Origin of the sequence: Roseisalinus antarcticus (assembly GCF_900172355.1) — a bacterium.
GTDB lineage: Bacteria > Pseudomonadota > Alphaproteobacteria > Rhodobacterales > Rhodobacteraceae > Oceanicola > Oceanicola antarcticus_A.
Map to the genome: position 1 here is coordinate 1 of NZ_FWFZ01000017.1, position 57,671 is coordinate 57,671.

At 68.9% G+C, this 57,671-nt stretch carries 47 protein-coding genes and 1 other annotated feature (1 of these 48 running past the window's edge); of the genes, 38 read left to right on the forward strand and 9 right to left on the reverse strand.

Annotated elements, in window-relative coordinates:
- Positions 1-378 precede the first annotated feature (378 nt).
- Positions 379-479, reverse strand: a sequence feature (AL1L pseudoknot).
- Positions 480-527: 48 nt separating this feature from the next.
- Positions 528-1,004: a transposase gene (locus tag ROA7023_RS14645; RefSeq protein WP_159458531.1), complete on the reverse strand. Its 477-nt coding sequence runs from the start codon at positions 1,002-1,004 to the stop codon at positions 528-530.
- Between the two features lie 191 nt (positions 1,005-1,195).
- Here ROA7023_RS14645 and ROA7023_RS14650 point away from each other — a divergent pair, with 191 nt between their 5' ends.
- The 21 genes from ROA7023_RS14650 to ROA7023_RS14750 all read left to right on the forward strand — a co-directional run bounded on the left by ROA7023_RS14650 (position 1,196) and on the right by ROA7023_RS14750 (position 25,922).
- Entirely contained in the window at positions 1,196-2,461 is a 1,266-nt protein-coding gene (locus ROA7023_RS14650; protein WP_085879862.1) for an ABC transporter substrate-binding protein, read from the forward strand.
- A gap of 115 nt (positions 2,462-2,576) precedes the next feature.
- Positions 2,577-3,689, forward strand: coding sequence for an iron-containing alcohol dehydrogenase (locus ROA7023_RS14655; protein WP_159458532.1), 1,113 nt, complete (start codon positions 2,577-2,579; stop codon positions 3,687-3,689).
- The gene (locus ROA7023_RS14660; RefSeq protein ID WP_234992247.1) at positions 3,686-5,119 is read left to right on the forward strand and encodes an aldehyde dehydrogenase family protein; all 1,434 of its coding nucleotides are present in this window, start codon (positions 3,686-3,688) and stop codon (positions 5,117-5,119) included. The genes ROA7023_RS14655 and ROA7023_RS14660 overlap by 4 nt, the downstream gene beginning before the upstream one ends.
- A gap of 152 nt (positions 5,120-5,271) precedes the next feature.
- The gene (locus ROA7023_RS14665) at positions 5,272-6,093 is read left to right on the forward strand and encodes a helix-turn-helix domain-containing protein (RefSeq protein ID WP_085879788.1); all 822 of its coding nucleotides are present in this window, start codon (positions 5,272-5,274) and stop codon (positions 6,091-6,093) included.
- Between the two features lie 212 nt (positions 6,094-6,305).
- Positions 6,306-7,328 (forward strand): branched-chain amino acid ABC transporter permease, encoded by a 1,023-nt coding sequence (locus ROA7023_RS14670; protein WP_085879789.1) that lies wholly within the window; start codon positions 6,306-6,308, stop codon positions 7,326-7,328.
- Positions 7,329-7,331: 3 nt separating this feature from the next.
- Positions 7,332-8,402 (forward strand): branched-chain amino acid ABC transporter permease, encoded by a 1,071-nt coding sequence (locus tag ROA7023_RS14675; RefSeq protein WP_085879790.1) that lies wholly within the window; start codon positions 7,332-7,334, stop codon positions 8,400-8,402.
- On the forward strand, positions 8,399-9,196 hold the full coding sequence (locus ROA7023_RS14680; protein WP_085879791.1) for an ABC transporter ATP-binding protein: 798 nt from the start codon (positions 8,399-8,401) through the stop codon (positions 9,194-9,196). Before ROA7023_RS14675 ends, ROA7023_RS14680 begins: the two co-directional genes overlap by 4 nt.
- A complete protein-coding gene (locus ROA7023_RS14685; RefSeq protein WP_085879792.1) occupies positions 9,189-11,336 on the forward strand; it encodes an ABC transporter permease in 2,148 nt (715 codons plus the stop codon). The genes ROA7023_RS14680 and ROA7023_RS14685 overlap by 8 nt, the downstream gene beginning before the upstream one ends.
- Before the next feature lies 1 nt (position 11,337).
- On the forward strand, positions 11,338-12,162 hold the full coding sequence (locus ROA7023_RS14690; RefSeq protein ID WP_085879793.1) for a phosphoenolpyruvate hydrolase family protein: 825 nt from the start codon (positions 11,338-11,340) through the stop codon (positions 12,160-12,162).
- Between the two features lie 11 nt (positions 12,163-12,173).
- The gene (locus ROA7023_RS14695) at positions 12,174-15,422 is read left to right on the forward strand and encodes a flotillin family protein (RefSeq protein WP_085879794.1); all 3,249 of its coding nucleotides are present in this window, start codon (positions 12,174-12,176) and stop codon (positions 15,420-15,422) included.
- Positions 15,423-15,860: an SRPBCC family protein gene (locus tag ROA7023_RS14700; RefSeq protein WP_085879795.1), complete on the forward strand. Its 438-nt coding sequence runs from the start codon at positions 15,423-15,425 to the stop codon at positions 15,858-15,860. It abuts the gene before it with no gap.
- A gap of 5 nt (positions 15,861-15,865) precedes the next feature.
- The gene (locus ROA7023_RS14705) at positions 15,866-16,312 is read left to right on the forward strand and encodes an SRPBCC family protein (protein ID WP_085879796.1); all 447 of its coding nucleotides are present in this window, start codon (positions 15,866-15,868) and stop codon (positions 16,310-16,312) included.
- Complete coding sequence (locus ROA7023_RS14710; RefSeq protein ID WP_085879797.1) at positions 16,309-17,100, forward strand: FAD binding domain-containing protein; 792 nt, start codon at positions 16,309-16,311, stop codon at positions 17,098-17,100. The genes ROA7023_RS14705 and ROA7023_RS14710 overlap by 4 nt, the downstream gene beginning before the upstream one ends.
- Complete coding sequence (locus ROA7023_RS14715) at positions 17,100-17,573, forward strand: (2Fe-2S)-binding protein (RefSeq protein WP_085879798.1); 474 nt, start codon at positions 17,100-17,102, stop codon at positions 17,571-17,573. Before ROA7023_RS14710 ends, ROA7023_RS14715 begins: the two co-directional genes overlap by 1 nt.
- Positions 17,573-19,495: a xanthine dehydrogenase family protein molybdopterin-binding subunit gene (locus tag ROA7023_RS14720; protein WP_085879799.1), complete on the forward strand. Its 1,923-nt coding sequence runs from the start codon at positions 17,573-17,575 to the stop codon at positions 19,493-19,495. The genes ROA7023_RS14715 and ROA7023_RS14720 overlap by 1 nt, the downstream gene beginning before the upstream one ends.
- Positions 19,492-20,517, forward strand: coding sequence for a xanthine dehydrogenase family protein molybdopterin-binding subunit (locus tag ROA7023_RS14725; RefSeq protein ID WP_085879800.1), 1,026 nt, complete (start codon positions 19,492-19,494; stop codon positions 20,515-20,517). Before ROA7023_RS14720 ends, ROA7023_RS14725 begins: the two co-directional genes overlap by 4 nt.
- Complete coding sequence (locus tag ROA7023_RS14730; protein ID WP_085879801.1) at positions 20,517-21,398, forward strand: AAA family ATPase; 882 nt, start codon at positions 20,517-20,519, stop codon at positions 21,396-21,398. Before ROA7023_RS14725 ends, ROA7023_RS14730 begins: the two co-directional genes overlap by 1 nt.
- The gene (locus ROA7023_RS14735; protein ID WP_085879802.1) at positions 21,395-22,477 is read left to right on the forward strand and encodes a vWA domain-containing protein; all 1,083 of its coding nucleotides are present in this window, start codon (positions 21,395-21,397) and stop codon (positions 22,475-22,477) included. Before ROA7023_RS14730 ends, ROA7023_RS14735 begins: the two co-directional genes overlap by 4 nt.
- Entirely contained in the window at positions 22,474-23,346 is an 873-nt protein-coding gene (locus tag ROA7023_RS14740) for an amidohydrolase family protein (protein WP_085879803.1), read from the forward strand. The genes ROA7023_RS14735 and ROA7023_RS14740 overlap by 4 nt, the downstream gene beginning before the upstream one ends.
- 13 nt (positions 23,347-23,359) lie before the next feature.
- Positions 23,360-24,208, forward strand: coding sequence for an N-acyl homoserine lactonase family protein (locus ROA7023_RS14745; RefSeq protein WP_085879804.1), 849 nt, complete (start codon positions 23,360-23,362; stop codon positions 24,206-24,208).
- Positions 24,209-24,293: 85 nt separating this feature from the next.
- On the forward strand, positions 24,294-25,922 hold the full coding sequence (locus tag ROA7023_RS14750; protein WP_085879805.1) for an isochorismatase family protein: 1,629 nt from the start codon (positions 24,294-24,296) through the stop codon (positions 25,920-25,922).
- A 31-nt stretch (positions 25,923-25,953) separates the two neighbouring features.
- Here the strand turns inward: ROA7023_RS14750 and ROA7023_RS14755 are convergent, their stop codons facing one another.
- Positions 25,954-27,822, reverse strand: coding sequence for an SLC13 family permease (locus ROA7023_RS14755; protein WP_085879806.1), 1,869 nt, complete (start codon positions 27,820-27,822; stop codon positions 25,954-25,956).
- 56 nt (positions 27,823-27,878) lie between these two features.
- Entirely contained in the window at positions 27,879-28,730 is an 852-nt protein-coding gene (locus ROA7023_RS14760) for a sulfotransferase family 2 domain-containing protein (protein WP_159458533.1), read from the reverse strand.
- A gap of 288 nt (positions 28,731-29,018) precedes the next feature.
- On the opposite strand from ROA7023_RS14760, the gene ROA7023_RS14765 reads away from it, so the two are divergent.
- The 4 genes from ROA7023_RS14765 to ROA7023_RS14780 are packed head-to-tail and all read left to right on the forward strand — an operon-like array spanning position 29,019 to position 33,937.
- Positions 29,019-30,314, forward strand: coding sequence for a lipopolysaccharide biosynthesis protein (locus ROA7023_RS14765; RefSeq protein WP_159458534.1), 1,296 nt, complete (start codon positions 29,019-29,021; stop codon positions 30,312-30,314).
- Positions 30,311-31,363, forward strand: a complete 1,053-nt coding sequence (locus ROA7023_RS14770) for a sugar-transfer associated ATP-grasp domain-containing protein (RefSeq protein WP_085879809.1) — start codon at positions 30,311-30,313, stop codon at positions 31,361-31,363. Before ROA7023_RS14765 ends, ROA7023_RS14770 begins: the two co-directional genes overlap by 4 nt.
- A complete protein-coding gene (locus ROA7023_RS14775) occupies positions 31,356-32,489 on the forward strand; it encodes a glycosyltransferase family 4 protein (RefSeq protein WP_085879810.1) in 1,134 nt (377 codons plus the stop codon). Before ROA7023_RS14770 ends, ROA7023_RS14775 begins: the two co-directional genes overlap by 8 nt.
- Positions 32,480-33,937, forward strand: a complete 1,458-nt coding sequence (locus ROA7023_RS14780; RefSeq protein WP_085879811.1) for a hypothetical protein — start codon at positions 32,480-32,482, stop codon at positions 33,935-33,937. Before ROA7023_RS14775 ends, ROA7023_RS14780 begins: the two co-directional genes overlap by 10 nt.
- Positions 33,938-34,011: 74 nt before the next feature.
- On the opposite strand, the gene ROA7023_RS14785 is transcribed toward ROA7023_RS14780, so the two are convergent.
- The 3 genes from ROA7023_RS14785 to ROA7023_RS14795 form a co-directional block, all read right to left on the reverse strand.
- Positions 34,012-35,280, reverse strand: a complete 1,269-nt coding sequence (locus ROA7023_RS14785) for an O-antigen ligase family protein (RefSeq protein ID WP_159458535.1) — start codon at positions 35,278-35,280, stop codon at positions 34,012-34,014.
- A 70-nt stretch (positions 35,281-35,350) separates the two neighbouring features.
- The gene (locus ROA7023_RS14790; protein WP_085879813.1) at positions 35,351-37,513 is read right to left on the reverse strand and encodes a GumC family protein; all 2,163 of its coding nucleotides are present in this window, start codon (positions 37,511-37,513) and stop codon (positions 35,351-35,353) included.
- A gap of 50 nt (positions 37,514-37,563) precedes the next feature.
- The gene (locus ROA7023_RS14795; RefSeq protein ID WP_159458536.1) at positions 37,564-38,166 is read right to left on the reverse strand and encodes a sugar transferase; all 603 of its coding nucleotides are present in this window, start codon (positions 38,164-38,166) and stop codon (positions 37,564-37,566) included.
- A gap of 387 nt (positions 38,167-38,553) precedes the next feature.
- On the opposite strand from ROA7023_RS14795, the gene ROA7023_RS14800 reads away from it, so the two are divergent.
- Both ROA7023_RS14800 and ROA7023_RS14805 read left to right on the forward strand, forming a co-directional pair.
- The gene (locus tag ROA7023_RS14800; protein ID WP_085879815.1) at positions 38,554-39,621 is read left to right on the forward strand and encodes a glycosyltransferase family 4 protein; all 1,068 of its coding nucleotides are present in this window, start codon (positions 38,554-38,556) and stop codon (positions 39,619-39,621) included.
- Positions 39,618-40,568, forward strand: coding sequence for a sulfotransferase domain-containing protein (locus ROA7023_RS14805; protein ID WP_085879816.1), 951 nt, complete (start codon positions 39,618-39,620; stop codon positions 40,566-40,568). The genes ROA7023_RS14800 and ROA7023_RS14805 overlap by 4 nt, the downstream gene beginning before the upstream one ends.
- On the opposite strand, the gene ROA7023_RS14810 is transcribed toward ROA7023_RS14805, so the two are convergent.
- From ROA7023_RS14810 to ROA7023_RS14820, 3 genes are all read right to left on the reverse strand, one after another.
- Positions 40,544-41,758 (reverse strand): glycosyltransferase family 4 protein, encoded by a 1,215-nt coding sequence (locus ROA7023_RS14810; protein ID WP_085879817.1) that lies wholly within the window; start codon positions 41,756-41,758, stop codon positions 40,544-40,546. The genes ROA7023_RS14805 and ROA7023_RS14810 overlap by 25 nt on opposite strands.
- Positions 41,759-41,885: 127 nt before the next feature.
- Entirely contained in the window at positions 41,886-45,638 is a 3,753-nt protein-coding gene (locus ROA7023_RS14815) for a metallophosphoesterase (protein ID WP_085879818.1), read from the reverse strand.
- 306 nt (positions 45,639-45,944) lie between these two features.
- A complete protein-coding gene (locus tag ROA7023_RS14820) occupies positions 45,945-46,937 on the reverse strand; it encodes an ABC transporter permease (protein ID WP_085879819.1) in 993 nt (330 codons plus the stop codon).
- Positions 46,938-47,164: 227 nt separating this feature from the next.
- Here ROA7023_RS14820 and ROA7023_RS14825 point away from each other — a divergent pair, with 227 nt between their 5' ends.
- The 11 genes from ROA7023_RS14825 to ROA7023_RS14870 form a co-directional block, all read left to right on the forward strand.
- The gene (locus ROA7023_RS14825) at positions 47,165-47,833 is read left to right on the forward strand and encodes a FadR/GntR family transcriptional regulator (protein ID WP_159458537.1); all 669 of its coding nucleotides are present in this window, start codon (positions 47,165-47,167) and stop codon (positions 47,831-47,833) included.
- Positions 47,826-48,791 (forward strand): C-terminal binding protein, encoded by a 966-nt coding sequence (locus tag ROA7023_RS14830; RefSeq protein WP_085879821.1) that lies wholly within the window; start codon positions 47,826-47,828, stop codon positions 48,789-48,791. Before ROA7023_RS14825 ends, ROA7023_RS14830 begins: the two co-directional genes overlap by 8 nt.
- Before the next feature lie 107 nt (positions 48,792-48,898).
- Entirely contained in the window at positions 48,899-50,053 is a 1,155-nt protein-coding gene (locus tag ROA7023_RS14835) for a sugar ABC transporter substrate-binding protein (RefSeq protein ID WP_085879822.1), read from the forward strand.
- An 81-nt stretch (positions 50,054-50,134) separates the two neighbouring features.
- Positions 50,135-51,631 (forward strand): sugar ABC transporter ATP-binding protein, encoded by a 1,497-nt coding sequence (locus tag ROA7023_RS14840; RefSeq protein ID WP_159458538.1) that lies wholly within the window; start codon positions 50,135-50,137, stop codon positions 51,629-51,631.
- Between the two features lie 24 nt (positions 51,632-51,655).
- Entirely contained in the window at positions 51,656-52,468 is an 813-nt protein-coding gene (locus ROA7023_RS14845; RefSeq protein WP_085879824.1) for a sugar phosphate isomerase/epimerase family protein, read from the forward strand.
- Positions 52,469-52,490: 22 nt separating this feature from the next.
- A complete protein-coding gene (locus ROA7023_RS14850) occupies positions 52,491-52,805 on the forward strand; it encodes an L-rhamnose mutarotase (protein ID WP_085879825.1) in 315 nt (104 codons plus the stop codon).
- A gap of 3 nt (positions 52,806-52,808) precedes the next feature.
- Positions 52,809-53,897: a hypothetical protein gene (locus ROA7023_RS14855; RefSeq protein WP_085879826.1), complete on the forward strand. Its 1,089-nt coding sequence runs from the start codon at positions 52,809-52,811 to the stop codon at positions 53,895-53,897.
- On the forward strand, positions 53,890-55,347 hold the full coding sequence (locus ROA7023_RS24490; protein WP_159458539.1) for a hypothetical protein: 1,458 nt from the start codon (positions 53,890-53,892) through the stop codon (positions 55,345-55,347). The genes ROA7023_RS14855 and ROA7023_RS24490 overlap by 8 nt, the downstream gene beginning before the upstream one ends.
- Entirely contained in the window at positions 55,337-56,098 is a 762-nt protein-coding gene (locus tag ROA7023_RS14860; RefSeq protein WP_159458540.1) for an SDR family oxidoreductase, read from the forward strand. Before ROA7023_RS24490 ends, ROA7023_RS14860 begins: the two co-directional genes overlap by 11 nt.
- Entirely contained in the window at positions 56,092-56,853 is a 762-nt protein-coding gene (locus tag ROA7023_RS14865; RefSeq protein ID WP_085879828.1) for an SDR family NAD(P)-dependent oxidoreductase, read from the forward strand. The genes ROA7023_RS14860 and ROA7023_RS14865 overlap by 7 nt, the downstream gene beginning before the upstream one ends.
- A 119-nt stretch (positions 56,854-56,972) precedes the next feature.
- Positions 56,973-57,671, forward strand: partial view of a sugar ABC transporter substrate-binding protein gene (locus ROA7023_RS14870; RefSeq protein ID WP_085879829.1) — the 5' portion only. The gene runs 492 nt beyond the window's last position; 699 of the gene's 1,191 nt are visible here — the first part of the coding sequence; it begins with the start codon at positions 56,973-56,975; its stop codon lies off the right edge, out of view.

Below are 57,671 nucleotides of genomic sequence, written 5' to 3' on the forward strand. Positions count from 1 at the left end.
ATGGCTCTTCGGAAAATAGGGCCTCAGCCGCGCCATCTGAGCCTCGCTCAGCCAATACAGATCGCTCATCATGCCCCCTTTGGTTCGGGGACGATGAATCACGCAGACCGCGCAGCCTCAACCCGTTGAATGGGTCCTGAGTCTAGCAAGCCCGGCTGCATCTTTGCCTGCGTCACGAAACCATTGGAACGCTGCCGAATACATCCAGCCGATCCTGCCTGGCCCGGTCCGATGCCAGGTCGGGATCGCACTCCACGGCTTTGAAGGCATGATACGTCGCCTATCGGCAGATTTGCGATGCAAATCGCCTGCCGGCCAATGGATGGTGCGATCCCCAGAACCCGGCAGATTGGCCTTCGCCATTGTCACTCGGACAAATGGCGTTCCAGTGGCAAAGCACCATGGACAGAACGGTGATCGTCAATGAACGCGATCATTTGCGGACGGGGCGGTCGAGCTCCGCCGCAGCGAAATATGCATTCGTCAGTGGGCTCGAACCAGTGGCGCCTTCACTGGCTTGCCCTTCTTCAGGATCTCGTTGGCATGCCCGAAGTCACGGTTCTCACGCTCCAAGGCGCTCGCCATTGGGCTCGAACCAGTGGCGCCTTCAATGGCTCGCTCCGTGCCTTCTCCTCGCTCGTCGGTCCGGACAGTTCGCCTGCATCACGCGCGGCGCGACGACACCAGGCATGACCCGCGGGCCGCAGCATCCTCTCCATGAAGCCCGTTGTCTGCCTCAGCGGCAGGCCGAACAGCACCTTGATTGTCGGGCAAGCCTGGATGGCGGAGTCGCTGTAGACCAGCTGTGCGCCGCGCTTGCTGGACAGCGCCGCATGCCACGGCGTCGACGGGTCGCACCGGACGGTCGACGATCCGCGCACGCGCAGCGCAGCGTCGTAGCCGGACCAGCTCAGGGCGCGGTAGCGGCTCGGTGCAGGCCTGGACATGCCGCTCGGCCATGGCGCCGCACCCGCCATGTGAAACCAGGGGGCGGCTTCGTTCAACAACGTCGCGTGCGGGGCAACGAACGGCAGCAATGTCCGCAGGTCGGACCAGCACGACTGGCAGGCGCCCTCAAAAATATCAGACGATTCGATATTTCGGACAACATTGCGCTATCGCGACCGGCGCTGTCGTCATGCTCAGCTTGCACCCAGTTTCCGTAACGGAAGCGGTCTCACCAAGGAGGAAGATGATGACAGCCCGTACACTGCGATTGACGACGGCTTCCGCGCTCGTGGCGCTTGTCGCCGGCGGGGCGTTTGCCCAGGACGGAGAGCCCCTGAAGATCGGCATTCTCGCAACGCTCGAAGGCACCTACACCGCGCTGGGAGAGGACGGCATCCGCGGCGTCGAAACCGCGCTGCAGGAGGCCGGCATGGCGGCCGCCGGCCGGCCCATCGAGATGATCGTGCAATCGACCGACACCACGCCCGACAGCGCCGTGCGCGGCGCGCGCAAGCTGGTCGAGCAGGATGGCGTGGACATCGTGATCGGCCCCCTGTCGGGGTCGGAGGGGATCGCGATCCGCGACTATTCCAAGACCCAGCCGGACGTGACCTTCATCAACGGCATCTCGGGCGCGATGGAGACGACCTATGTCGATCCCTCCGAGAACTTCTTCCGGTTCAACACGGACGGGGCCCAGTGGTCCGCCGGCCTCGGCGACTACATCTTCAACGAGAAGGGCTATGAGTTCATCGCGACCGTGGGCGAGGATTATTCCTTCGTCTACACCCAGGTCTTCGGCCTCGTGACCGAGTTCTGCCAGGCCGGCGGCACCGTGACCGACCGCTTCTGGGTGCCGCTGGGCACGAAGGATTTCGGCTCGATCATCGCCGCATTGCCCGACGACGTGGATGCGATCTATCTCGGCCTCGGCGGCGGGGACGCGATCAACTTCCTCAACCAGTACCAGCAGGCCGGCGGCAGCGCCAACCTGATCGGCGGCTCGATCATGGTCGACCAGTCGATCCTGCAATCGGGCGGCTCCGCCAAGGAGGCGCTGATCGGCACGCCCTCGTCCGGCATGATGGCCGACGCCTGGGAAAACGAGGGCTGGCAGGAGTTCGTCTCGCTCTATCAGGACACGTTCGAGCCTGATCAGCGCTTCCCCTCGCCGTCGCTCTTCGCGCTGGGCTACTACAACTCGACGCTGGCGATGCTGCAATGCGTCGATGAGACCGGCGGCGATCTGGGCGAAGGCCAGGCGGCCTTCCGCGAGTGCCTGTCCAGCATGACGCTCGAGGCGCCGAACGGCACGATCACGCTGGACGAGAACCGCCAGGCGATCGGCAACAACTTCGTCACCGAAGTGGTCGAGCAGGAAGACGGCTCGCTTGCGACCCAGGTCGTGGCGGTGGTCGAGGACGTCAACCAGACGCTGGGCCTCGACCCGGCGGCGTTCGACGCGATCGGGCTGCCCGGCCGCGAAATTCCGGCCTGCCAGACCTCGTACTGAGCCCGACAAGGGGCCGCCCGGTGTGCATGTGCGCACCGGGCGGCCCGTTCGCCGCCTCCGCGCCCCTCTGCGGAGTTGTCACTGCAACGTCTGCCGGTGGGGCTGTGTCGCGCCCGTGACCCTGATTTCTCTCACATCGCGGATCCATTTCGCGGCCGACCTGCTCGAGGAGGCCCTGCGGGCCGAGATCGAGTCGAATGGGCTGCAGCACCTGGTCCTGGTCTGCGACGCCGACCTGGCCGAGGCCGAATGCGCCCAGCGCGTGCGCGCCGGCATCCCACGCCAGGTCGCGGTCGCGCTGGTGGCCGCCGGCGACACGGACAGCAAGTACGACGTGCTCGACGCCGCGCTGGAGCGGGCCGATCCGAGCGCCTGCGACGCGGTGGTGGCCTTCGGCTCCTCCCGCGCCATCGCCTTCGGGCGCAAGTGCCGCCAGGGGCTGGCCGCGGCGCGGCACGCGAACCTCACCCAGGCCGAGCGCCTGAAAACCACCGAGCGCGATCTGCTGCCCAGCCTCATGGTGGTGCCGGGGCCCGACGGGCTGCCAAATCCCTGCCGGGCAAGCATTTCGCGCGGCATGCCGGGCGGGATCGGCAAGGCGCAACCGCCGACCGTCATCATCTGCGATCCGACCCTGCTGGCCGCAGCGGAGGCACCGCAGCTGGCCAGCGCCTTTGCCGATGCGCTGGGTCGCTGTCTCGAGGTGCTGCTGCACGACAGTTTCAATCCCGTGGCCGACGGGCTCGCGCTGGAGGGGATCCGGCGGGCGCTGCAGGCCCGGACCCCGCAAGAGCGCACACCCGCGGCCCGACGCCGCGACCTGATGGCGGCGAGCCTGAATGCCGCGCTGGCCCAGTCCAAGGGGCCGGGAATCATCCAGGCCTTCGTCGATGCGATAAACGACGTGACCGGGGCCTGGGCCGACGGCGGGGCGGTGCGGCGCATCCTCGTGCCGCCGCTGATGTCCGTGCGCGGCGCCGTGCCGGGTGCTGTCGCGGGCCTGTTGGCCGAGCTTTTCGGGACCGCCCGGCAGGACGCGATCGGCCCCGGCCTCGCGACGCTGATGGACGGGCTGCCCCTGCCCCCGGATTTCGCCGCGCTCGGCATTCCGGCGGGCAAGCTGGACGAGGCCGTGGCCCATCTTTGCGCCGCGCCCGACGTGGACCTGCCCGCGCCCAACCGACTGACCGAGATCTTCGGGCCAAGACTGGCGGGGGTGCCATCGTGAAACCCCTGCTGATCGACGGCGACTGGCTGACCACGGGGACCGCGGCCGAGAACGTCAGCCCGTCCGACATCTCGGATCGGATCGACAGCCATGCCCAGGCCGGCCGCGCCGAGGCCGAGGCCGCCGTCCGCGCCGCACGGGGGGCGCTGGACGACTGGGCGCACAGCACCCCGGCCCGGCGCCACGCGGTGCTCAAGCACGTCGGCGACGAGCTGATGGCGCGGCGCGAGGAGCTGGGCGAATTGCTGGCCCGCGAAGAGGGCAAGACCCGCGCGGAAGGCATCGCCGAGACCCGGCGCGCCGCGCAGATCTTCGACTTCTTCGCCGGCGAGGCGATGCGCCTGAGCGGAGAGATCCTGCCCTCGGTCCGGCCCGGCGTCGGCATCGAGATGACCCGCGAGCCGGTGGGCGTCGTCGGCGTCATCACGCCCTGGAACTTTCCGCTTGCGATCCCGGCGTGGAAGATCGCCCCGGCGCTGGCCTGGGGCAACACGGTGGTCTTCAAACCCGCCGAGCTGGTGCCCGGATCGGCCTGGGCGCTGGCCGAGATCCTGTCGCGCTCGGGCCTGCCGGCGGGCGCGTTCAACCTGGTGACCGGGCCGGGCGGCGCGGTGGGCGGGGCGATGCTGGCGTCGCCCGATCTCGACGCGATCACCTTCACCGGGTCAGAGGCGACCGGGACGCTGGTGGAACAGGCAAGCCTGCGCCACGGCCACAAGGTCCAGCTCGAGATGGGCGGGCAGAACCCGTTGATCGTGCTGGACGACGCGGATCTGGACCTCGCCGTGGCTTGCGCCGTGGACGGCGCGTTTCACCAGACCGGCCAGCGGTGCAGCGCCACCTCGCGCATCATCGTGACCGAAGCCATCCACGGCCGCTTCGTGGAGGATCTGACGACGCGGGTCCGGGCCCTGCGGGTGGGTCACGCGCTGGACCCCGACACCCAGATCGGCCCGCTCGCCTCGGCCGAGCGGATCGAGGAGGTCACCGCGCAGATCGCCCGCGCCCGGCGCGAGGGCGGCAACCTGCGCTGCGGCGGAGAGCCCGTGGCCTGCCGCACCCAGGGCCATTTCCTGGCCCCCGCCCTTTTCACCGACACGACGCCCGAGATGACGATCAACCGCGAGGAGGTGTTCGGCCCCGTCGCCTCGGTCATCCGGGTGCGCGACTACGAGGAGGCGCTGGCCGTCGCCAACGACACGCGGTTCGGGCTGACCGCCGGGATCGTGACGACCTCGTTGCGGCACGCGACCCATTTCAAGCGCCACGCCCAGGCCGGCGTGGTGATGGTCAACCTGCCCACGGCCGGGCTCGACCCCCACGTGGCCTTCGGCGGGCGCAAGGGCTCCAGCCGCGGGCCGATGGAACAGGGGCGCCAGGCCGCCGAGTTCTTCACGATCCTCAAGACGGCCTATACCGCGGCCGGCTGAAAGGCCTGTCCACGGGCCCGCAAGAGGCCCGCATACCAATTCGTCTTATTTTCGGCGGATGCGCATTGCATCGAATCGAAAGCGCGGGTCCTACTTTGAAAACAGAATAACAAGTAAGCGCATTTATCGCGCAGTGGGGGGATATCGGTGACATGAGCAAGGCGCTCGCGGTAAGCCATGGCGAATTCGGCCGGGCGGCAGTCTATGAACTTGACAGGACGATATCCACCCACGCGCACCGCGAGGGGCATCTGATCTTCTGGATCGGCGGCGCCCCCGCCGACGTGCAGGTCGGCCGCGAGCGGTTCTCCTGTGACGGGCAGATGGCCACCGCGGTCAGCCCCTGGGCCCCGCATTCGTTCCACGCCCCCCATTCCGAGCCTTGCGCCTGCCTCGTCCTCTACATCAAGCCCATGTGGTTTCTCGAACATGCGGCCAAGGCGGAATTCTCGCTGGCCTTCGGCCGGGCGCGGCTGCAGGTCACGCCCCAGATCGCGAGCCTCGTTCACCTTCTGGCGGCGGGAATGCTGGACGACAGCACCCAGTCGGGGATCAACGGGCTGCTGTTCGAGTTGGCGCACCATTGCTACGAGGTGTCTTGGCGCGGCCAGCGCCGCCCGGGCTTTCTGTCCACGCGGCGGGGCCTGTCGGATTTCCGGGTGCGGCGGTCGCAGCAGCTCATGCGCGAGGCGCTATCGACCCATCCGGGGATGGATGCGCTCGCCTCCGAGGTCGGCCTGTCGCGGCCCCATTTCTTTCGCCTTTTCAAGGAGCAGACCGGCGTCACGCCGAACCTCTATTTCAACACCCTGCGATCGGAAGCGGCGATCGACGACCTGATGTCCAGCGACAAGTCGATCACCGACATCGGCTTTGATCTCGGCTTTGCGAGCCAGGCCTCGTTCACCCGGTTCTTTTCGCTCAACGTCGGGATCTCGCCGACGGATTATCGCCGCGTGGCCCATCTGCACTAGCGTCGCCCTGCCTGCGCCGTGCGTCCCACCGCACGGCCGCGCCGTGATTTTCCGATGATCCGTCACAGTTTCAGACTTCTGGATATGCCGGGCAAAGTCAGTTCCCTCTAACCTCCCCGAAAGGTCCAGGGGAGCGGACCGGATGAGGGAGGACGACCCGTGCGATTCACAGCAACGGCCGGCTGGCTTGTCCCGACCCGGCGTCGCGCCGAATGAGGGACTGGGCGCGAGCACATCCGATCTGGACCGGGATCGCGGCGCTTCTGGTGCTGATCCTGCTCTATCTGATCCTGGCGGTCTGGCCGGAGTGGATCGACAGCATCCTACGGTCCAAGAAGATCTTCCTCAGCGCCCTTTTCAACGGCATCACCCTGGGCGGGCTCTATTTCCTGGTCGCCTCCGGGTTCACGCTGATCTTCGGGCTGATGCGCAACGTGAACCTCGCCCATGGCTCGCTTTACCTGATGGGCGGCTACATCGGGTATTACGTCTCCTACACCACCGGCTACTGGTTGCTGGCCTTTCCGATCGCCTTCGTGGTCGTGGGCTTCGTGGGCGTGCTGCTGCAATTCTTCGTCTTCCGGCGGATGGAGGGCGAGGACCTGCGCCAGACGCTGGTCACCATCGGCATCTCCATCGTCATCGCGGACCTGTTGTTGTGGGTGGTGGGCGGCGATTTCTACGTCATCACCCCGCCCGACTGGCTGTCGGGGCCGCTCGAGACGGGGATCATCACCTCGCAGCGGGTGCGCAGCTCTGGCGAGGTCACGAATTTCTACCTGTCCTACCCGATGGTGCGGATCGTGATCTTTTGCGCCTCGGTGGTGATCGGCGTGGGCATGTGGCTGCTGCTGAACCGCACCCGGATCGGGATGCTGATCCGGGCCGGCGTCGATGACCGGGACATGCTGTCGGCCACCGGCGCCCGGATCCAGCTGGTCTTTGCCGGCGTGTTCGCCTTCGGAGCGGGGCTTGCCGGGATGGCGGGCGTCGTCGGCGGCACCTTCCAGTCGGTCGCGCCGGGCGAGGACATCCGGTTCCTGCTGGCGTCCCTGGTGGTGGTCATCGTGGGCGGCATGGGGTCGATCCCCGGGGCCGCGCTGGGTGCGCTGCTGATCGGGCTGGCCGAGCAGATCGGGTCGATCTACTTTCCGACCTATGCCGTGGTGCTGACCTTCCTGATCATGGTCGGCGTGCTGGCGTTCCGGCCGCAGGGCCTGCTGGGGCGGACCTGACCCATGGCGATGTCAGATTTCCAGTCCAGCATCGACGCCTCGATCGCGCGCAATCGCGGGCGCCGGCCCTGGATAGAGCGGGTGCCGCCGGCATATTGGGTGCTGGCGATCCTGCTTCTGGTGATGCCGGGGTTTGCCTCCAACTTCGTGCTCTACCAGATTTTCGGCTGGACCTTCATCCTGGGCATCATCGCCTCGTCGCTGATGTTTCTGGCAGGCTATGGCGGCATGGTGAGCCTGGCGCAGATGACCTTTGCCGGGGTCGCGGGCTACATGGTCGCGATCTTCGGCGACAGCGCCATCGACACGATCAGCCAGGGCTGGCCCTGGTACATCACCATCCCGCTCGCGCTTCTGGTGGCGGTCCTCTTCGCGACCATCGTCGGGTGGCTCGCGGTGCGGACGGCGGGGATCTACACGATCATGATCACGCTGGCCGTGGCGGCCGCGTTCTTCTATTTCGCCCGGCAGAACTACGAGGTGTTCAACGGCTTCACCGGGTTCCAGTCGGTTTCTCCGCCGCAATTGTTCGGGGTGGACTGGCAGGATGCGGTGCCGTTCTACTACCTCACCCTGTTCTGGGCGGTGGCGGCCTATTTCTCGGTCCTCTACCTGTCGCGGGCGCCGTTCGGGCTGGCCCTGCAGGGGGTGCGCGACAATCCGCGGCGGATGGGGGCGCTGGGCTACAACGTCACCGCGCACCGGGTCGCGGCCTATTCCTTCTCCGCCATCCTCGCCGGGATCGGCGGCATCCTGCTAGCGTGGCAATCGGGGCAGATCTCGCCGGGGACGGTGTCGATCCAGCCCTCGATCGACATCCTGGTGATCGCCGTCGTGGGCGGCATCCGGCACCCGATCGGCGCCTTCATCGGCGCGTTTCTCTACGTGCTGCTCAAGACCTTCGCGGTCGATGTGCTGATCTCGCTCGGGCTCGACGGGGACCGGTTCAACCTGTTGATCGGAATGGGCTTCCTGCTGGTGGTGTTCTTCTCGCCCGACGGGCTGCTGGGGCTGTGGGAAAAGGCCAAGGACAGGTCGCGCCGCGATCCGCTGACCGGAAGGCCGCGCGAATGACGATGACCGAGGACAGAAGCGCCAGGCGCCTGCAGGCCACCGGCACCGAGAACGCGCTGGAGCTGCGCGGCATCTCCAAGCTGTTCGGCGCCCTGCGCGCGCTAGAAGGCATCGACCTGACCGTGCGCCCCGGAGAGCGGCGCGCGGTGCTGGGCTCCAACGGCGCGGGCAAGACCACGCTTTTCAACTGCATCACCGGGGATTTCCTGCCCACCACCGGCACGATCCGCTTTTTCGGCGAGGACGTGACGGCCTTTCCCGCGCATGAGAGGATCCGGCGCGGGTTGCGGCGGACCTACCAGATCTCGCTGCTGTTCACCGGGCTGTCGGTGATCGACAATATCTACATCGCCTGCCGCGGCGTCTCGCGCGGGCGGTTCTCGTTCATCCGGCCCCGGCGGGACGATGCGCTGATGGCCAGCGCCGAGACGCTTGTGCGCGTCGTCCACCTGGAGGACCTCAAGGACACGCTGGTGTCCAGCCTGTCCTACGGCCAGCAACGCCAGCTTGAAATCGCCATGGCGCTGGCGGGCGCGCCGCGCTTCATCCTGTTCGACGAGCCCGCCGCCGGGCTGTCGCCCACGGAACGTTCGGAGCTGGTGGAGATCCTGCTCGGGCTGCCCTCGCACATGGGCTACATCATTATCGAGCACGACATGGACGTGGCCCTGCGGGTCGCGGATTTCGTGACGATGATGCACAACGGGCGCATCTTCAAGGAAGGCAAACCGGCCGAGATCGAGGAGGATCCGGAGGTCCAGACGCTTTACCTCGGAGGGGGCGACGATGCCTGATCCGATCCTCGAGGTGCGCGACCTCAACGTCTATTACGGCCAGTCCCACGCCTTGCAGGGTGTCAACCTGACGCTGGATCACGGCGTGTTGTCCGTGGTGGGCCGCAACGGCATGGGCAAGACCACGCTGTGCAACGCGATCATGGGTCTGGTGCCTGTGGCCTCGGGCTCCATCGCGCTGGGCGGGCGCGAGGTTTCGGGGCTGACCGCCGCCGAGACGGCGCGGCTGGGCATCGGCTACGTGCCCCAGGGCCGGCGGCTGTGGCCGTCGCTGACCGTGGACGAGCACCTCAAGCTGGTGGAAAAGCGCGGCGGCGCCTGGACGGCGGAGCGGATCTATTCGGTCTTCCCCCGCCTGGCCGAGCGGCGCGGCAACGGCGGCGGGCAATTGTCGGGCGGCGAGCAACAGATGCTGGCCATCGGCCGTGCGCTGTTGGCCAACCCCAGGCTGCTGGTGATGGACGAGCCGACGGAAGGCCTCGCCCCGGTCATTGTCAGCCAAGTGCGCGACATGCTGATCCGCCTCGGCCAGGAGGGCGAGATGGACGTGCTCGTGATCGAGCAGAACATCGGCGTCGCCTGCGCGGTGTCCGACAGCGTGGCGATCATGGTCAACGGCCGGATCAACCGGGTGATGGACGCCAGCATCCTCGCCGCCGACCGCGACCTGCAGCAGGCGCTGCTGGGGGTCGGGCGTCATGCCCATGACGAGACCGACCAGCAGGCCGCCCCGGCGCCCCGTCCGCAGGAGACCGAGGAAAAGGTCACGCGGATCTATCTCTCAAACCCCGAGGTGCCGACCCGCTGGAGCCAGCCCGTCCCCGTTCGCATGATCGAGCAATCGGCCCGCACCGTGACCGAGGTCGGCAAGACCAACGTGGTGGCGCTGCAGACGCCGAAGGTGCCGACGGTCGGGATCACCTACGTCTGCGGCACGCTTGACACCAAGGGGCAGGAGCTGCGCCACATCGCCGAGATCCTGCGCGGCGAGGGTCTGCTTGTCCGGCTTGTGGACCTCGCGACCTCTGGCGAGCGCTCGGGCGCGGAGATTCCGCCGCATACGGTCGCGGCCCACCATCCGCGCGGCGCGGCAGGCGTCTTTACCGGCGATCGCGGCAGCGCCGTGGCGGGCATGACCCGCGCGTTCGAACACTGGATGCGGGCGCAGACGGATGTGGCCGGGGTGATCGCGGCGGGCGGCTCGGGCGGCACGGCGCTGGTGGCGCCGGCGTTCCGGGTGCTGCCGGTGGGCGTGCCCAAGGTCATCGTCTCCACCGTCGCCTCGGGCAATACCGAGCAATACGTCGGCCCGTCCGACATCACCATGATGTATTCCGTGGCCGACGTGCAGGGCATCAACTCGATCACCCGCGAGGTGCTGGCCAATGGCGCACACGCGTTGGCCGGCATGGTCAAGGGCCGCCGGGCACGGGCGAAGACCACGCCGGAGCACAAGCCGGCGGTGGGGATCACCATGTTCGGCGTCACCACGCCCGCCGTCCAGATGGTCACCCGGCAGCTGGAGGCGCAGTACGATTGCCTTGTCTTCCACGCCACCGGCGTCGGCGGGCGGTCGATGGAAAAGCTGCTCGACAGCCAGATGCTGGACGCGGTGATCGACCTGACCACGACCGAGGTCTGCGACATGGTGGCGGGCGGCGTCTTTGCCGCGACCGAGGACCGGTTCGGCGCCTCGATCCGCGCGGGCAAGCCCTATATCGGCGCGGCCGGGGCGCTCGACATGGTCAATTTCAACGCCCCCGACACCGTGCCAGAGAGATATCGCGGCCGGCTGTTCTACGAGCATAATCCGCAGATCACCCTGATGCGCACCACCCCCGAGGAAAACGAGCGGATGGCCCGCTTCATCGGGGCGCAGCTGAACCGAATGACCGGGCCGGTGCGCTTTTTCCTGCCCGAGGGCGGGCTGAGCCTCCTGGACGCGCCGGGCCAGCTGTTCTGGGACCCCGAGGCCGACCGGGCGCTGTTCCGCACGCTTGAGACGGTCGTGCAGCAGACCGCCAACCGGCAGCTTGTCCGCGTGCCGCACAACATCAACGATCCCGAATTCGCGGATCTGGTGGTGAAGACCTTCCGGTCCTTCCACGGCCAGCCCCGCGCCCGAGCGAAAGGTGCCTGACATGTTCGACCGTTCCGACCTGATGAAACGGTTCCGCGCGATGCGCGATGCCGGCGAGCCGATCATCGGCGGCGGCGCGGGCACGGGCCTGTCGGCCAAGTGCGAAGAGGCCGGCGGCATCGACCTGATCGTGATCTACAACTCGGGCCGTTACCGGATGGCGGGCCGCGGCTCGCTGGCCGGGCTGATGCCCTATGGCGACGCCAACGGCGTGGTGATGGAGATGGCCGGCGAGGTCCTGCCGGTGGTCAAGCACACACCGGTCCTGGCCGGGGTCTGCGCCACCGATCCATTCCGGATGATGCCGCAGTTCCTGGATCAGGTGAAGGCGGCGGGTTTTTCCGGCGTTCAGAACTTTCCCACCGTCGGGCTGATCGACGGGACCTTCCGCGCCAAACTCGAAGAGACCGGCATGGGCTATGCCCACGAGGTCGAGATGATCCGCCTTGCCCATGCCCGCGACATGCTGACCACGCCCTATGTGTTCAGCGAAGCGGACGCGGCCGCGATGGCCGGGGCGGGCGCGGACATCATCGTCGTGCACCTCGGCCTGACCACCGGCGGCTCCATCGGCGCCGAAACCGGCGTCACGCTGGAGGATGCCCCCGCGCTCACCGACCTGTGGGCCGCCGCCGCGCTGAAGGTGAACCCGGACGTGATCGTACTGGTGCACGGCGGGCCGGTCGCGATGCCGGAGGATGCGGATTTCGTCCTCAGAAACACCAGGAACTGCCACGGTTTCTACGGCGCCTCCTCGATGGAGCGGCTGCCGACGGAAATCGCGCTGCGCAACCAGACCGCCGCCTTCAAGAAGATCGGCCGTTAAGGAGACATGCCATGACCGGACAACTCATCGGACAATTGATCCTCTGGCTCATCGTCGCCGTCATTGTCGTCTTCATCCTCTACTGGGTGATGAACTGGCTCTACCGGCGCTCGACCAAGGAGATCGCCTTCGTGCGCACCGGCTTTCTGGGCGAACGGGTGGTCATCAACGGCGGCGCCTTCGTCTGGCCGGTGATCCACGACATCACGCCGGTCAGCATGAACTCGCTCGACCTTGGCGTGACCCGCGAAAAGGACGAGGCGCTGATCACCCGCGACAGCCTGCGAGTGGACGTGGACGCCGAATTCTACGTCCGGGTGCGGCAGACCCCCGAGGCGGTCAGCCTGGCCGCCTCGACCATGGGCCGCCGCACGCTGGAACCCGAACGCCTGCACCGGCTGCTGGCGGGCAAGTTCGTCTCGGCCATGCGCTCGGTCGCCGCCGAAATGACGCTGGAAGAGCTGCACATGGGCCGCCATGCCTTTGCATCGCGCGTGGCCGAGCTGGCGCAGGAGGGGCTCGACAAGAACGGGCTGGAGCTGGAGAGCGTCGCGATCACCGACATCGACCAGACCGATATCGAGTTCTTCAACCCGTCCAACCGGTTCGACGCCATCGGCCTGACCTCGGTCATCCAGGCGGTCGAAGAGCGCCGCAAGCTGCGCAACGACATCGAGCAGGACACGATCATCAAGATCCGCCAGCGCAACCTGGAGGCCGAACGCCAGACGCTGGAGATCGACCGCGAGAGCGAAGAGGCCCGACTTGAGCAGGAACGCGACATCGAATTCCGCCGCGCCCTGCAACGCTCGCAACTGGCCAAGGAACGCTCCGAGCGCGAGCGCGAGGGCGAGGAGGCGACGCTGCTGAGCCGCGAGGCCATCGAGAAGGCGCGCATCGCCAACGAGGAACTGATCGCCGAGGCGCGGATCGCCTCCGAACGCAAGATCCGCCAGCAGGAAATCGAGCGCACCCGCGACGTGGACGCCGCCGAGATCGACGCCAGGGAGGTGATCGAGAAGGCCCGCATCGGACAGGAACGCACCCTTGAGGACGCGCGCATCCGGTCACGCCAGGACACCGAGGCCGCCGGCATCGCCGCCAAGGAAGCGATCGAGAAGGCCCGCATCGGCCAGGAACGCGCCATCGAGGAGGCCCGCATCGAGAAGGCCCGCGAGACCCAGTCGAAGGACATCGAGCGCCAGCGCTTCGTCGATGAGGCCGACATCTCGGCCCGCGAGATGATCGAGAAGGCCCGGATCGCGCAGGAACGCCAGATCGCCGAGGCACAGATCGAGAAGGACGAAAGCCTGCGCCAGCGCGAGATCGCGCGGAACCTGTCCATCGACGAGGCCGAGATCGCCGCCCGCGAGGCCTCTGAAAAGCTGCGCATCGCCCAGGAACGCCAGGTGAATGCCGAACGCATCACCGCAGACCGCGCCACCCGCGAGCTGGAGATCGAGCGCAAGAAGGCGCTGGACGAGGCCGAGATCGCGGCGAAGCAGGCCACCGAGGCCGCGCAGATCGCCCGCGAAAAGGCGCTGGCCGCCGACCGCATCGCCGCCGAGCAGGACACCCGTTCGCGCGAGATCGCCCGCCAGCGCAGCGTCGAGGCCGAGCAGATCGCCGCCGCCGAGGCGACCTCGGCCGACCGGATCGGCCAGGAGGAGCGCATCCGCAACCTCGAGATCGCGCGCAACAAGGCCGTGGACGAGGCGGAGATCGCCGCCCGCGAGGCGGTGGAGGCCGCCCGGATCGCCCAGGAGGCCAAGCTGGCCGTCCACCGGATCGAGAGCGAGGAGCGCACAAAGGAGCGCGAGCACGCCCGCACCAAGGCCGTCGAGGCCGCCGAGATCGCCACCCAGGAGGCGACAGAGGCCGCCCGGATCGCCAAGGAGAAGAAGCTCGCCGCCGACCGCATCGCCTATGAACAGGACCTGCGCGAGCGCGAGATCGCCCGCAACCGGGCGATCGACGTGGCACAGGTCGCGGCCTCCGAAGAGGTCTCGATGGTGCGGATCGACGAGGAGAAGCGCACCCGCGCCGCAGAGATCGCCAAGCTGACCGAGGTCCGCAGCCGCGAGATCGAGAGCCACGAGGCGATCGAGGCCGCCGAGATCAGCTCTCGCCGCCTGGTGGAAAGCCAGCGGATCGAGAAGGAGAGCGAGACCTCCGCCGAGAAGATCGCCCGCGACAAGCGCATCCGCGAGCTGGAAATCGCCCGCAACCAGGCGATGGACGCGGCCCAGATCGCCGCGGACGAGGCGATCGAGGCCGCCCGCGTGGCCAAGGCCAAGACCGTCGACGCCGAGCGCATCGCGGCCGAACAGGAGCTCGACGCGAAGAAGCTGGAGCGCAAGCGGGCGCTGGAGCAACTGGAAGTGGGCCGCGTGCAGGCCCTGCGCGAGGCCGAGATCGCCAGCCAGGAAGAGGTCGAGCGCGCGCGCATCGCCTCCGAACGGGGGCTGGACGAGGCCCGGATCGGCCACCAGACCGACCGCCGCAAGCTGGAGATCGGACGCGAGAAGGCCGTCGAGGAGGCGTCGATGGAGAAGGCCATCGCGCTTTACCAGAAGTCGCTGGATGAACATGCCGCCGCGGTCGAGGCCGAGACCGCCCGCGCCCGCGCCCTGGAGGCCGCCGAGAAGGCCAAGACCGCCGCCGAGACCGAGGCCGCCGGCCGCGCCCGCACCCTCGACCAGATCAAGGCCGATACCGAGGCCCAGCGCACCCGCGTGCTGGCCGAGGCCGAAAAGATCCGCCGCGCGGTGGAGGCCGAGGCCGCCAAACTCATCAACGAGGCCGAGAACGTCCTTACCGACGGGGCCCGCGCCTCGCTGTTCAAGCGCAAGATGCTGGAGCATGTGGAGGGCATCGTCTCGGCCAGCGTCAAGCCGCTGGAGAAGGTCAGCGACATCAAGATCATGCAGCTTGGCGGCTCCGGCACCCAGGGCCTCGACTGGTCCGACGGGGGCTCCGGTGGCCGCGGCGGTGGCGGTGGTGGCGGCAATGGCGGCTCGCCCACGGACGAGGTGATGAACTCTGCCCTGCGCTACCGGGTCCAGGCGCCGTTCGTGGACAGCCTGATGAAGGAAATCGGCATCGACGGCAGCAACTTCGCCAAGTCGGACATCTTCCGCAACGCCTCGGACATGACCCGCGCGACGGGAGAGATCGCCCGCGCCCAGGCCTCGAAGGCGCTGACCGACAAGAAGGACAGCGGCGAGGGCAAGGCGGACGCAACCGGGGACAAGCAGTAGATGGCCCGGGTCTATGTCTCTTCCGTCGTCAACGCCCCGGCGGCGCGGGTCTGGGAAAGGGTGCGCGATTTCAACGCCCTGCCCCGCTGGCACCCGCGCATCCGCGACAGCCGGATCGAGGATGCGCATCCCTCCGACCAGGTCGGCTGCATCCGCAACTTCAACCTGCAGAACGGCGACAACATCCGCGAGCAGCTGCTGGGCCTGAGCGATTACGACATGTCCTGCACCTATGCCATTCTCGAAAGCCCGATGCCGCTGACCGACTACGTCGCGACCCTGCGGCTGACCCCCGTGACCGAGGGCGACCGGACCTTCATCGAGTGGTCGGCCGAATTCTCCTGCGACCCGGACGACGAACAGGGCCTCGTCGCTGGCGTCGGCGGCAACGTCTTCCAGGCCGGTTTCGACGCGCTCAAGCGGCATTTCGGAGGCTGAGCGCGATGGTGAAGGTCTTTCGCAGCACTGTCCTGGAGGCCCCCGTCGAGGCGGTCTGGGGGGTCTTGCGCGACTTCAACGGTCATGACCGGTGGCATCCGGTGGTGGCGGAAAGCCACGTGGAGCGGGGCCTGCCCTCGGACAAGGTCGGCTGCGTGCGCAACTTCAGGCTTCAGGACGGGTCGAACCTGCGCGAACAGCTGCTGACGCTGTCGGACATGGAGATGACCTTCTCCTATTGCCTGCTCGATACCCCGGTGCCGCTGTTCAACTACGTCGCCCACGTCCGGCTGCTGCCGGTGACCGACACCGACGCGACCTATTGGGAATGGGAAAGCCGGTTCGACACGCCGAAGGGCCGCGAGAGCGAGCTTCACGACATGGTCGCCGACGGGATCTACGTCAGCGGCTTCGACGCCATCGCCGCGCATTTCGAAACGGAGGCCGCATGATCGAGATCGAACGCCTGGACGATGTCGCCCGCGCCCCCGCCCCCGGCCCCGACGTGCGGGTGCTGGCCGGCGGCACCCTGGTCATGCGGGCGCTGAACTACGGCGGCCACGGCATCGGCCGGATCCTGCGCCTGACCGACCCCGCCCTGCGCGAGATCCACAGCGAGGGCGGCGGGGTGCGGATCGGGGCCGCGGCAACCATGGCCGACGTGCTGGCGGCGCCCGATCTGGCCGCGCTGCACCCGGCCGCGCAGGTGGTGGGCGGGCCCGCGATCCGAAACATGGCCACCGTGGGCGGCAACCTCTTCGCGCCGCACCCCTACGGCGATTTCGCCATGGCGCTGCTGGCGGCCAATGCCCAGGTGCATTGGGCCGACGGCCGGGCGGAGCCGATCGAGGCCATGCTGGGTGCGCGGGGCCGCAGCGCGGGCATCGTCGCCGCGGTCACCGTCCCGCGGCTGCAACACTCGGAATTCCGGTTCCGCAAGGTCAGCCGGACCAAGCCCAAGGGCGTGTCGCTGATGTCCATCGCCGCCCATCTGCCACGGGCCGGGGGGCGGCTGGGCGACGTGCGGATCGGCTTTGGCGCCATGGGCGACCGGCCCCTGCGCGCCACCGGCGCCGAGCAGGCCCTGAGCGGCCGGTCGCTCGACCCGGCGGCGATCGACGCGGCCTGCGCCGCCTGCCTCGACGGGCTCGCCCCCGCCGACGACCCGCTGGCGTCCGAATGGTATCGCCGCCAGGTCGCCCCGATCCACCTGCGCCGCCTGCTGGAGGAGGTTCGCTGATGCCCAAGATCCCGGTTCGCTTCACCCTCAATGAGGCCGAGGTCGGCCTGTTCGTGGAGCCCCAGTCCAACCTGCTGGAGGCGCTGCGGCGCGGTGCCGGCGACCTCTCGCCGAAATACGGCTGCGGCCAGGGCACCTGCGGCGCCTGCACCGTGCTGATCGACGGCGAGCCGCACCTGAGCTGCCTGACCCTGGCCGAGGCCGCCGAGGGCCGCCGGATCGAGACCACCGCCGGGCTGGCCCAGGGCTCCTCCCTGCATGCGCTGCAGACCGCCTTCATCGAGGGCTTCGCGGCGCAATGCGGCTATTGCACACCGGGCATGCTGATGGCCGCCAAGGCGCTGCTTGACCGCAACCCCCGCCCCTCGCGCGAGGAGGTCATCGACGCGATCTCGGGCAACCTCTGCCGTTGCACGGGATATGAGCCGATCGTCGATGCGATCCTCGCCGCCACCGAAGGGAGGGCCGCCTGATGTCGAGCGTCGAATTCCGCAAGGAGCTGTTCGCGGACGAGCGCCAGGACGATCTGAAACAGATCGGCCGCCCCGCGATCCGGCAGGACATCCGCGGCCATGTCACCGGCCGGACCGCCTATTACGACGACCACCTGTTCGAGCGTCTGCTGCACATGCGCTGCGCCCGCTCGCCCCACCACCACGCCCGGATCCGGTCCGTCGACACATCCGAGGCCGCGCGGATGCCCGGCGTGCAGCGCATCGTTCTGGCGAAGGATGTGCCCAACAACCTCAACACGCTGCTGTCGCTCATCAATTTCGGCAAGGACGACGAGCCGCTGATCGCCGGCACCAAGGTCAGCTATCGCGGCGAGGCCGTCGCCGCGGTGATCGCCGAGACCGAGTTGCAGGCCCGCCAGGCCGCCGCCGCCATCCGCGTGGACTGGGAGGTCCTGCCCCACGTGCTCGACGTCGAGGAGGCGCTGAAGCCCGACGCGCCCCAGGTCAACGCGGTCTATCCCGACAACACCTTCGACTATGAGCCCTACGACCATGTGAAACTGCGGTTCGGCGATGTCCACAAGGGGTTCGCCGCGGCCGACGAGATCGTCGAGGCCACCTACCAGATGTCGCCCATCGAGCAGGCCCCGATGGAGACCTGCGGCGCCATCGCAGTGCCAGAGACCGCCGACCGGATCCTGTGCCACACCGGCACCCAGGCGCTTTTCTTCTCGCTGGGCACCACGGCCAAGCTGCTCGACATGCCTTCGTCCAGGCTGCACTTCGTCGGCGGCACCGTGGGCGGCGGCTTTGGCGGCAAGGTGGATTCGATCACCGAGCCGATGGCCGTTCTTGGCGCCGTGCTGACCGGGCGGCCGGTCAAGTTCCAGTGGGACCGCGAGGAAGAGATGCAGGTCGGCGCCCCGCGCGGGGCCGAACGCTGGGTGATCCGCGACGGGGTGATGCGCGACGGGCGGATCGTGGCGCGATCCTTCACCGGCTATTTCGACAGCGGCGCCTATACCCGCCTGTCATCATACGCCGGGACCAAGGGTGTGGGCCACCTGCCCGGACCCTATTCGATCCCCAATGTCGCGGCGAACGTGTTCTGCATCTTCACCAACCGGACGCCGGCGACGGCGATGCGGGGATTCGGGATCACCGGCGTCGATTTCGCCATCGAATGCCACATGGACCGGGTGGCGGAGCGTGTGGGGATCGACCCGATCTCGCTGCGGATCCTGAACGCCTACCGCGACGGCGACATGAAGGCCCACCGCCGCACGGCCAAGAACACCGCGCTGGTCGAATGCTGCCAGGTGGTGGCCGACAAGGCCGGCTGGCGCCTCTCCGCCGAGGATCGCGCCGCCTCGTCCCTGACCGGCACGACCGCCGAGCGCCAGGCCATCCCCGAGACCGCGCTGGACGAAGAAGGCCGGATCGGCGAGCGCCGGGCCGGCCGGGTGACCGGCACCGCCCCGACCGAGCGCAGCACAGGCAGGCTGCCGGCCGGGACCCGCGGGCGAGACCACGCGGCGATCCCGGTCCAGCGGCCGGACATGGAGATCCTGTCGGAACGGGTCGGCCACCGGATGCCCGACCCGGCCGAGGCCGGGGGCGCGCCGCCGCTGGCCGCCGCCGCGCCCGCGCGGCCCACGCCCCCCGCGGCAAGCCCGCCCCCGGCCCGGCCAGCCTCGGCAAGCCCGCCCCCGGCCAGCCCGCCACACGCAGCGCCCGCGCCGCCGCCAGCCCCCCCGCGCCAGCCGGAGCCCGCGCAGCCGGCCCACCGGTCCGAGCCAACCGCACCGACCGCGCCGGCCCGGGGCGGGCATGACCCCGCCCCGCCCGCGCAGCCGAAACCCTACGAGCCGGACAAGCCGTTCTCGCGCGGGGTCAACCGGCCCGGCGTCTCGCGCTTTCTGACGGGGAGACGGCGATGACCCTGCATTCCGGACGCGGCTTTGCCTGCATCAACTATCCCATCGGCATGAACCTTGGCGGCGACCCGGCGCAGGCGCTTGTCCATTCCACGCCGGACGGCAAGTTCATGGTCACGCTGTCGGCCATCGACCTGGGCCAGGGGATGAAATCGGTCACCCGCCAGATCGCCGCCGAGGCGCTCGGCGTGCCGATCGACGATGTCTATGTCGACACCGCCGACAGCGACACCGGCCCGCATGACATGGGGTCCTTCGCGTCGCGCGGCACGCACCGGGTCGGCAACGCCGTGATCCGCGCCGCCTCCGAGGCGCGGGCCCACATGATGGAGGCCGCGGCCGAAGAGCTGGAGGTTTCACCCGCCGATCTCGACACCGACGGCGCGGGCAACATCCACGTCAAGGGCGCCCCCACCCGGCGGATCACCGTGGCCGAGACCGCGATTGCCGCGCAGTTCAAGCAGGGCCGGACGCTTTCGGGACGCGGGATCTTCCTGATCGAGCCCTCGGGCGTCGATCCCGACACCGGAGAGATGTCGCCCGTCACCTGCTTTGCCCACGCGGCCCTGATCATCGACCTCACGGTCGATGACGAGACCGGCGAGGTCGAGGTCACCAAGATCAATTCCGCCTACGAGGTCGGCCGCGCCCTCAACAGCCGCCTGGTCGAGCAGCAGCTGATCGGCGGCGCCTGGATGGGGGTGAGCCACGCGCTCTACGAAACGACAGAGCCCTATTATCCCGACCGTCGCGAAGGGCCGCTGGATTTCAACGCCTACCTGATGCCCGGACCCGGAGAAATCGTGCCCCACGACATCGCCATCCTGGAACGCCCCGCGCCCGACGCGCCCTTCGGCGGCAAGGGCCCCGGAGAGATGTGCGCCAACCCGGTCCTGCCGGCCATCGCCAACGCGGTCTACAATGCGGTGGGCGTGCGCATCGACGCGCTGCCGATCACGCCGGAAAAGATCCTGCGCGGCATCCTCGCGCAAGGCGGCGCCCGGCCGCAAGGACAGCGCGGCTGATGGCGATCCGGTCGGACATCGCCGGGATCGGCTCGCCAGAGGACCTGGCCCGTGCCTTGCGCGACGCTCAATACCTGGCCTCGCTCGATCTGGCCACGGCGACCTATCTTGCGCTGGCGCTGGGCAAGCCGCTGCTGCTGGAAGGCGTGCCGGGGGTCGGCAAGACCGAGGCCGCCAAGGCGCTGGGCGGCGTTCTGGGCCGGCAGGTCATCCGGCTGCAATGTTACGAGGGGATCGACAGCGCCGCCGCGCTTTACGAATGGAACTATGCCCGCCAGCTGCTGGCGCTGCGGCAGGCCGAGGGCGGGTCGATCGACCTCTATGCCGACCAGTTCCTGCTCGCCCGGCCCCTGCTGCAGGCCCTGCGCAGCCCCGGAGAGGTCCTGTTGCTGATCGACGAGATCGACCGGGCGGACCAGGAATTCGAGGCCTTCCTGCTGGAATTCCTGTCGGATTTCACCATCTCGATCCCGGAACTGGGCACCGTGCGCGCGGCCTCGCCACCCGTCGTCGTGCTGACCTCGAACCGCACCCGCGACCTGCACGAGGCGCTGCGGCGGCGCTGCGTCTATCACTGGATCGACTATCCCGATGCCGCGCTCGAAGCCGAGATCGTCATGACCCGCGCCCCCCGGGTGGCGCAGGCCACGGCCGAGGCGGTCGTGGCCTCGGTCGCGGCCTTGCGGGCAGAGCCACTGGCCAAGCCCCCCGGCATCGCCGAGACGGTGGAATGGGCCGAGGCGGCGACCCTGCTGAACGCCCAGGGCGCCCGCTGGCCCGAGGCCTTTGCCCGCGCCATCGGCGTGGCTCTCAAGGACCAGGACGACATCGCCTATCTCGCGGGCCGCCTGCCCCAGCTTCTGCCGGGAGAGGCCGCATGACCCCCGCCGCACTCGCCCCGTTCCTGCGGCTGCCGCGGTTGATGCGCAGCCACGGCTTTGCCGTGGCGCCCGACCAGGTCGCGGGATTCATCGCCGCCGTGGGCGCGCTGGGGCCGCGCGACATCGCCCAGGTCCGCCGTGCCGCACTGGCGTTGTTCGCCGTGCCGCCCGAGAGGATGGAGGCGTTCGACATGCTGTTCCGCGCCGTCTTCTACGGCCAGGCCCTGCAGGTCGAGGGCGACGAGGAGGACGACGAGACCGAGGCGGTCGAGCCCACCGACGACACGATGGAGATCGACGCCGAGGAGGCCGACGACCCCGCCGGCGAAGAGGCCACCCGCGCCGAGCGTCTGGCCGCCCGCGATCTCGGGCTGCTGGCCGATCCGCTGACGCAGCTGGCGCGCGAGGCGCCGCGCCGCCTGCCGCGTCGCCTGACCGCCCGGCGGGTGCGCGGCAAGGGCCATGCGCTCGATATGCGGCGGATCCTGCGGCAGGCGGCAAAGTACGACGGCGAGCCGGTCGAGCTGTCGCGCACAAGGCGCAAGCTGCGCCAGCGCAAGCTGCTGGTCCTGCTGGATGTCTCGGGCTCGATGAAGGACCGCTCCGACGCGTTGCTGGGGGTGGCCCATGCCCTGCGCCAGGCCGCCGACCGGGCCGAGATCTTTACCCTCGGCACAAGGCTGACCCGGATCACCGAGGCGCTGTCGCCCGCCGACCGCGCACAGGCGCTGACGCGGGTGGGCCGGGCGGTGGCCGACCTCGACGGCGGCACGCGGATCGGCGAGGCGTTGCAGGCCTTCCTCGCGGTCCCGCGCTATGCCGGTTTCGCCCGGGGGGCGCTGGTCGTGGTGCTGTCGGACGGGCTGGAGCTGGGCGAGCCTGCGCATATGGTCGAGGCGACGCAACGGCTGTCGCGCCTGGCCTGGCGGCTGCATTGGCTGACACCGCTGGCCGCCGATCCCGATTACCGGCCCGTCACGGCCGCGATGCAGGCGATCCTGCCGTCCCTGGACCAGCTGGGCGACGGCAGCACCCCGCGCAGCGTGGCCCATCACATCCTGACACAGGCAACACGATGATCGACGCTCACCATCATATCTGGCGGCAGGCGGACCTGCCCTGGCTGCTCGGCCCCGAACGGCCGCGCATCTTCGGCGCCTACGGCGGGCTGAAGCGCGACTACGCGCTTGAGGAATACCTGGCCGATATCGAGGGCACCGGGATCACCGGCTCGGTCTACGTGCAGGCCAACTGGGCGCCGAACTGGGCGGTGGACGAGGCGCTGTGGGTCCAGGCCGAGGCCGACCGCACCGGCTGGCCCATGGCCATCGTCGCCTATGCCGACATGACCCGCCGCGACGCGGGAAAGACGCTGGACCGGCTGGCCGCCATCCCAGGCGTGCGGGGCATCCGGCAACAGCTCCACTGGCACCGCAAGCCGGCCTATCGCTTTGCCCCCCACGCGGATCTGTGCCGCGACGAGACGGTGCAGGCCAATATCGCGCGGCTCGCGGATTACGGCTGGGCCTTCGATCTGCAGGTCTTCGCGCCGCAGATGGAGGGCGCCGCCGAGCTCGCCCGCGCCTGCCCCGACGTGACCTTCGTGCTGCAGCACGCCGGCATGCTCGAGGACCAGAGCGACGCCGGCCGCAAGGCCTGGACCGCGGGGCTGAAAACGCTCGCCGCGTGTCCGAACGTGACCGCCAAGCTTTCGGCCTTCGGCACCTTCATCCACCGCAACGACCCCGAGCATATCGCCGAGCAGGTGCGCACGACGCTGCGCCTCTTCGGCCCCGAGCGCTGTCTCTTCGGCTCCAACTTTCCGATCGAGAAGCTCTGGACCGATTTCGGCAGCCTCTGGTCGGCGTTCCAGGCGGCGGTGCCCAAGAAACATCACGATGCGATCTTCAGGGACAACGCGGCCCGGATCTACGGCTTGCAGACATAAGGGAGGAACCAAGATGGCCTTGCAAATTCACGTTCTCGACTACGGCGACATCGAGCTGGAAACCTCTTTCCTCGTGCTCGGGCACGAGTGCGGGCGCACCCGCCGGGTGCCGGTCTATGGCTTTCTGATCACCGGCGGCGCCTACCCGGTGCTGGTCGACACCGGCTATCGCGACAATGCGATCATGGAGACGCTGGGGATGCGCGGGTTGCAGTTCCACGACAACATGATCGAGAACCAGCTGGCCAAGCACGGGCTGAAGCTGGGCGACATCCGCTACATCCTGCACACCCACCTGCATATCGACCACGCGGGCAAAGACGACCTCTTCCCGATGAACACCACCGTCTGCCTGAACCGGCGCGAGATGGAGTTCTCGGTTTCGGGGATCATGTATCCGCAATATCCCAAGCCCGACATCAAGCATCTCGTGGACCGGATCTACGAGGACGGCGCGATGCGGTTCCTGGATCTCGAGATCACCGGCGCCGAAGAGATCATCCCCGGCGTCTGGTGCGAGGCGGCGGGGGCGCATACCGAAGGCTCGATGAACGTGGTGGTCGAGACCGCCGAGGGGCTGGCCTGCATCTGCGGCGACGTGATCTACGATTTCAACGACCAGATCGTGAACCATGTCCGCGTCAACAACGCGATGGAGCCGCAGGTGACCGGCAACCATTCCGGCTCCAAGCGGGCCGAGAAGGGGGCGGTGAAGAAACTGCTCAACAACTACCAGTTCCTGCTGCCGATCCACGATCGCCCCGCGAAGATCGAGCATGGCCAGGTTGTCGGTCGCCTGGGTATGCAGGTGCCCGGCCCGATGACCGAGACCCTGCCCGCGCGGCAATGGTTCCCGATGTGACCGGCACGGACTGAAGGCACGGACTGAGGGCACGCACTGACGGCACGGACTGAGGGCACCGACGGCAGGCCGAGGGAGGACAGACATGGCCCATGTGGCGACCGACGACCGCTTTGCGCGGCTGATCGACGAATACGAACCGGTCCGCCAGCTCGGCACCGGGTTCACCTTCACCGAGGGGCCGTTGTGGCACCCGCGGGACGGTGCGCTGATCTTTTCGGACATGCCCGCCGACGTGCGCAGGCGCTACACCCCCGGACAGGGGGTGGCGGAGATCCAGAAGCCCTCGATGATGGGCAACGGCATGACCTACGATGCCGACCTGAACCTGCTGGTCTGCGAACACGCCACCTCGGCGGTCGCGCGGATCGGGCCGCAGGGCGGGCGCGAGCTGCTGGCCAGCCACTTCGAGGGGCGGGAGCTGAACTCGCCCAACGACATCGTCGTGCGCCGGGACGGGGCGGTGTTCTTCACCGATCCCACCTTCGGCCGGATGGCGCATTTCGGCGTGCCGCGACCGACCCAGATGGGCTTCCAGGGGGTCTACATGCTGCCGCCCGGCCATGTGCCGGGGGCCGAGGCGGTGCTGGTCTCGGACCGCTACATGTTCAGCCAGCCCAACGGGCTGTGCTTCAGCCCCTGCGAGCGCTGGATGTGGGTCAACGACACCGAACAGGCCAATATCCGCATGTTCGACGTGGGCCCGGACGGGATGCTGCGCAACGGCCGCATCTTCGCCTCGGGCATCAAGGAAAGCGGCCGGCCCGGCGTGCCCGACGGCATGAAGGCGGACCGGGACGGGAACCTCTATGTCACCGCGCCGGGCGGCATCTGGGTCTATGATTTCCACGGGCTCAAGCTGGGCGAGATCCGCGTGCCGGAACTTGTGGCGAATTTCCACTGGGGCGACCCGGACTGGGGCACGCTCTATATCTGCGCGACCTCCTCGCTCTATTCCGTGCGCACCCGGACTCAGGGCCGGTCGGAGGCGTTCATGACGCCAAGGGCGCAGTCCGCGCAGCGCACCGCGCCGGCCCGGGCGGCGGCGCCGTCGGCATCAGCATCGGCATCGGCATCGGACAAGGGCCTGACCCTGGCCGATCGCATCGAGCGGATAGATCCGGCCCGCACGGCCATGATCCTTCAGGACCTGCAGAACGACGTCATCATCGACGGTGGCGCCTTCGCCGCGTCGGGCTCCCCGAACCATGCCCGCGCCCAGAACGTGGTCGCCAATGTCGCGCGGCTGGCGCAGCTGGCGCGGGCGCGGGGGATCATGGTGCTGCACGCCTGGATGGTGTGCGAGCCGGGCCATCCGTTCCTGTCGCGCAACGCCCCGCTGCTCCGGGGGCTGAAGGATGAGAACGCCCTCGTCCGCGGAACCTGGGGTGTTGCCCCCGCCGCGGGGCTGGAGCCGCAGACCGGCGACCTGGTGGTCGAGAAGATGTCGATGTCGGTCTGGGAGACGTCGCGGCTGGAAAGCTATCTGCGCCACGGCGGCCGGGACACGATCCTCAACTGCGGCGCCTGGACGAACATGAGCGTCGAACACACCGCCCGCACCGCCGCCGACAAGGGGTTCCGCGTGATCGTGGCCGAAGACGCCTGTTCGACGATGAACGCCGACTGGCACCGGGCCTCGATCAACTACGCCATGCAGAACGTGGCCGATGTCACCACCACCGAGGCGGTAGCCGCCGCCCTCTCCGGTTAGGCGCGGGGCCGGCGTCTGCCGGGGCCAGACCCTACAAGGGCCAGACGAGCAGAAGCACCGGCATGCTGACGGCGACCACAATCGCCTCCAACGGCAGGCCAAGCCGCCAGTAATCGCCGAAGCGGAACCCGCCCGGGCCGAGGATCAGCGTGTTGTTCTGGTGCCCGATCGGCGTGAGAAAGGCGCAGGACGCGCCGATCGCGACCGCCATCAGGAAGCTGTCCGGATTGACCCCGAGGGCCGAGGCGATGCCCAGCGCGATCGGACAGAGGACCGCGGCGGTGGCCGCGTTGTTCATCATGTCCGACAGGAACATGGCCGTCACCAGCACGACCGCCAGCGCCGCGACCGGGTTGCCCCGCGCGACCGTGTCGACCAGCAGCCGCGACAGCAGGTCGGCCGTCCCGGTGCTCTGCATCGCCCCGGCGACCGGGATCAGCGCGGCCAGAAGCACGACCACCGGCCAGTCGATCGAGGTATAGACCTGCCGGGGCGGCACCGTCCGGAACAGCATCGACGCCAGCACCCCCAGTGCGAAGGCCGCCGCGGCCGGCAGCAGGCCGAAGGTCGCAAGCCCGATCGCGCCCAGCATGATCCCCCCCGCCACCGCCGCCAGCCGCTTGTCGGGGATCCGCAGGTCGCGCACGCCCAGCGGCACGCAGCCGGTGTCGTTGATGAATTCGGACATGATCTCTGCCGGGCCCTGCAGCATCAGCAGATCGCCCGACTTCAGCTTGAGCTGCCGCAACCGCGAACGTGGCGGATGCCCGTGCCGCGCGACCGCGAGCAGGTTCAGCCCGTAGCGTGTGCGCAGCCGCAGGTCGCTGGCAGAGCGTCCGACGATCGTGGCCCCCGGCAGGACCGCCACCTCTCGCAGCACGATGTCCTCGTCACGCTCCGAGGCGTCGCGGGCCTCGTCATCGCCGGACGTGCCTGTCCCCTCCCGATCCGCGTCCGCCTCCGGGTCGGCGTCGGCGTCGGCGGCGCGGTCCGGGTCCTCCTCTGTGGCGGCGTCGTTCTCCTCCAGCTTGAGATCGAATACCGACAGCGCCTCGGTCAGCCCGTCGACATCGCCCTCGACCGCAAGGATATCCGCGCTGCGGATCCGCCGGCCGCCGTGCGGGGCGGTCAGGCGGACGCTGTTGCGCACCAGCCCCACGATCTGCACCCCGGTGTCCTCGATCTTGGTCTCGAAGGCGCGCAGGGTCAGGCCCACGGCCTTGCTCTTGTCCGGCACCCGGACCTCGGTCAGGTAGGTGCCGGTGTCAAAGCCCTCGCCGGCCGAGGATTTGCGCGCCGGCACCAGGCGCCAGCCGATGACGGCGACGAAGATCACCCCCAGCACCGCGACCGCCACGCCTACGGGGGCAAAGTCGAACATTCCGAAGGGCGCGAGCCCCGCCTCCTCGCGAAAGCCAGAGACGATCAGGTTGGGCGGCGTGCCCACCAGCGTCGTCATCCCGCCGAGGATCGTGCCGAAGGCCAGCGGCATCAGGCTCTGCCCCGGGGTCAGGCCGAGCCGGTCCGAAAGCTGCACCGCGATCGGCATCAACAGCGCCATGGCGCCCACGTTGTTCATGAAGCCCGACATCAGCGCCCCAAGCCCAAGCAGCGCCAGCATGCTGGTCAGCCGGCCCGTCTGGCGCGGCAGGAAGACCCGCGCGAGCCAGTCCACCGCACCGGTGTTCTTCAACCCCTGGCTGAGCACGAGCACGCAGGCCACGGTGATGACCGCCGGATGGCCGAAACCGGCAAAGGCCGCATCGGCGGGCACCAGCCCCGCCACCACGCTGGCCATGAGGGCCGCGAGCGCCACCACGTCGTGGCGGAACCGCCCCCACAGGAACAGCCCCATCATGGCGATCAGGATCGTGCAGATCAGGACTTGGGGCGCGGTCATGGCGGGGGCTTTCGTGATCTGGGTCGGTCAGGGTCGCGCGGGTCCGGGCGGGCGCCTCATCGGCCCGTGGGCGGCGTTACGGCGGCGGGGTCCGGCACCGAGGTCCGTGTTTCCGGACCGCTCAGGCAGGTCCGGGCGGCCTGCCAGACGGCGATGTCGGGCGCACAAAGCGCCTCGACCCGCTCGCGCTGCGCGGGCGTCAGGGTGCGGGCGGTGACGGCCGCGGTGGATGTGCGGGCCCGGTTCTCGTGGCCGATGCGGATCCGAACGCCCAGTTCGCGGCGCAACGCACCGGTGAAGGCCGGCAGGTCGGAGAGGCTGCCGACCACGTCGAACCGCCCGAGCGTGGCCCCCGCCCGCGCGATGGCCTCGCTGCCGGTGATGTCGGCCTCTTTCGGGAGACCGCAGAAATATTCCACATAGGTCGCCCCCAGCCGGCGGGCGCGGTCGGTGTCCAGGAACGCATCGAAGGGCTCTTCGATTCGGGCATGGGCGCCGGGCTTCTCGCGACTCCAATTGTAGTGCGAAACGAAACGGTCGACGGGATCGCGCAGGATCGTCACGAATTTGTAGTCCGTCTCGAATCGTTCCCATGCGATTTCCGAGAACCGCACGTGCAGCGAGATCCCCCGCACCCCCTCGAACATCAGGTAGAGCAGCATCTGCTCTCTGAGGTCGAGCACATCGACCAGCAGCCGCTCCCGGTCGTGGCGGCCGGTGAAGGCCTCGAAGGCGCGAAAGCTCGATTCCGGGATCACGGTCGCCTGGCTCAGCAAATACCGTTTTCTAAGGGCGCGGCCCACCGATGTGCCGCCGCATTTGGGCACGTGATGAAAGACGAAAGGCTGCGGCAGGAGCCGTTCCGTGGCGCGGTGACGCAGCCGTTTCGCGATGTCCACAAGTCCCATCTGATCCTTCATCCCCCATATGAGCCGCCCCGAAGGCGACCGTTCCCCATGCGCCCGCGAATGGCAACCGCGCCGGCGCGGCCCCGGCGCGCCCATTGTTCGCGGAGCCGGACCGCTGTGTTGCCGCCGCGGCGGCGCTTCACGCGCGACAGCACCCGAGGCGGGTGTAGACAGGTCTTGTCGAATTTGAATAAGACCTGTCGTCATGTCCAATACCCGTTCCCGTTGTCTGCCCTTGCGTGTCCCACCGGGATGCGCACCCGTGGCCGTGCCGACCGGCGCCGCCCGATGAGCGCCGACGTGCCCGGAATGCCCACGGTCAAGGAGCGGTCGCTGCGCCGCAACGTGGGCTTCGCGGTCTCGGGGCGGGCGGTCTTCGCGCTGACCCAGTTCGGCATCATCGCTGTGCTGACCCGGCTTGGCACCCCCGAGGATGTCGGGGCGCTGGCGCTGGCATCGGCGCTGGTGACGCCGCTCTTTTTCCTGACCTCCATGGGGATGCGCGAAGTCCATACCGTGGACGATCTCGACCGCTTCACCCGTGCCGACTACGTGGCCCTGCGGATGCTGGCGGGGCTGCTGGCGGTGCTGATGACGCTGGCGATCCTCGCGACCTTCTACACCCATGCAGGCTGGCTGGTGCACGGCTCCGCCATCGCCTTTGCGATGGTCAAGTATTTCGGCGCCCAGATGAGTCTGAACCACGGTATCTTCCAGCGCGCCGAGCGGATGGATTACGTGGCGCTGTCGAACCTCGGACGGGGCGGGCTGGGGCTTGGCGTCTTCGCGGCGGCGTTCTGGCTGACCGAGAACCTGCCGGTGGCGCTGGCCTTCGAGTCGCTGGCCTGGCTTTCGACCTACCTGTTTCTCGACCGGCCGCTGCTGCGCCGGCTCGGCGCGGCCCAGCCGTTTTCGGAGCTGCGCAACGTGCATTTGAGCACAATTCTGGCGCTGGCCTGGTGGATCCTGCCGCTGGGGATGGCGCTTTTCATGCTGCGGGCGGCCATGAGCGTGCCGCCGATCCTGCTGGAGCGCTACGTCGATTTTGCCACCGTCGGCATCTTCGGCGCCATCGCCTATCTGCATTCCGCCCTGTCGATGATCTCCAACACCCTGGGCAGCGTCACCGCCCCGCGCCTGCGCCGCTACTGGCGCAAGGCCGACCGGCGGGCCTTTGTCCGGCTGTCGCTGGGGATGACGCTGTTCGCCGCCGGGCTCGGGGTCGTGGCGGTCGGAATCGCGGTCTTCGCGGGCGAGCAGGTGCTGCGGGTGCTCTACGGCCCCGGCTATGACCGCGCCGACATCTTCTCGATCGTGATGCTGGCCTCGGGGATCAGCATCCTGGGCAGCCCGCTTGTCGCCTCGGTCAACGCGGGCCAGGCGTTTCGCCGCCGCCTGCTGACCAACGTGCTGGCCTTCGTGGTGGTCTGCGCCCTGTCGCTGCTGCTGATCCCGCGGATCGGGGCGCTGGGGGCGGCCTGGGCCATGGTCGGGCTGACGGTCACACAGACCGGGCTGAACGCCCTGCTTTACCTGTCGGTCCTGCGGAGCTTTCCGACCACCCCGCAGGCGGAGACATCATGAGCCTCTCCCGGCGGATCAGGTCCGGGGCCCGGTCCCTGGCCGGCCACGCCGTCGCCGCACGACGCCTGCGCCTGAAGCAGACCGAGGCGCGGCACGCCCTTGCGCGGCTCGCCACCCGGCGCGGCCCGCTGGACAGGGGCCTGGACCGGGCCGCGCGGGACTATGCCGGCGACGTGCTGGGCGGCGTGGCGCATGCCCCCTGGCTCCAGGTCTATGCCGCGATGCAGGGCCGCTTTGTCGAGGGCTGGATCCCCGACAGCTATTACATCGCCACCGCCCTCGCCCGGGTGAACGGCGATTGCCATCACCTCGCCCGCCACCGCACAGCCAATCACGCCTTCTTCGGCGCGAGCGGGTTTCCGGACGTGGCCTGCGTGGTCAACGGCCGCCTCGTGGCGCCCGACTACGGCCCGCTGTCCGCGAGCGATCTGGGGGCCGCGGCCGAGGCCTCCGGTGGGCTGGTGTTCAAGCCCGATCATTCCGCTTTCGGCCGGGGGATCCGGTTTCTGGCGCCGGACGCGCTCGACATCGAGGCGCTGCGGACGCTGGGCAACGGGGTGTTGCAACGGCGGGTGGTCGCCGACCCCGCCCTGACGGCCTTCGGCAGCGCCGCCCTGCCCACGCTGCGGGTCTGCACCGTCGTCGCTCAGGACGGAGGGGTCTCGGCCCGGGCCTGCTATCTCAAGCTCGGGCGGCAGGCGGAGACCCACGTGATCTCGGCCAGCCAGGTCCGGGTGCCGATCGACCTTGCCACCGGCGCCTTCGCCGCCGAAGGCGTGCTGGCCGACTGGCTGCCCGTCGCCGCCCATCCCGACAGCGGAATTGCCTTCGCCGGCCACCTGGTGCCGGGGATCGCCGCCTGCATCCAGACCGCCTGCGACCTGCACGGCCGCCTGCCGCTGGCCCGCTATGTCTGCTGGGACCTGGTGCCGGAGGCCGGCGGCGGCGTGGCCGTGCTCGAATGGGAAGGCGGCGTGGTGAACTTCGCCGAGGCCACCCAGGGGCCCTGCTTCGCCGATCTCGGCTGGGACCGGTTCCACCATGGCTGAACGGCGCGAACCCCATGTGCTCTTCGTGGGCAACCGGATCCTGGGGTGGAAGACCTATTCGCGGGAGCTGGAGGCGCGGCTCTCGCAGCGCGACGACATCCGGCTCAGCACGATCTGGCACGAGCCGTCGCGGGCCGCGACCCTGCCGGTGTCGCGCCACGGGGGCGGTATGCTGTCGCGGCTGCACCGGCCGATCGACGCGATCCACGCCCATCGCGGGCCGTTGGGGCGGACCGTTCGGGCGGCGATCCGGCAGCTCCGGCCGGACATCGTGCATGTCGCCGGTCACTGGCCCGCGGCGGCGATGGCCTGGATGCCGGGTGCTCCGCCCTTCACCGCGGCCCTCGACGCGACCCGCGCCAATATCAACGACATGAAGGGCCGCGCCCGCTGGTCCGCGCCGGCGATGGCGCGAGAGGCCGCGCTCTGCCGCCGGGCCGCGCATCTTTATCCGATGAGCGAGTGGGCCGCGGCCTCCCTGCGCGACGATTGCGGTGTGGCCGCCGGGTCGGTGCGGGTCATGCCGCCCTCGGTGGACCTCGCGGCCTTCGGTGCGGCGGCCGAGCGCGAGACGGGCACCGACGGGCCGGTCAACGTGATCTTCGTGGGCAATGACTTCGCCCGCAAGGGCGGGCCCGAGCTGCTGGCCTGGGTGCGGGGGCCGCTGGCGGGCCTCTGCCATCTGCACATCGCCTCGCACGATCCCGCCGCCCGGGTCGAAGGCCCCCATGTCACCGCCCATGGCCCCGTCACGCGAGAGCATCTCTTCGGCGCGATCCTGCCGCGGATGGACATCTTCTGCCTGCCGACATCGCTCGACATGTCGCCCAACGTGCTGGCCGAGGCCGCTGCCGCCGGCCTGCCCGCCGTCGCCAGCCGGCTGGGCGGAATCCCGGGACTGATCCGCGAGGGCGAGACCGGGCTGATGGCGGCGCCCGGCGATCCGGAGGGGTTCGTGGCGGCCCTGCGCCGGCTTGCCACGGACCCCGGGCTGCGCCACGCCATGTCGCGGGCGGCCCGACGTCATGCCGCGCAGCACCTGGATGCACGGGCGAATTTCGACCGGCTCGCCGACGACCTCGCGGCGCTTGCCACCCGCAGCCGGGAGGAGCGCCGATGCGCCTGACGAAGGCAGAGCTCGCCGGACGGGTGGAGCCGTTCCTGCTGGCGCGGATGCCCGACCGCCCGGACGGCTTCGCGCTGCGCGAATACCGCCCCCAGGTCACGGCCGGCCGGCTGGACCTGGGCGTGAAACTTGCCTATCTGCGCAGCCTCGACGGCCCGCCCGGCACCTTCCACGAGGCGCTCTACGATGCCCATATCGCGGCCTTCTCCCTGGGCGACATGGCCGAGCCGGGGGACGTGACGAAGGCCGACCTCGGCACGTTCAAGACCCGCTTCGCGGCGCTTGCCGCCAGCATCGAGGCGGGCGGCTTCGACCCCGACACCACGCTTGTGCCGCTCGCCTCGGACGGCACGATCCTGAACGGAGCCCACCGCACCGCCGCCGCCATCCACCATGGCCGGCCGCTGGTGGGGGTCGAGACCGGGCTCGATCCGGTACGCTACGATCATCGCTTCTTCCGGTCGCGCGGCATGCCCGAAGAGGCGATCGACGCGGCCGCGCTGGCCCATGTCGCCGCCGCGCCCCACGCGGCGGTCGCCCTGCTCTGGCCGGCTGCCCCCAATGCCGAGGACAAGGTCGAGGCGATCCTCGGCCCCGTCGCCCATCGCAAGGCGGTCCGGCTCTCGCCCCGGGGCGGGCACAACCTGATGAGCCAGGTCTATGCCGGAGAGGCCTGGCTCGGCCCGCCCGAGCAGGACCACCCGGGCATCGCCGCCAAGATGGTGCCCTGTTTCAGCGGATCGCAGCCCCTGCGCGTTCTGGTTTTCGACGTGGCCCCGGGCCGCGACAGGATCGCCGCCAAGGAAGAGGTCCGCGCCCTCTTCGGGCTGGGCAAGCATTCGATCCACATCACCGACACCCATGCCGAGGCCGTCGACCTGGCGCGGCTGCTGCTCAACCCATCCTCTGTCCACATGCTGAACCACGCCATGCCGAACCGCTTCGTGCAGGTCCGGCGCATGGCCGAGGATTTCCGGCAATTGCTCGACCGGTCCGACATGTCGCCCGAGGAGGTCGCGATCGACAGCGGCATGGTGCTGGGGCTCTATGGCATCCGGGCGCCGTCGGACCTCGATTACATCGCCGCGCGGCCCGGGCCGGACGCGGGCGAGATCGAATGGCACGACGGCCGGCGCCATGGCCCGGCCGTGGCCGACATGCTCGCCGATCCGCGCAACCATCTGCACTACTGGGGCCTGCGCTTCGTCAGCCTGGCCCGCGTGGCCGAGATGAAGGAACAGCGCCGGGCCGGTCGCGACGCCGAGGATCTGGTGCAGATCGCCCCGCTTCTGCGCGAAAGCTCGCGCGGGGCAGCCTGGCGAAGCCTGGTCTACCGTCTGCGCTTTGCCCAGTCGCGGGTCCGTCGGACCGTGATCCGCGGTCTGGGCGCGGTGGGGCTGAAGGAGCACGTCAAGACGCTGCGGGCCAGCCTGCGCGGCAACCGCTGAAAGCCCGGGGCAGAGGCGCCTGGACGGCGGCGCCGCGACGCTGGCGCCAGGACGGTGGCGCCGGGACGGTGGCGCTAGGACGGTGGCGCGGACCGCCGCGCGGCCCGCCACTGGGCCGCCAGCGCGATCTCGCAACAGGCAAAGCCCAGCACCACGAAGAAATGTCGCCAGTGCAGCGAATCCACCACCACCGAATTGACCAATTGCCCGATCACGACGGCGAAGACCGCGATCCGGATCGGCTCGCGCCCGTCGCGCTGTGTCCAGGTCCGCGAGAGGCCGACCAGCACCACGGCGATGGCCAGCAGGAAGCAGACCAGCCCGAGCCAGCCGTTCTCCACGGTCACCTTCAAATAGAGGTTGTGGGTCGCCAGGTCGAATTCGCTCTGGGGAAAATGGTTCTGGCCCACGTAATGGCCCGGACCGATGCCCAGCGGTTCGCGGGTGATCACGTCGATGGCCCTCGCCCAGTTGGTGAACCGGTCGGTGTCGTAGGCTTGCAGCTGGCTGCGCTGGGAGAAGAACTCCTTGAGGTTCAGCGCCTCGAGCAGCAGCGGCCCGGCCAGCAGCAGGAACGCGGTGCCCCCGGTCAGCAGGATCAGGAACCATTTGCGCTGTTGCCAGGCCCGAGAGAACAGGGCCAGCCCCAGGCAGGACACGAAGATGACGATGGCCCCGTTCAGCCACGCCCCGCGCGAGAAGGTCAGGAACATCATCGACAGGATGAAGCCGACCAGCGCCAGCCGCTGCAGCCGCGCCCGCGCCCCGGTGCACAGCAATCGGCCCAGCAGCAGGAAGCCCGCGGCCGCCATGTAGGGGCCATAGACGTTGGGATCCTTGAACAGCGGCGACAGGCGCAGCCCGTCCTCGGCCCGGAAATAGAGCGTCACCGGCCCGGGCGCGAGCCGCATCAGCGCGAGCGCCCCGATGACGGCCGAGATCGCGGCCCCGAGGAAGAAGGCCGCATACATCCAGTCCAGCCCGCGCCGGCCATAGAGGACGACGAAATGGACCATCAGCACCGGGATCAGCAGCAGGTAGAGCGTGATCAGGAAGTATTTCAGACCGAAGGCAAAGACATTGGCCAGCAGCAGGGACAGGACATTGAGGGCCAGGAACAGGAAGACGAGCCAGTAGAATGCCGTCAGCCGCTCGGAGGCATAGATGGTGCCCGTGGCCATCAGCGCGAAAAAGCCGATCGCGAAGAACAGATCGCTCGGCGCCGGCTCGATGACCACCACGAAGAGGGTGGCGAAAGACAGCAGCAGGCAGCGGAACGCGAAGATATGCACGCTCGCATAGGACGGCGCCGCGGCCGACTGAAGGGCAACCCGGCTGCTCATGGCCGGACCGCCCGATGCGCCGGCCCGGCGTCGTTGCCACATGTCGGAAGGATTTGCATCACGCTGCCGGTCAGGCCGCCGCGTCGCGGCGGACCGTGCGCGGGTTGGCGGCCGCCCGGGCATAGGCCTCGTAGGATTCGCCGTATTGCGCGACCCGCGACAGGTCGGCCGCGTTCAGCGCCAGCCCCACGGGCGCCTCGGAATCCAGCCGTTTCATCGCCTCCACCACCATCTCTCGCGGGGTCTCGTTCCAGCGGACGACAAAGCCGACCACGTCGCTGACCCGGGCCAGGATAGAGGCGTCGGCCATGTTCGCCACCGGCGGCGCGTCGATGATGATCAGGTCATAGGTCTGACGCGCGGCTTCCAGATATCGCGCGAGCGACTTTCCCGCGAGCAGATCGGACGGGCTGCGGGCGCCGCGGCCGGCGGGCAGCACGTCGAGGCCTCCGCCCAGGTTGCGTTCGCGGAAACCGTAGCCATCGCCGCTCAGCAACTCGGACAGGCCGCTGTCGTCGCTCATCTGAAGCAGCTGGGACAGCTTGGCTCGGCGCAGGTCCGCGTCGATCAGCAGCACGTCCAGCCCGGCGACCAGCGCGGAGCCGGCCATGGCGCGGGCCATGGTGGTCTTGCCGTCGCCCGGCCCGGAGGAGGTGATGGTGATCACCTGCGTTCCGGTCTCGCCCGACAATTCCGTCAACTCGTGCCGGAAGGTCCGGATCGATTCCGAATAGGCGGACATCGGATCGTCCATGGTCATCTCGAAGGCCTTGGCGGGCGACCCGATCCGCGGCACGCAGGCCATCACCGGCAGGCCGACCGCCCGCTGAAGCTGTCCCACGGTCATGAAGCCGGTCAGCATCGCCTCGCGCAAAAGGCCGATCAGCCCGCCCAGCATGGCGCCAAGGATCAGCCCGAAGAGGACGAGAACCTGGGATTTGGGCGCAAAGGGCAGGCTGGGGACGGAGGCGGCGTCGATGATCTCGACCCCGCTGGCCAGGAAGCTGAGGTTCTCCTCGGCCAGGCCCGAGCTGCCGAGATAGCGTTCATAGAGGGCGCGGTAGGCCTCGGCGCGGCGCTCGAGCTCGCGCAGCTCGACGCTGGAGCGGCTGGCGTCGCCGGATTGTCCGCCGGCCTCGCGCAGGGCTTCGCTCACAAGCTGTTCGCGGGCCTCGAGCGTTTCCACCTCGTTCGCCATGACCTCGACGATGCGGGTCACCTCCGTGCTGAGCTGCGCCTCGATCGCGGCCCGCTCGTCGCGGATGCCGGCCAGGCGCGGGTTGTTGCCCTGCCCCGCGAGCTCGGCCTCGCGCCGCTGCAGGTCCAGCAGGGCCGTGCGCAGGGCGTTCACGATATCCGATTGCTGCACTTCCGGCAGGGACTGGATGTCGCCGCCGCCGTTCAGGATCTCGACCGCGCGGGCATAGGCCGCGCGGCGCTGGGCCAGTTCGGCACGGGTGCGGAACAGCTCGGCATTGAATTCGTTCAGCTGCTGTTCGCCGAGAGAGGTGCCCTGGGCGCCGGTCAGCAGGTTGTTCTCGATCCGGAAGGCGGCGACGGCGTCCTCCGCCTCGGTCAGCTGGCGGCGCAGCTCCAACATCCGGTCATCCAGCCATCCGGCCACGCGCGTCGCACGGCCGATCTGCGCTGCCTCGCGGTTCATGGCGAAGGCGGTGCCGACCGCATCGGCCACCCGGGCCGACAGCCGGCCGCCATCGGTGACGACGGAAATCGAGATGATGTTGGTGTCGCCCTCGCGGTCGACGGTCATCGCGGAATCGAGTGTCCGCACGGCATAGGCCTCTTCCGGCGTCAGACCGGACAGGTCCGGATCCGCCGGCGCCACGCGCGGCGGCCGGATCATCGCCTTGAGCTCGGCGATCTTCTGCGCGGCCCAGCTGCGGGGCTGGCGCTGGAAAAACGGTTCTTCGGTCAGGTTCGCCAGGGCGACCGCATCGCGCAGGATCTCGTTCGACTCGATGATATAGACCTGCCCGTCGACGAAGGCGTCGCGGGCGCCGCCCTCCTGGGCCTCTGCCTCCAGCGAGGAGGCGCCGATCTCGTCCACCATCAGCAGCAGCTTGCTGCGATAGCGATCCTCGAGGTTCATGACGGCGAAGACCGCGAGCGCGAGCCCGACCAGCGCACCGAGGCAGATGACAAGATAGCGGCGGCGCAGGAACCGGAAGGCGCCCCGCAGCAGATCCGACAGGGCGGGTTCGGCCTCGGCCATTGCACCGCCGGCCGGCAGCCCCACTTCCCGCGAATTTCTGTCAAATCGTCTCAATTACCGGCTCGCTTCACCATGACCAAAAGCGTTCTTAGCACGATCGAGGCGTCGCGCAGCAAGGTAATCGACTGCACGTAGGCCATGTCCATGCGGACACGCTCGTCGTAGGGGACGGCATCGCTGCGCCCGCTGACCTGCCACAATCCGGTCACACCGGGGCGGACCGACAGCAGCCGGCGCGCGGCGCGGCCATAATGCAGCTCGATTTCCTCCTCGGTGACGGGACGCGGGCCGACGATGCTCATGTCGCCGCGCAGGACGTTCCACAATTGCGGCAGCTCATCGAGGCTGGTCGCGCGGATGAACCGGCCGAACCGGGTGATCCGCGGATCGTTCGTCAGCTTGCGATTGAAGGCCCATTCCGCCGCGGCAGCGGGATCGGCTGCAAGGACCGCGGCCAGACGCTCCGGCGCGTCGGGAACCATGCTGCGGAACTTGTAGCAATAGAACATGCGCCCATGCCGCCCGACCCGGGTCTGGGCGTAGAATGGCGACGATCCATCGCTTGCAACGAGGACCATCAGCACCAGCATGACCGGAAACGCCACGGGAAAGATCAGGATCACGAGGGCCAGGTCCAGGACACGTTTGAACAATTTCTGATAGTCAAACCGGTGTCTGGCTGTCGGCCTGGAGCGAAAGCCCCGGCCACCTTCCTCTGCGATTGACATCTGTCCCGTATCCCCGCGTCTCAGATTGGAATGCAAGCTGACCCGATTGCGGAATCACCCCGTGACGCCGTCGCCGAATTCTCATGCACTCACCACATTTATGACAAATTTGTAACGCCGTTTCGGCGTATGTCAGAGAAAGACGGGACCAAATCGCGGCAACACATTGTTTCCAAAATATGTCTGTCCCATGCACGGTCTACGCTGCGCCGCGGCACGCACCGCGCGGATCCTGGCAGTGGTGTCGAGTGACGGGAGATCTGTATGGCTTCTTTTTTCGCAAGACCCACAGGCCATTGAAAAGGAACGGTAATGCGGATCCTCAATCTGTGCGAAACAGCGAAAGGCGGTGTCGGCATCTATCAGCGCCACGTCGCGGCACTTTCGTCGCGCGGTTTCGAGGTCCACCACCTCGTGCCCGACAGTGACGCGGACTTCCTCGGAGCCGATCTGAGGCTGGAAACATTTCGGCGCAAAAGCAGGGGATTAGGTGCGATCCGGGAAATGCTCTCGCGATTCGAGTCGCTGCTCGAATCGCTGGATCCCGATGTCGTCTTCTTCCACAGCACCTTCGCACTCGCCGCGCTGGCGCGGATGCGGATGCGGGGCGACAGGCGTCCGGCCATCTACTGCCCGCACAGCTGGGCGATCGCGACCTGTGGCCGCTACGATCCCAAGCGCCCGGTCGTGCGCCTGATCGAGGGCCGCCTGGCCGGGCTGGCCGACCGGATCCTGTGCGTCTCGCAGAACGATCGCGACATCGCGCAGCGGCTGGGCTATCGCGGCACCTTCTCCGTCATCGAGAACGCCGCGCCAGAGCCGAACCCGAATGCCGTCGACACGCTCTTTGCCGACGACCCGGACAATCTGCAACTGCTCTTCATCGGGCGGCTGGACCGGCAGAAGGGCTTCGACATCCTGTTCGACGCCATGCGCTATACCGCGCGGGACGATCTGCGCCTGCACGTGGTGGGCGACGAGGTTCGCCACGACGGGTCGACGATCTGGATGTCGCGCCGGGCGATCCCGGTGGGCTGGATCGGGCAGGACGAGATCGACAGCTGGTATCGCTCGGCCGATGCGCTGATCGTGCCCTCGCGCTGGGAGGGGTTGCCGCTGGTGGTGCCCGAGGCGCTGCGCAACGGCACCCCCGTCATCGTCGCCCGGCGCAGCGGCATGGAAAAGCTGATCACGCCGGGCGTTTCGGGCGAGGTCTTCGACCTGGACCGGGAATCCCTGGCCACCTGCCTCCACGATCTCGACAAGGCGAGGCTGCGCGCCATGCGACCCGCCGCCCGCGCCGCCTATGAGGACCGGTTCACCATCGACCGGATGCTGGACCAGCTGGCCACGATGATCCGCGACGTGGCGGCGAAATGACCGAAGACCTGTCCTGGCTGCCCGACCTTTTCGTCGCGGGGGTGCCCAAGGCCGGCACCTCGTCGGTTCATCGCTGGATCGCGGATCACCCCGGGGCGCTCGGCTCCGCCGAGAAGGAGACCTGCTTTTTCGCCGATACCGACAGCCACATCTACCGGCCGGGGGCCAATGTGCGCGGCGGATGGGCGGCCTATCGCCCCCAGTTCGCCCTGCCCGAGGGGCCGCGGCCGCGGGTGATCTTCGAATCCACCCCCTCCTACATTTACCAGCGGACCGCGCTGGACGAGATCCCGTCCCTGCCCGGCACGCCGCGCTGCCTGTTCATCCTGCGCGAGCCGGCGGACCAGATCCGCTCGATCTATCGCTATTTCCGGAACAACTGGACCTTTATCCCGGCCGAGATGAGCTTTGCCGCCTATCTCGATGCCATCCGCGCTGGCAGCCACGACTTCGGCGGCAACGAGCTTGCGCAGGACGCGCTGCGCAATGCCCGCTATCTGCCGCACCTGCAGGCCTGGCGCGAGAGGCTGGGGACCGAACGGATGATGGTGCGCAGTTTCGACGCGCTCCGCGCCGATCCGCGCGGCCTGATGCGCGAGGTCGCCAGTTGGGCCGGGCTCGACCCCGCGTTCTACGACGACTACGATTTCCCCTCCGAGAACGAGACCTACGTGCCCCGGTCCCGGGCCCTGCATCGCCTGAATGTCGCGGTGCGGGCGCGGCTGCCCAGGGGGGCGATCTACCGGTCCTTGCGCGGGCTCTATCGCGGGCTCAACACCGAGAGCGGCCGCACCGCCGGCCAGCCCGACGCGGAGGAGGCGGAGACGCTGGCCGCGCTGCGGGCGTCCTTCGCCGCCGACAACCTCGCGCTCGCGCGGGCGTTCGATCTGGACCTGCCGGGCTGGGCGATGCCGCCCGCCGATCAGCCGGCCAGCACCGTCCCGTAGACCTCATGCAGGCGGGCGAGATGCGCCTCGGGCGAGACCCGCGCGGCGAGATCCCCGCTCTCGAACGACCCGAGCGCCGGCAACCGGCGCAGCGCCTTCTCCAGCGCGGTCTGGGTCGGCGCCGCGTAGACCAGCCCGTTCTCGCCGTCGCGCACCTCTTCGGCCGCGGCGCTCCAGCTGCCGCAGATCACCGGGATCCCGCGCAGCAGCGCCTCGATCGGAACCAGGGGCTGGCCCTCGTACCAGAGGCTGGGAAAGACCAGCGCCCGCGCTTCGCCCAGGCGCTGCTGGACCGCGTCATGGGTCAACCAGCCGGTGATCTCTGCCTCCGGGTTGGCGGCGCGGATCGCCTCCGCTTCGGGGCCCTCGCCGATGAAGAGCACCGGCAGATCCACCGCCTTCGCCGCCCGGGCCAGCATCAGTGCGCCCTTCTCCGGCGACAGGCGCCCGACGAAGACGAGCTTGCGGTTGTCCCCGGCCGCGACCGGCGCCCCGCCCGCCTTGATCGGGTTCGACACCCGGTGCAGCCGCGCGGCCTCGGGCAGCCAGGGCGTCATCGCCCGGCGCTGGGTTTCCGAGATATAGATGATGTCGCGCAGGCCGCGCGGCAGGGCCCCCGGCCCCGCCCCAACCGCCCCGCGCACCACCCGCCACGCCTTGTGCGACGCGGCGCGGACGTCGCAATGGGTGGTCAGGCAGGACAGGCCCAGCGGCCGCCGCGTGCAGATCTCCTGCCGCTGGTAATCGTAGAAACCGCCGTTCGGGCAGGCCAGGAAATATTCGTGCATCGTGTAGACGCAGCGCAGCGGCCCGCCCGCAAGCACCCGCCCCACCGAGGGGGACAGGGCCTTCGCATGGCCGTGGCAATGCAGCACCGTCCGGGCGGGGTCGTGCCGCGCGGCCTCTGCGCGCAGGGCGGCCAGCGCCTGGCGGTTCCAGATTCCGTTGGCCATCGCCCGCAGCCGGCTCGGGTCGTCGAGAATGGTGCGTTGATCCAGGCAGACCACGCGGATCCCCGGATGCGCCAGCTCCGGCGCGACGGGGCCGCAGGCGGCAAAGAACGTCACCCCGGTGCCGGCCTCGGCCAGCAGGCGCGCGTTGTCGATGGCGACCTTGGCCTGCCCGCCGGTGACGGAGGCGAAATCCCCCACGATCAGCACGTGATCCGGGGACGGAGCTGTGGGCGTCATGTCGACCTCCGTCGCTGATCCGGCCTGATCCCGGGATAGGACCGCCCCGCGCCGGGCGCAACGCCACGCGCCGCGGCGCCCCGGCCCGGCCCGCGCCCGGACGGCCGCTTGCGAGTCGGGCGCGGGTTCAACCTATGGCACCGGACCAGAAATCGTCATCCACGAAATCGCCGAGCGCCCGGCCCAGAAGCACGATCTTCGAGCCGTCGGCGAAGCTCGCCAAAAGGTCCCCGCCCACCGCCGACGCAACGGCGCCGAACCCCGCGACGTCGAAGATGCCGTAGGCGCTGAGGTCGAGCACGTCGCCGCCCGCCGCCCCGGCCTCGAAATCGGCGACGATGTCCACGCCGTCGCCGGGCCGGAAGATGAACAGGTCCGCGTCCTCGCCGCCGATCAGCATGTCGTCGCCCGCATTGCCTGTCAGCGTGTCGTTGCCCGCCACGCCCCAGAGGTAATCGGCATCCGCCCCCCCGGTCAGCACGTCATTGCCGTCGAAGGATTGCGGGGTCACGCCCTCCGGCGCGTCGACCGAGAAGGAATCGATCAGCAGCCCGGTCTCGTCGTAGAATTCCACCAGCAGCCCGTCGTCGGTCACCGACACGGCATTGGCCCCGAGGTCGTCGTCGAACCCGCCGAGCCCGGTGACCACGTAGGTCAGCTCCTTGCCGTCGCCGTTGTCGTCCCGCGCGATCCGGTAGTAATCGTGATCGTGGCCGGAGAACACGAGGTCCACGCCCGCATCCTCGAAATCCCAGCGCATCGCCGTCTCGCCCGGGTCCTTCTGCTCGTACGGGGCGTGGTGGAAATAGACCACGTTGAACGTGGCGGTCGACTGGGCGATCGCCTCATAGAACCACTCGGCCTGCGCGGAGGTGGAACTTCTGCCGTCGGGCTCCTGGATGTTGCTGTTGAGGTTGAAGAAGTGGATCGAGCCGATCTGGAAGTCGTAATACCGCTCGTTGTCCGGCAGGGTGAAATAGTCGAAATATTCCTCCACCGGGCCGTCGGTGTATTCGTGGTTGCCGATGGCGGGAAAGAACCGGTTGATCTCGCTCCCGTCGCCGTAGCTACCCTGGTAGTTGCCGATGTAATCCGCGTAATGCTGACCCACCGCCTCCTCGTAGCTGAGGCCGAAGTAGTTGTTGTCGCCCACGGTCAGGATGAATTCCGGGTCCCAGGTGTCGACCAGCGCCGCGACCGCGCGTTCGCCCGAGGCCTTGGCGGTGCCGTAATCGCCGAAGACCGCAAAGCGGAAATGCACGGTGTCGAAAGTCGTCACCGCCTGCGGCGCCGGGGTGCCGGCGGCATCGGTGACATTGGCCGTCAGCCTGTATTCGGCACCGTCGGGCAGGGCCTCCAGGTTGACCGGGCCGGTGCTCCAGGCGCCGCCCGCGACGGCGGCGCTGCCGGTCCAGACCGACGTGCCGCCCGCGTCCAGGATGGCGAGCGCCACCACCTGCCCGTCCTCGATCCCGGCCGCCGTGCCGCTGAGCACGACCGCGTTGTCCTCGGCATCGTCCAGCACGCTGTCGGTCGTCACCGGGTCGGTGCCCAGATAGGCGCCGCCCATGGTGTATTCGATGTGCAAGAGCGGGGCGGCGCTGGCGCGGCCCTCGTGGGATTCGGCGATGCGCTCGCCGGTGCCGGTCACCACGAAGGCCATGTCCGACAGTGCCGACCAGCCCTCGCGGGCCACCACGTCCTGCACCAGCGCCGCGAGGTTCGGCGTGCGCTGCGCCGCGCCCGCCTCGCCCACGCTGGTCCAGTCCTCGGGCAGCCAGGCCACCGAAGAGCCCGTCAGCGCCCGCCCCGAGACCGACCCCGCGCCGCTGCCCCAGGCAGCCGCGTCGTCGCTCGCCTCCGCCCGGATCAGCAGCGAGGCGAACCCGCCCGAGACCTCGTCGACCTGGAACTGGATGTAGGCGTTGGTGATCACCGCCCCCTGCGGCACGTCGATCGCCCCGAAGCGCAGCCCGACGGTCTGCGCCCGGGACCCGTCCTGGCCAAGCTCCAGGTCGCTGCTGTCGAGGTAGATGCTGCCGTCGGCGCGCTGCTCGACATCGTCGAGGCCCGAGGCGATGCGGGTCTCGAAGGTCACGATCTCGGGCGGCGGCGCGCTCGTGGTCCGGAAGCTGGCGCCGGCCTGCGGCGCGGAATTGCCCGCCGCGTCGGTCACGTCCGCCGTCAGCTCGTAGCCCGCCCCGTCGGGCAGCGCGCCCAGGTCCGCCGGCGCGCTCGCCCAGACCCCCGAGGCCACCACGGCGCTGCCGGTCCAGACCACCGCCCCGCCCGCATCGCGCACCGCGAGCGTCACCACCTGCCCGTCCTCGACCCCGCTCACCGTCCCGCTGAACACCACAGCACCGTCCTCGGTGCCGTCCACGATCCCGTCCGTCGCCACCGGGTCGATCGCGATCCCGAACAGCCCGTCGTCCAGCGCGATCTGGAACGTCCGGGTGTCGAGGCTGCCGTCCGACGAGGTCGCCGTCACCGTCAGCGCCAGCATCCCGTCCGGCCCGAAGCTCAGCGTGCCGCTGTCCGAGCGGGTGACCACGCCGGTCACCGGGTCGATCTCGAACCGCGCATCCTCGACGCTGTAGCGGACCTCGTCGCCGGGGGTGGCGTCGCTGGCCGAGGCGGTGATCCCCACCGGGGTGCCCGCCGCCGCGTCCAGGGTCAGCTCGTTGAGGCCGGGGTCGGTGTCGGCCACCGCGTCGAAGGCCACCGGCGCACCGCTGCCGCCCATGGTGTATTCGATGTGCAAGAGCGGGGCGGCGCTGGCGCGGCCCTCGTGGGATTCGGCGATGCGCTCGCCGGTGCCGGTCACCACGAAGGCCATGTCCGACAGTGCCGACCAGCCCTCGCGGGCCACCACGTCCTGCACCAGCGCCGCGAGGTTCGGCGTGCGCTGCGCCGCGCCCGCCTCGCCCACGCTGGTCCAGTCCTCGGGCAGCCAGGCCACCGAAGAGCCCGTCAGCGCCCGCCCCGAGACCGACCCCGCGCCGCTGCCCCAGGCAGCCGCGTCGTCGCTCGCCTCCGCCCGGATCAGCAGCGAGGCGAACCCGCCCGAGACCTCGTCGACCTGGAACTGGATGTAGGCGTTGGTGATCACCGCCCCCTGCGGCACGTCGATCGCCCCGAAGCGCAGCCCGACGGTCTGCGCCCGGGACCCGTCCTGGCCAAGCTCCAGGTCGCTGCTGTCGAGGTAGATGCTGCCGTCGGCGCGCTGCTCGACATCGTCGAGGCCCGAGGCGATGCGGGTCTCGAAGGTCACGATCTCGGGCGGCGGCGCGCTCGTGGTCCGGAAGCTGGCGCCGGCCTGCGGCGCGGAATTGCCCGCCGCGTCGGTCACGTCCGCCGTCAGCTCGTAGCCCGCCCCGTCGGGCAGCGCGCCCAGGTCCGCCGGCGCGCTCGCCCAGACCCCCGAGGCCACCACGGCGCTGCCGGTCCAGACCACCGCCCCGCCCGCATCGCGCACCGCGAGCGTCACCACCTGCCCGTCCTCGACCCCGCTCACCGTCCCGCTGAACACCACAGCACCGTCCTCGGTGCCGTCCACGATCCCGTCCGTCGCCACCGGGTCGACGACGACGCCGGGCGCGGTCAGATCGACCGTGATGCCGAAGGGCGCGGTGCTTTGCAGCGTGACGCCATCGTCGATGCTGGCCACGAAGGCATATGTGCCCTCTTCGAAATCTCCGGCGGAATAGCTCCAGCTTCCGTCCGGGCCGGCCTGGGTTTCGCCAAGGAAGATGTCGTCGAGGTAAATGCCGACGATCGCGCCCGGGTCGCTGCTGCCCTGAAGCGCGATCGTCGGCCCGAAGGTTATCCCGTCCCCGATCACACCTGTATCAAGCGAGAACGTGTCGATCGTGATCATGGTGCCCCCGGGCTAAACGATCGGGCGCCAGAGCGCCCTGTCTGCTTCCGCGCCGAATCCGGGCGGTGGCCAGACAATGCTTGCATAGTGCGGACAGCCACCGCGCATCGCAAGGCTCCAGCGCGGGCGGACCGAGGATTGCATAACGCAACGTCAACAATACCTGTCCAGCGGGGATGATTATTCACGGCACGACCTCGGCGCAGGGAGGCCGCGCCGAGGGTCGATGTCGCTTTGTTGAGCGAACGCCGCTCTATCTGGCATTGCCCCGGCCCCGACGTCCGGGTCGCGGGGCCACGCCCCGGCTCACTCGCTGCTGCGCACCCGGATCTGATCGAAGGCGACCGCGGTGATGAGCACGACGCCGCGAGTGATCTCCTGCCAGAAGCTCGAGACGTCCAGCAAGGTCAGGCCGTTGTTGAGCGTCCCGAGGATCAGCACCGCCAGGACGGTGCCCCAGACCGAACCGCGCCCGCCATAAAGGCTGGTGCCCCCGAGGATGATCGCCGCGATCACCGTCAGAAGGTTGGACGACGCGGCGTTCGGCGCGGCCGCCCCCAGCATCGCCGCGAGGATGATGCCGGCCACCGCGCCGATCACCCCGGAAAAGACGTAGAGGATGACCTGCACCCGGTCGGTCTTGATCCCCATGATGCGGCTGGCGTCAGGATTGCCGCCGGTGGCGTAGATTTCGCGGCCGAACCGCGTTCGGGTCATGATCCACCAGACCGCGATGCCGAGCGCCGTCATCACGATCAGCGGCACCGGCACACCCAGGATCCGGCCGGACCCCAGCCAGTTGAACCCGCCGATGATGAGCGGTTTGCTCAGCCCGCCGGTCAGGACCAGGGCCGCGCCGCCATAGATGCTCATGGTGCCCAGGGTCACGATCAGCGGGTTGAGCCGCAGGCGCGTGGTCAGGAAACCGTTGAACCCGCCCAGGCAGGCCGCGACCGAGATGGCAATGACGCAGGCGACCCAGATGTTGAGCCCCATGGCGTAGAACAGCGACACGATCACGCCCGAAAGCCCGGCGATCGCCGCCACCGACAGGTCCAGCCCGCCCGAGACGATCAGCGGCGTGCCCGCGATCGCCATCAACCCGATCACCGACATGTTCGAGCCGATCGACATCAGGTTGCGCGTTTGCAGGAAATACGGCGACAGGATGCTGAAGATCACGAAGATCAGCACGTAGAACACCGCGAGCACGACCACGCCCGCCCATTCCTGCCGCATCAGATGGCCCAGTCGACCCGATCTTGCCGACGCCCCGGCCGCGCCTTGTTCAATCGTCATCTATCCTGCTCTCCCCCCTTTGGCGCAGCGAGAAACGGCTGCTCCGTGTTGCTGGTTGACTAGCATCGGCAATAGGTCTAGTCAACAAGTGGTCAGGCCACTTTACCATGGGCGGACTGGCCTCTGGACCGGACGCAGGAGGGTGCGTCGGGTCCGAAGCGAGGGGGGACGGAGCCATTCTGGGAGACAAGGATATCTCGCCGATCGCGAAGTCCGGTGTTTCGGACATGCTGGTCCAGCAATTGCTGGGCTTTGTCACCGCGGGTCGGCTTATGGCGGGGGACAAGCTTCCGTCCGAGCGCGAGCTGGCCGAGCGATTCGACGTCAGCCGCCCGACCGTCCGAGAGGCGCTCCGGGCCCTGTCCGTCCTGGGCGTGCTGGAGATCCGCCACGGCGGCGGCGCATTCGTCACCGCGCTGAATGCGGCGGAGCTGCTGGGCCCTTTGACCTTCTTTCTGTCGCTGTCCGACGCCTCGGTCGAACAGCTCTATCATGCCCGCCAGCTGATCGAGGGCGAGATCTGCGCCCTCGCGGCCAACCGTGTGACCCCGGCGGAGCTGGTCCGGCTGTCCAACCTGATCGACGCGCAGGAGAAGGTCCGTCACGACGCCGGCCGCTACATGCAGCTCGATACCGAATTTCACATGGTTCTCGGCCAGATCGCCGACAACCCTTTCCTGGCCCGCGCCTCGCAGAGCCTGAACGTCCTGGGGATCGAGTTCCGCAAGCTCGCCGCAAAGACCAAGGCGACGCCGACGCGGTCGATCAGCGACCACAAGGCGATCCTGGCCGCGCTGACCGCGGGCGATGTCGAGGCCGCCCGGGCCGCGATGGTGGCCCACATGATCCAGGTCCTGACAACGACCAGAGCGGAATTGGAGCTGAAAGATGGCTGACGCCCGTATCGTGGTAACCGACTACACCTTCCCCTCCCTCGACCGGGAGGAGGCCGCCGCCGGCGGTGCCGAGTTCGTCGCCTGCCAGTGCAAGTCCGAGCAGGACGTGATCGCGGCGCTGAAGGATGCGACCCTGGCCGTGGTCCAGTTCGCCCCGGTCACCGCCGCGGCGATCGACGGGATGGCCGAGGGCGCGGCGCTGATCCGCTACGGCATCGGCTATGACAACATCGACGTGGCCGCGGCCAACGCGCGGGGCTTTTCGGTGGGCTACGTGCCGGATTATTGCCCCGACGAGGTCGCCGATCACACCGCCGCGATGCTGCTGGCGCAGCTGCGCAAGCTGCCCGCGCTCGACGCCTCCGTGCGAGCCGGGGACTGGAAAGCCGTCGGCGTCGCCAAGCCGATGAAGCCCTTCGCCGAAACGCTGGTCGGCTTCTTCGGTTTCGGGCAGATCGGGCGCGGCGTCCATGCGCGCCTGAAAAGCTTCGGCTTCCGTTTCGCCGTCGCCGACCCGGCCCTGTCGGCCGACGAGGCCGAGACGCTCGGGATCCGGCTGATGGACGGGGAAGAGCTGTTCCGGCAGGCCGACGCGATCTCGCTTCATGCCCCCGCGACCGACGCCACGCGCAATTTCGTGAACGCCGAGCGGCTGGCGACGATGCAGCCCGGCGCGGTGATCGTGAACACCTCGCGCGGGGCGCTGATCGACGAAGCCGCCCTCGCCCGCGCCCTGCAGGACGGACAGATCGCCGGCGCCGCGCTGGATGTCTTCGCCGACGAACCGCTGTCGGACGACTCGCCCCTGCGCAATGCGCCCGGCCTGCTGCTGACGCCCCATGCGGCCTGGTATTCCGAGGCCGCCATCGGCCGCCTGCAGGAGCTTGTGGCCCAGGACATCGCGAACCATCTGGCCGGCCGCGCCCTGCGCAAGCCGGTCCCGGGGTCCACCGCCTGACCGCGCAACCGACCCCAGACCATCCTGGACCCGCGGGAGGCGGATCGAGCCAGGAGACGACGAACGATCACTCGCCAACAGAGCTGAAACTAGGGAGGAGACCTAAAATGAAGTTCACCACGTCACTTTCGATCATCGCGATGCTGATGGCCAGCAGCGCCCTTGCAATCGAACCGGAGGATCTCGACGGACGCGCCTTCAGCGCTGAGGAATACGACGAGCTCGTCGCCGAGGCGATGGCCAACACCCCGCCGAACAATGGCGAAAACTACGTGTTCGGCTTTGCCAACCTCGGCCGCAATGCCCCGTTCTTCCTGCTGGTCGAGAACAGCATCCTCGAGAACGCCGAGGCCGCGGGCGTCGAGGTCCTCGTGACCGACAACGCCTTTGACGGGCAGACCGCGCTGGCCAACGCCGAAAGCTACCTGCGCCGGAACGTCGACTACGTGATCGAATTCCAGACCGACGCCAACTTCGGCCCGGTCATCATGCAGAAGATGAACGCCGAGGGCATCCCGGTCACCGCGATCGACATCCCGATGCCGGGCGCGACCTTCATGGGCGCCAACAACTCGCGCTCGGGCTTCATGGGCGGGCTCTACCTCGGCCAGGCGGCGCGCGAGACCTGGGGCGACGAGACCGTGAACACCGGCTATCTCGTCGTGGGCGAGCTGCCGCAATCGGGGGCCATCCCCTTCATGCGGACCGAGGGCCAGGTGGCGGGCTTCCTGTCCGAGCATCCCGACTTTCCGGAGGACAACATCATCCGGATCGACACCAAGGGCACGCTTGAGGGTGGCTTCAGCATCATGAGCGATGCGGTCGGCCGGATCCCCGAAGGCGCGCCGATCATGGGTGTCGCGATCAACGACCAGTCCATCCTGGGCATGCTGCGCGCCGTCGAACAGGCGGGCCGGTCGGATGATGCGATCTTCGTGGGCATGGGCGCCGACGAGGGCGCGGCCATGGTCGAGGCACCGAACTTCCTCGCCTCGGTCGGCTACTTCCCCGAGAACTACGGCAACTACCTGGTGCCGCTGGCCCTGATGGAGCTGGCCGGAATGGACACACCGTCCGCGGCACTGGTCAGCCACGTCATGGTGACCTCGGGCACCGTCTGCGACTTCTATCCCGACGTGCCTTGCGCCGAAGGCGAGGAGATCTCCTATTCCTTCGACGCCGAAGCCTTCGCGGCCCACGTCGCAGAACAGCGCGAGAACCCCGAGCTCGCCGATTACCAGGCCCTGATCCAGAGCGATTGATCCCTGGATCGCAACGATCAGGCCATCACCCGGCCCCGCGCAAGCGGGACCGGGCCCAGACCGGACATGCGGGAGGCGGCTATGCTTTTGACCATGCAAGGAATCGACAAGTCATTCGGTCCCAACAAGGTGCTGGACCAGGTGAACTTCGACGTCGACGAGGCCGAGATCGTGGCCCTTCTGGGGGCGAACGGCGCCGGCAAGTCCACCCTGATGAAGATCATGACCGGCATTTACGGCAAGGACGCGGGCAAGATGGCCATCGCCGGCAAGGTCGTCGACATCCGCGAGCCGACGGACGCGATGCGCAACGGCATCCGCCTGGTGCCGCAGGAACTGCAGGTGCTGCGCGATCTGAGCGTGGCCGAGAACATCTTTCTGGGCGCGATCCCCGCGAGCGGCGACAAGCCGCTCTCGCGCATCAACCGAAGCGAACTGAACCGCCGCGCGCGTGAGATCCTGGCCGATCTCGGGCTCGACGACATGGACGTGACGGCGCCCCTGTCGCGGTTCTCGATCTCGCGCCAGCGGCTGGTCGAGATCGCCCGCGCCCTGGCCGGCGACGCCCGCATCCTCGTGATGGACGAGCCCACGGCCTCTCTGTCGGCGCCCGAATGCGCCCAGCTCTTCGCGATCATGCGGCGGCTGAAGACGCGCGGCGTGTCGATCATCTTCATCTCGCATTTCCTCGACCAGGTGTTCGAGATCTGCGACCGTATCGAGGTCCTGCGGGACGGTGCCAACGCCGGCACCTTCGTGACCGCAGAGACCACGCACCATGACGTGCTGACCGCGATGCTCGGCCGCGAGCTCAGCGACCTTTTCCCGCCCTTCGCCGCCGCGCCGGGCGAGATCGCGTTCCGCGCCGAGGCGTTGCAGGCGCCGCCGCGGATCGACCGGGTCAGCTTTGCCGTCCGCAAGGGCGAGATCCACGGCGTCTTCGGCCTTATCGGCTCGGGCATCGAAGAGCTGGGCAAGCTGCTGTTCGGCATCCAAGCCCCGCAATCGGGCCGGCTGGAGCTCTTCGGCAAACCCTTCGCGCCCCGCTCCGTCCCCGAGGCGATCGGCGCCGGCGTCGGCTTTGTTTCGGGCGAACGCAAATCCGAAGGGATCGTGCCCGACATGACCCTGCGCGACAACGTCACGCTGCCCTATCTCGGCCGGCACACCACGGGGCCCCGGATGTCGGTGGCTTCCCAGACCACCTATGCGCGCAAGTGGATCGACGCGCTGGGTGTGCGCACAGAGGGGGCCGAACAGAAGATCAGCGGCCTGTCGGGCGGCAACCAGCAGAAGATCTGCATCGGCCGCTGGCTGGTCGACGATCTGCGGGTGCTGATCCTCGAAGAGCCCACGCGCGGCGTCGATCTGGGTGCGCGCAAGGACATCTACGCCCATTTGCGGCGGCTGTCGGATGCGGGGCTGTCGATCATCGTGATCTCGTCGGATGCCGAAGAGATCGGCGGGCTGGCCGATACCTCCAGCGTGCTGATCGCCGGATCCGTGGCGGCCACGTTCGACGCGCCCACAGATGCGACGACGCTGATGGCCACGGCCACCCGCAGCGCCGCCGCCTGACATGTTTCAAGAGGGAGGACGAAAATGAAACTGAGTGTAACCGCGTGGTCTTTTCCGGCCCTGACGATGAAGGAAGTCGGCGGGCTGGCAGAGGTGCTGTCGATCCCGGCCGTGGACATCGGCCTGTTCTACGCCTCGGCGCTGGACAAGGCGCGGGTCGTCTCCGACCCCGAGGCCTATGGCCGCGAGGTGCGCGAGGCGCTGCCGGTCGAGGTGGCCAATTACTATCACCTGTTCGGCGACGGGCTGGCCGGGCGCAACCTCGCGCTGCCGTCCGACCCCGAGAACATGAAGGATTGCAAGGCCGCGCTGAGCTTTGCCAAGGCCGCCGGTGCGCCGACGGTCTTCGTGCTGCCGGGCATGGTCAATCCGGGCCAAAGCCGCAAGCAGGCGCTTGACCAATCGGTCGAGAACCTCAAGCCGATGGTCGCCGCCGGACAGGAGATCGGCGTCACCCTCACGGTCGAGCCGCACACCCACGGCCTGCTGGAATCGGTCGAGATGACCCACGAGATGGTCAACCGGGTGCCTGGGCTTAAACTGGCGCTCGACCCGGCACATTACCTGACGCTCGGCTATCGCCAGGACGAGATCGAGACGCTGTGCCCGCACACCGGCCACGTCCACCTGCGTCAAGGGCGGCCCGGCGTGCTGCAGGCCAAGATGGACGAGGGCACGCTCAACTTCCCGGCCTTCTTCGGCGCGTTGCGCGATGCCGGCTACGATGGCTGGCTGGCGATCGAGTACGTGCACCAGGCCTACATGAACACCGTGTTCGACGACGTGCTGACCGAGACGGTCCGGATGCGCGACACGTTCAACGCCTGGAACGCCTGACATCAAGGAACGGAGCACGACCATGGGACATTATGCATGGGTTCTGGGCGTCCGCCCGGGCTACGAGGACGAATACAAGAAGCGCCATGACGAGATCTGGCCCGAACTGGCCGCCGACATCTCGGCCGCGGGCCTGCGGAACTACAACATCTTCCGCCACGGGCTGACGTTGATCGGGTATTTCGAATGCGACGACCTGCCCGCCGCGATCAAGGCCCTGGGCGAGAGCGACGCGAACAAGCGGTGGGGCGAGTACATGGCCCCGATCATGAAGCTGGACGCCGACCCGAGCACCGGCTTTCCCTACCTGCTGCCGCTTGTCTGGCGGATGGACTAGGCCATGTCCGAGCCGCTCATCCACAACGAGACGCTCGGCCGGTTGATCCGGTCGGGCGGCTGGGCCGAACTGGCCGAAGGCACGCCGCGGCTGGTGGCGCGTGCGCTCGACGCGGGCGACATGAAAACCGCCCGGGCGCTGGCCGATTTCCTGCGCCAGGAGATGGAGGTCGTCTTCAACATCTATTCCATGTGGTTCCCCGACACGCTGAAATGCCTGCGCGACAAGGGGATGCCCGAGGCGGAGGTGACGGCGGCCCATGATGCGATCCGCCAGACGCTGTCGCGCTGGCACCGCAACGTGCTGCGCCCGCGCGACGAGGTCTGGGCCGAGGTCGAGGCCGCCATCGCCGCGGTCACCGCCGAGGCCACCGCCGACCGCCGCGCGGCGGTCGACGCCGCGGTCGATCTCTGGCGCGACCTGCATGACAGCGAGGTCGACCAGCTGGCCGGCCTCTTCGACCTGGTGATCACCCGCCACGGAGAGCCCGCGCTGCGCGAGATGTACGAGGGCTGGGTGATCGGGTCGTGGTTCGCCAAGCGCTACCAGCGGTTCGACGTGTCCAAGATCGACTGGGCCGAGGCGAGCTGGCTGCTGACCTACCTCGGGTTCGAGGGGATGCACGGCCACCTCAGCGGCACCGCCCGCGACGGCACGCTCGACTATTCCGAGGATGACGAGAAGGTCACGATCAGCTTCGCCCCCTGCGGGTCGGGCGGGCGCAGCATGGCGGGCGAGCCCCGTGACGGCCTGCCGCCCCTGCGCGATCCCGCCATCGGCTGGCCGGAACTGCGCGAAGCCCATGATTTCACCTGGAACGAGACCGGCATCTGCGCCTATTGCGCCCATTGCTGCATCCTGCACGAGAACCTGCCGATCGCCGCTTTCGGCTATCCGGTGCGCGTCACGCACCCGCCCAAGGCGCCGCTGACCGGCGAAAGCCGCTGCAGCTGGACGGTCTACAAGGATGTCCGCGCGATCCCCGAAGAGGCCTATACCCGCGTCGGCGCGGTCAAGCCGCCGGCGGAGGCCCCGCTCGGCTCGGCTGGGCGCGAAGAGCGCGACAGGATACTGGAGGCCCGCCGTGGCTGATCCGTTCTCCCATCGGCCCCGGCCCCCGAAGATCGCCGTGATCGGCGGGATGATGGGCTATTACGCGCCCATCATCGGGCCGGACTTCCTCGAGGTGATGGGCCGGCACGTGGCCGATGTCACCGCGCGGCTGGGCGCCGAGGCGGAGCTTGCGATGCTCGGGCTCTGGGCCGGGGACGACGACACCGACGGCATCGCCCGCGCCCTGGCCGCCGCGAAGCCGGACGTGCTGTTGCTGGTCCCGACCATGGCCGCCCCTCCGGCGGCGCTGTCGGCCATGGCCCAGGAGGCGGGCGTGCCCGTCGTCATCGCCTGCGGGCACGAGCTGACGGATGTGGAGCCGGACTACGACATGCGGGCATTGTGCCGGCATTCCGCCAACGTGGGTGCGACCATGCTGGGCTCGATGCTGCGGCGCGGGACCGGTGTGCCGCCGATCCTGGTGACCGGGTTCCTGGACGAGGATGCGTTTCACACGCGGCTGGCGATGGCGATCCGCACCGCGGCGCTGGCCCGGCGGCTCGACGGGCTCCGGGTCGGGCGGCTGGGTCCGCCGATGCCGGGGTATGAGCATATCGGCCTCTCCGCCGCCGAGGGCGCGGCCTCGGGCCTGACCATCGTGGATGTCCCGGCCGAGGATTGGGCCGCACGGGTCGCCGATGTCTCCGACACCGCGCTGCGCGAGTTCGTGCGGGACCGCCTGCCCCACCTGCTGCCACCGCAGACCAGCATCCAGCAGGGCGACGGCCTGGAGCGGGCCGCGCGGCTGGCGCTCGCCCTCGACCGGCTGGCCGAGGACCAGGACCTCGACTGCGGCTCGCTCGCCTGCCGGGGGCCGCACGGGGTCGGGCTCGACAACGGCGCCATCGGCTGTCTGGCGACAAGCCTGATGACCGGCACCCACCGCCCGTTCAGCGCGACCGGCGACCTGGTGACCGCCGTGGCGATGCTCGCCGGCAAGGCCCTGGGCGGCGCCACGCTCTATTGCGAGCTCGACGCCATCGACCGGCCGAGCGGCGCGTTCCTCGTCGCCAACACCGGCGAGGCCGATCTGGACTGGTGCCCCGAGGGCGGCGCGGCCGCGATCCGCGAATCCGGCAACCTCTCGGGCCGCGAGGTGCCAGGCGTCGTGCTGTCCCACGACCTGACCCCCGGCCCCGCGACGATGCTGGGCGTCACGCTCGACCGCAGCGTGTCCGAACGGCTGAGCCTGATCGCGCTGGAAGGCGAGACTCTGGAGCCCGCCCGCACCGCCCTGAAGGTCACCCAGGGCTGGTTCCGGACCCGCGGCGGCGATCCCATCGCGGCCTTCGAGGGCTGGGCCAATGCCGGGGCCACCCATCACGGCGCCCTCAGCCGGGGCGACCTGGCCGAGGCCATGGGCTGGCTTTCCGCGCAACGCGGCTGGCCGCTCACGATCCCAACAGCAGGAGAAGCAAATGGCGGATAAAGTCGCCCTCGTTACCGGAGCCTCCAAGGGCATCGGCCTGGAAACCGCCCGGCAGCTGGCCGAGCGCGGCTGGAAGGTCGGCATGGCCGCACGGGGCGAAGAGACGCTGCGCAGCGCCGCCGCCGGGATCGGCACGGGCGAGGTCCTGCCGCTGGTCTGCGACGTCTCGGACGGGGCGTCGGTCGCCGCCGCTGTGGCGGAGCTGAGCGCCAGGTTCGGCCCGGTGACGGCGCTGGTCAGCAACGCGGGCGTCATCGACCCGGTCGGCCGCTTCGACGAGACCGACGCCGACGCCTGGATGCGCCTGCAGCAGATCAACATCGGCGGCGTGATGGCCGCGGCACGGGCGGTGATCCCCGGTATGCTGGCCGCGGGCAAGGGTGTCATCGTCAACCTGTCCTCGGGGGCCGCGCATACCGCCATCGACGGCTGGAGCGCCTATTGCACCTCGAAGGCTGCAGTCAACATGTTCACCCGTTGCCTTGCCGTCGAATACGGCGAGCGCGGCATCCGGGTGCACGATTTCATCCCCGGCGTGGTCGGCACCGACATGCTGAACGGGGCGCAGGCCCAGTTCGACAACGTGATCTCCCGGCTCGAAGAGAGCACCAAGCTGACACCGGACATCCCGGCCCGCTGCCTCGTCTGGCTGGTGGACGAAGGCGAGGGCCGCGCCACGGAGGTGGAGCAATCAATCCGCGACAAGGCTTTGCGCGACATGGTTGGACTGGAGGAGCGAGACCAATGGTAAGCAGTGACAAGAGGTTTGACCTTGGGCTCGAGGGCCGGCGCGTTCTGGTGACCGGCGCGGCCCAGGGGCTGGGCCGGGCGACGGCCGAATGGCTGGCCGCCCTCGGCGCCGAGGTGACGCTGGCCGACCGCCAGGATTGCACCGAGGCCGCCCGGGCCGCCGGCAACGGGGCCCGCGCGGTCAAGATGGACCTGACCGACCAGGCGGACATCGAGACGGTGGTCGCCGACATGGCCGCGCAGGGCCCCCTGTGGGGCGTGGTGAATTGCGCCGGGCTGCTGCTGCGCCGCCCGCTGGAGGCCTCGACCCGCGAAGAGGTCGAGCTGCAGCAGGCCGTGAACCAGACCGGGACCTTCTTTCTGGCCCGCGCCGCGCTGGCGGTGATGCAGAAACAGGGGCTTGGCGGGCGGATCATCCTCTACTCCAGCCAAGGGGGCTTTTCGGGCGGGTTCAACGGCTCGATCCCCTACGCGATGACCAAGGCGGCGGTGACCGCGCTGGTCAAGTCGCTGGCCCGCGCCGGCGGGCCGGACGGGATCACCGTCAACGCCGTGTCCCCGGGGGCGATCGACACCGCGATGTTCCGCGGCGGCATGACCCAGGCCGATATCGACGACTTCACCACCCGCATTCCCATGGGCCGCATCGGAGAGCCCGACGAGACCGCCGCGCCCACCGCGTTCCTGCTCAGCGACTGGGCCGGCTACGTCTCCGGCACCACGCTGCACGTCAACGGCGCACAATACATGGCGTGACCCGTAACCAACGAAGGACAAGGGAGAGACCGGTACCGAACACATCGAGACGATTGACCATTCTCGCGGCCCGCACGCGACCGCTGTGCGAGGCCCGTTCTTTGGGAGGAGAAACCAAGATGCAAACTTTCAGACAGACCCTTTCGGTCACCGCCCTGGTGGCGGCGTCCGCCCTGGCCGCGCCGGCCATGGCCGAGGATTTCCACGGCTTCGACCCGACCGATGTCGGCCCCGAGACCCCGACGGCCGAGAACCTGCAGGCCATGGTCGCCGACGCGATGGAAGCGACCCCGCCGCGCAACGGCGAGACCTATGTGATCGGCTACACGATGTGGGGCGGCAACTCGCCCTTCAGCCTCTACAACAAGCAGGGCCTCGAGGCGCTGGGTGAAATGGCCGGGGTCGAGATCCTGACCGCCGACAACGAGTGGGACCCCAACAAGAACGTCGCCAACGTGCAGACCTTTGCGACCCGCGACGTGGATTACGTCATCAACAGCCTGCTCGACGTGTCCTTCGCTCCCGCGGTCAAGGCGCCGTTGGATGCCGAGGGCATCGGCCTTGTCGCGTTGGACATCCCGATCCCGGGCGCCCAGTGGATGGGCGTCGACAATGCCCGCGCCGGGTTCCGCGCCGGGACCTATATCGCGCAATCGGCCGTCTCGCGCTGGGGCGATGCCGCGCAGGACGCCACGCTGGTTGTCGTGTCCTTCCCGCTGGTCGGACCGAACGGCCAGCTGCGCAACGCCTCGCAGGTCGCGGGCGTGCAGTCGGTCCTGGACCTGCCCGAGGACAGGATCATCTGGCTGGAAACCGAC

Bases quoted from the DNA above. Each gene is read 5' to 3' on its own strand.
- ROA7023_RS14745 (WP_085879804.1), top strand. From the start codon at position 23,360: ATGGCCTTGCAAATTCACGTTCTCGACTACGGCGACATCGAGCTGGAA.
- ROA7023_RS14820 (WP_085879819.1), bottom strand. From the start codon at position 46,937: ATGACGATTGAACAAGGCGCGGCCGGGGCGTCGGCAAGATCGGGTCGA.
- ROA7023_RS14760 (WP_159458533.1), bottom strand. From the start codon at position 28,730: ATGGGACTTGTGGACATCGCGAAACGGCTGCGTCACCGCGCCACGGAA.
- ROA7023_RS14755 (WP_085879806.1), bottom strand. From the start codon at position 27,822: ATGACCGCGCCCCAAGTCCTGATCTGCACGATCCTGATCGCCATGATG.
- ROA7023_RS14690 (WP_085879793.1), top strand. From the start codon at position 11,338: ATGTTCGACCGTTCCGACCTGATGAAACGGTTCCGCGCGATGCGCGAT.
- ROA7023_RS14675 (WP_085879790.1), top strand. From the start codon at position 7,332: ATGGCGATGTCAGATTTCCAGTCCAGCATCGACGCCTCGATCGCGCGC.
- ROA7023_RS14865 (WP_085879828.1), top strand. From the start codon at position 56,092: ATGGTAAGCAGTGACAAGAGGTTTGACCTTGGGCTCGAGGGCCGGCGC.
- ROA7023_RS14775 (WP_085879810.1), top strand. From the start codon at position 31,356: ATGGCTGAACGGCGCGAACCCCATGTGCTCTTCGTGGGCAACCGGATC.
- ROA7023_RS14665 (WP_085879788.1), top strand. From the start codon at position 5,272: ATGAGCAAGGCGCTCGCGGTAAGCCATGGCGAATTCGGCCGGGCGGCA.
- ROA7023_RS14855 (WP_085879826.1), top strand. From the start codon at position 52,809: ATGTCCGAGCCGCTCATCCACAACGAGACGCTCGGCCGGTTGATCCGG.
- ROA7023_RS14685 (WP_085879792.1), top strand. From the start codon at position 9,189: ATGCCTGATCCGATCCTCGAGGTGCGCGACCTCAACGTCTATTACGGC.
- ROA7023_RS14725 (WP_085879800.1), top strand. From the start codon at position 19,492: ATGACCCTGCATTCCGGACGCGGCTTTGCCTGCATCAACTATCCCATC.
- ROA7023_RS14825 (WP_159458537.1), top strand. From the start codon at position 47,165: ATGCTGGTCCAGCAATTGCTGGGCTTTGTCACCGCGGGTCGGCTTATG.
- ROA7023_RS14785 (WP_159458535.1), bottom strand. From the start codon at position 35,280: ATGAGCAGCCGGGTTGCCCTTCAGTCGGCCGCGGCGCCGTCCTATGCG.
- ROA7023_RS14720 (WP_085879799.1), top strand. From the start codon at position 17,573: ATGTCGAGCGTCGAATTCCGCAAGGAGCTGTTCGCGGACGAGCGCCAG.
- ROA7023_RS14670 (WP_085879789.1), top strand. From the start codon at position 6,306: ATGAGGGACTGGGCGCGAGCACATCCGATCTGGACCGGGATCGCGGCG.
- ROA7023_RS14850 (WP_085879825.1), top strand. From the start codon at position 52,491: ATGGGACATTATGCATGGGTTCTGGGCGTCCGCCCGGGCTACGAGGAC.
- ROA7023_RS14730 (WP_085879801.1), top strand. From the start codon at position 20,517: ATGGCGATCCGGTCGGACATCGCCGGGATCGGCTCGCCAGAGGACCTG.
- ROA7023_RS14800 (WP_085879815.1), top strand. From the start codon at position 38,554: ATGCGGATCCTCAATCTGTGCGAAACAGCGAAAGGCGGTGTCGGCATC.
- ROA7023_RS14810 (WP_085879817.1), bottom strand. From the start codon at position 41,758: ATGACGCCCACAGCTCCGTCCCCGGATCACGTGCTGATCGTGGGGGAT.
- ROA7023_RS14830 (WP_085879821.1), top strand. From the start codon at position 47,826: ATGGCTGACGCCCGTATCGTGGTAACCGACTACACCTTCCCCTCCCTC.
- ROA7023_RS14710 (WP_085879797.1), top strand. From the start codon at position 16,309: ATGATCGAGATCGAACGCCTGGACGATGTCGCCCGCGCCCCCGCCCCC.
- ROA7023_RS14765 (WP_159458534.1), top strand. From the start codon at position 29,019: ATGAGCGCCGACGTGCCCGGAATGCCCACGGTCAAGGAGCGGTCGCTG.
- ROA7023_RS14740 (WP_085879803.1), top strand. From the start codon at position 22,474: ATGATCGACGCTCACCATCATATCTGGCGGCAGGCGGACCTGCCCTGG.
- ROA7023_RS14715 (WP_085879798.1), top strand. From the start codon at position 17,100: ATGCCCAAGATCCCGGTTCGCTTCACCCTCAATGAGGCCGAGGTCGGC.
- ROA7023_RS14750 (WP_085879805.1), top strand. From the start codon at position 24,294: ATGGCCCATGTGGCGACCGACGACCGCTTTGCGCGGCTGATCGACGAA.
- ROA7023_RS14650 (WP_085879862.1), top strand. From the start codon at position 1,196: ATGACAGCCCGTACACTGCGATTGACGACGGCTTCCGCGCTCGTGGCG.
- ROA7023_RS14840 (WP_159458538.1), top strand. From the start codon at position 50,135: ATGCTTTTGACCATGCAAGGAATCGACAAGTCATTCGGTCCCAACAAG.
- ROA7023_RS14735 (WP_085879802.1), top strand. From the start codon at position 21,395: ATGACCCCCGCCGCACTCGCCCCGTTCCTGCGGCTGCCGCGGTTGATG.
- ROA7023_RS14700 (WP_085879795.1), top strand. From the start codon at position 15,423: ATGGCCCGGGTCTATGTCTCTTCCGTCGTCAACGCCCCGGCGGCGCGG.
- ROA7023_RS14680 (WP_085879791.1), top strand. From the start codon at position 8,399: ATGACGATGACCGAGGACAGAAGCGCCAGGCGCCTGCAGGCCACCGGC.
- ROA7023_RS14845 (WP_085879824.1), top strand. From the start codon at position 51,656: ATGAAACTGAGTGTAACCGCGTGGTCTTTTCCGGCCCTGACGATGAAG.
- ROA7023_RS14815 (WP_085879818.1), bottom strand. From the start codon at position 45,638: ATGATCACGATCGACACGTTCTCGCTTGATACAGGTGTGATCGGGGAC.
- ROA7023_RS14770 (WP_085879809.1), top strand. From the start codon at position 30,311: ATGAGCCTCTCCCGGCGGATCAGGTCCGGGGCCCGGTCCCTGGCCGGC.
- ROA7023_RS14705 (WP_085879796.1), top strand. From the start codon at position 15,866: ATGGTGAAGGTCTTTCGCAGCACTGTCCTGGAGGCCCCCGTCGAGGCG.
- ROA7023_RS14790 (WP_085879813.1), bottom strand. From the start codon at position 37,513: ATGGCCGAGGCCGAACCCGCCCTGTCGGATCTGCTGCGGGGCGCCTTC.
- ROA7023_RS14860 (WP_159458540.1), top strand. From the start codon at position 55,337: ATGGCGGATAAAGTCGCCCTCGTTACCGGAGCCTCCAAGGGCATCGGC.
- ROA7023_RS14835 (WP_085879822.1), top strand. From the start codon at position 48,899: ATGAAGTTCACCACGTCACTTTCGATCATCGCGATGCTGATGGCCAGC.
- ROA7023_RS14780 (WP_085879811.1), top strand. From the start codon at position 32,480: ATGCGCCTGACGAAGGCAGAGCTCGCCGGACGGGTGGAGCCGTTCCTG.
- ROA7023_RS14695 (WP_085879794.1), top strand. From the start codon at position 12,174: ATGACCGGACAACTCATCGGACAATTGATCCTCTGGCTCATCGTCGCC.
- ROA7023_RS14805 (WP_085879816.1), top strand. From the start codon at position 39,618: ATGACCGAAGACCTGTCCTGGCTGCCCGACCTTTTCGTCGCGGGGGTG.